At 61.5% G+C, this 57671-nt stretch carries 40 protein-coding genes, 1 tRNA gene, 5 other RNA genes and 9 pseudogenes (1 of these 55 running past the window's edge); 30 read left to right on the forward strand and 25 right to left on the reverse strand.

Annotation, left to right across the window (positions count from 1 at the left end; all coding sequences use genetic code 11):
• The 3 genes from dnaA to J5I97_RS00015 all read left to right on the forward strand — a co-directional run bounded on the left by dnaA (position 1) and on the right by J5I97_RS00015 (position 2844).
• Positions 1-1329: a chromosomal replication initiator protein DnaA gene (dnaA, locus tag J5I97_RS00005; RefSeq protein WP_208588260.1), complete on the forward strand. Its 1329-nt coding sequence runs from the start codon at positions 1-3 to the stop codon at positions 1327-1329.
• Between the two features lie 277 nt (positions 1330-1606).
• A complete protein-coding gene (dnaN, locus tag J5I97_RS00010; protein WP_208588261.1) occupies positions 1607-2707 on the forward strand; it encodes a DNA polymerase III subunit beta in 1101 nt (366 codons plus the stop codon).
• Between the two features lie 61 nt (positions 2708-2768).
• Positions 2769-2844: non-coding RNA, sX9 sRNA (locus J5I97_RS00015), on the forward strand.
• 51 nt (positions 2845-2895) lie between these two features.
• Here J5I97_RS00015 and J5I97_RS00020 read toward each other — a convergent pair.
• Together J5I97_RS00020 and J5I97_RS00025 are read right to left on the reverse strand one after the other, a co-directional pair.
• Positions 2896-3425 (reverse strand): annotated as a pseudogene (locus J5I97_RS00020) (transposase); the annotation flags it as partial.
• Positions 3382-3534, reverse strand: coding sequence for a hypothetical protein (locus tag J5I97_RS00025; protein ID WP_208591851.1), 153 nt, complete (start codon positions 3532-3534; stop codon positions 3382-3384). The pseudogene J5I97_RS00020 and the gene J5I97_RS00025, both read right to left, overlap by 44 nt.
• Positions 3535-4300: 766 nt before the next feature.
• Here J5I97_RS00025 and recF point away from each other — a divergent pair.
• The 9 genes from recF to J5I97_RS00070 all read left to right on the forward strand — a co-directional run bounded on the left by recF (position 4301) and on the right by J5I97_RS00070 (position 13769).
• Positions 4301-5407 carry a DNA replication/repair protein RecF gene (recF, locus tag J5I97_RS00030; RefSeq protein WP_208588262.1) on the forward strand — a complete coding sequence of 369 codons (1107 nt, stop codon included), beginning with the start codon at positions 4301-4303 and terminating at the stop codon, positions 5405-5407.
• 114 nt (positions 5408-5521) lie between these two features.
• Positions 5522-7966: a DNA topoisomerase (ATP-hydrolyzing) subunit B gene (gene gyrB / locus J5I97_RS00035; protein WP_208588263.1), complete on the forward strand. Its 2445-nt coding sequence runs from the start codon at positions 5522-5524 to the stop codon at positions 7964-7966.
• A gap of 71 nt (positions 7967-8037) precedes the next feature.
• On the forward strand, positions 8038-8874 hold the full coding sequence (locus J5I97_RS00040) for a CPBP family intramembrane glutamic endopeptidase (RefSeq protein ID WP_208588264.1): 837 nt from the start codon (positions 8038-8040) through the stop codon (positions 8872-8874).
• 62 nt (positions 8875-8936) lie between these two features.
• Entirely contained in the window at positions 8937-9743 is an 807-nt protein-coding gene (locus J5I97_RS00045; protein WP_208588265.1) for a M48 family metallopeptidase, read from the forward strand.
• 273 nt (positions 9744-10016) lie between these two features.
• Positions 10017-11213 (forward strand): tetratricopeptide repeat protein, encoded by a 1197-nt coding sequence (locus tag J5I97_RS00050; protein ID WP_208588266.1) that lies wholly within the window; start codon positions 10017-10019, stop codon positions 11211-11213.
• A 152-nt stretch (positions 11214-11365) separates the two neighbouring features.
• A complete protein-coding gene (locus J5I97_RS00055; RefSeq protein ID WP_429002588.1) occupies positions 11366-12037 on the forward strand; it encodes an energy transducer TonB in 672 nt (223 codons plus the stop codon).
• Between the two features lie 86 nt (positions 12038-12123).
• Entirely contained in the window at positions 12124-12885 is a 762-nt protein-coding gene (exbB, locus tag J5I97_RS00060) for a TonB-system energizer ExbB (RefSeq protein WP_208588267.1), read from the forward strand.
• A gap of 47 nt (positions 12886-12932) precedes the next feature.
• The gene (locus J5I97_RS00065) at positions 12933-13355 is read left to right on the forward strand and encodes an ExbD/TolR family protein (RefSeq protein ID WP_011035268.1); all 423 of its coding nucleotides are present in this window, start codon (positions 12933-12935) and stop codon (positions 13353-13355) included.
• A gap of 3 nt (positions 13356-13358) precedes the next feature.
• Positions 13359-13769, forward strand: a complete 411-nt coding sequence (locus tag J5I97_RS00070) for an ExbD/TolR family protein (RefSeq protein WP_002805932.1) — start codon at positions 13359-13361, stop codon at positions 13767-13769.
• Between the two features lie 489 nt (positions 13770-14258).
• Here J5I97_RS00070 and J5I97_RS00075 read toward each other — a convergent pair whose 3' ends face one another.
• Positions 14259-14882 (reverse strand): DUF5765 domain-containing protein, encoded by a 624-nt coding sequence (locus J5I97_RS00075; RefSeq protein ID WP_208588268.1) that lies wholly within the window; start codon positions 14880-14882, stop codon positions 14259-14261.
• Between the two features lie 543 nt (positions 14883-15425).
• Positions 15426-16384: pseudogene (locus tag J5I97_RS00080) on the reverse strand (transposase); the annotation flags it as partial.
• 223 nt (positions 16385-16607) lie between these two features.
• Here J5I97_RS00080 and J5I97_RS00085 point away from each other — a divergent pair.
• A non-coding RNA gene (locus J5I97_RS00085) (sX9 sRNA) lies at positions 16608-16683 on the forward strand.
• Positions 16684-16696: 13 nt separating this feature from the next.
• Here J5I97_RS00085 and J5I97_RS00090 read toward each other — a convergent pair.
• The 4 genes from J5I97_RS00090 to cls form a co-directional block, all read right to left on the reverse strand.
• Positions 16697-17502, reverse strand: a protein-coding gene (locus tag J5I97_RS00090; RefSeq protein ID WP_208587302.1) for an IS5 family transposase whose coding sequence is annotated in 2 segments (ribosomal slippage) — positions 16697-17172 and positions 17172-17502 — 807 coding nt in all. Because the reading frame shifts where the segments join, the coding sequence is not laid out codon by codon here.
• Between the two features lie 62 nt (positions 17503-17564).
• On the reverse strand, positions 17565-18332 hold the full coding sequence (locus J5I97_RS00095) for a pyridoxine 5'-phosphate synthase (RefSeq protein ID WP_208588269.1): 768 nt from the start codon (positions 18330-18332) through the stop codon (positions 17565-17567).
• 10 nt (positions 18333-18342) lie between these two features.
• A complete protein-coding gene (locus tag J5I97_RS00100) occupies positions 18343-18612 on the reverse strand; it encodes a hypothetical protein (RefSeq protein ID WP_208588270.1) in 270 nt (89 codons plus the stop codon).
• Positions 18613-18686: 74 nt separating this feature from the next.
• Complete coding sequence (gene cls / locus J5I97_RS00105) at positions 18687-20147, reverse strand: cardiolipin synthase (protein ID WP_208588271.1); 1461 nt, start codon at positions 20145-20147, stop codon at positions 18687-18689.
• Between the two features lie 136 nt (positions 20148-20283).
• On the opposite strand from cls, the pseudogene J5I97_RS00110 reads away from it, so the two are divergent.
• Positions 20284-21342: pseudogene (locus J5I97_RS00110) on the forward strand (PA0069 family radical SAM protein).
• 67 nt (positions 21343-21409) lie between these two features.
• On the opposite strand, the pseudogene J5I97_RS00115 reads toward J5I97_RS00110, so the two are convergent.
• The 3 genes and pseudogenes from J5I97_RS00115 to J5I97_RS00125 all read right to left on the reverse strand — a co-directional run.
• Positions 21410-21615 (reverse strand): annotated as a pseudogene (locus tag J5I97_RS00115) (2OG-Fe(II) oxygenase); the annotation flags it as partial.
• Between the two features lie 61 nt (positions 21616-21676).
• Positions 21677-22207 (reverse strand): annotated as a pseudogene (locus J5I97_RS00120) (transposase); the annotation flags it as partial.
• 220 nt (positions 22208-22427) lie between these two features.
• A complete protein-coding gene (locus J5I97_RS00125) occupies positions 22428-23768 on the reverse strand; it encodes an outer membrane protein transport protein (RefSeq protein WP_208588273.1) in 1341 nt (446 codons plus the stop codon).
• 218 nt (positions 23769-23986) lie between these two features.
• Between J5I97_RS00125 and J5I97_RS00130 the strand changes: the two genes are divergently transcribed.
• From J5I97_RS00130 to J5I97_RS00140, 3 genes are all read left to right on the forward strand, one after another.
• A complete protein-coding gene (locus tag J5I97_RS00130; RefSeq protein WP_208588275.1) occupies positions 23987-24679 on the forward strand; it encodes a rhomboid family intramembrane serine protease in 693 nt (230 codons plus the stop codon).
• 104 nt (positions 24680-24783) lie between these two features.
• A complete protein-coding gene (locus J5I97_RS00135) occupies positions 24784-25104 on the forward strand; it encodes a DUF1820 family protein (RefSeq protein WP_208588277.1) in 321 nt (106 codons plus the stop codon).
• Positions 25104-26090, forward strand: coding sequence for a D-2-hydroxyacid dehydrogenase family protein (locus J5I97_RS00140; protein ID WP_208588278.1), 987 nt, complete (start codon positions 25104-25106; stop codon positions 26088-26090). The genes J5I97_RS00135 and J5I97_RS00140 overlap by 1 nt, the downstream gene beginning before the upstream one ends.
• Positions 26091-26468: 378 nt before the next feature.
• On the opposite strand, the gene J5I97_RS00145 is transcribed toward J5I97_RS00140, so the two are convergent.
• Positions 26469-27905 (reverse strand): S41 family peptidase, encoded by a 1437-nt coding sequence (locus tag J5I97_RS00145; RefSeq protein WP_208588279.1) that lies wholly within the window; start codon positions 27903-27905, stop codon positions 26469-26471.
• A gap of 104 nt (positions 27906-28009) precedes the next feature.
• A complete protein-coding gene (locus tag J5I97_RS00150) occupies positions 28010-29308 on the reverse strand; it encodes a murein hydrolase activator EnvC family protein (protein ID WP_208588280.1) in 1299 nt (432 codons plus the stop codon).
• A gap of 97 nt (positions 29309-29405) precedes the next feature.
• Between J5I97_RS00150 and J5I97_RS00155 the strand changes: the two genes are divergently transcribed.
• From J5I97_RS00155 to J5I97_RS00165, 3 genes are all read left to right on the forward strand, one after another.
• A complete protein-coding gene (locus J5I97_RS00155; RefSeq protein ID WP_208591852.1) occupies positions 29406-29567 on the forward strand; it encodes a hypothetical protein in 162 nt (53 codons plus the stop codon).
• A 109-nt stretch (positions 29568-29676) separates the two neighbouring features.
• Complete coding sequence (locus J5I97_RS00160; RefSeq protein ID WP_208588281.1) at positions 29677-31497, forward strand: M28 family metallopeptidase; 1821 nt, start codon at positions 29677-29679, stop codon at positions 31495-31497.
• Between the two features lie 117 nt (positions 31498-31614).
• Positions 31615-31686, forward strand: a non-coding RNA gene (locus J5I97_RS00165) — sX9 sRNA.
• On the opposite strand, the gene J5I97_RS00170 is transcribed toward J5I97_RS00165, so the two are convergent.
• The 7 genes and pseudogenes from J5I97_RS00170 to J5I97_RS00200 all read right to left on the reverse strand — a co-directional run bounded on the left by J5I97_RS00170 (position 31681) and on the right by J5I97_RS00200 (position 42329).
• Positions 31681-32127: a PepSY domain-containing protein gene (locus J5I97_RS00170; protein WP_208588282.1), complete on the reverse strand. Its 447-nt coding sequence runs from the start codon at positions 32125-32127 to the stop codon at positions 31681-31683. The two genes, J5I97_RS00165 and J5I97_RS00170, sit on opposite strands and share 6 nt — an antisense overlap.
• A 196-nt stretch (positions 32128-32323) precedes the next feature.
• A pseudogene (locus tag J5I97_RS00175) lies at positions 32324-32461 on the reverse strand (IS5/IS1182 family transposase); the annotation flags it as partial.
• Between the two features lie 43 nt (positions 32462-32504).
• Positions 32505-32710, reverse strand: a pseudogene (locus tag J5I97_RS00180) (IS5/IS1182 family transposase); the annotation flags it as partial.
• Between the two features lie 519 nt (positions 32711-33229).
• A pseudogene (locus tag J5I97_RS00185) lies at positions 33230-34319 on the reverse strand (transposase).
• Between the two features lie 169 nt (positions 34320-34488).
• Positions 34489-37629 carry an efflux RND transporter permease subunit gene (locus J5I97_RS00190; RefSeq protein ID WP_208588283.1) on the reverse strand — a complete coding sequence of 1047 codons (3141 nt, stop codon included), beginning with the start codon at positions 37627-37629 and terminating at the stop codon, positions 34489-34491.
• Between the two features lie 133 nt (positions 37630-37762).
• Positions 37763-40999: an efflux RND transporter permease subunit gene (locus tag J5I97_RS00195; protein WP_208588284.1), complete on the reverse strand. Its 3237-nt coding sequence runs from the start codon at positions 40997-40999 to the stop codon at positions 37763-37765.
• 91 nt (positions 41000-41090) lie between these two features.
• Entirely contained in the window at positions 41091-42329 is a 1239-nt protein-coding gene (locus J5I97_RS00200; protein ID WP_208588285.1) for an efflux RND transporter periplasmic adaptor subunit, read from the reverse strand.
• Between the two features lie 247 nt (positions 42330-42576).
• Here J5I97_RS00200 and J5I97_RS20445 point away from each other — a divergent pair.
• Together J5I97_RS20445 and queF are read left to right on the forward strand one after the other, a co-directional pair.
• Positions 42577-42768 (forward strand): annotated as a pseudogene (locus tag J5I97_RS20445) (amidohydrolase); the annotation flags it as partial.
• Positions 42769-43029: 261 nt separating this feature from the next.
• On the forward strand, positions 43030-43845 hold the full coding sequence (queF, locus tag J5I97_RS00205) for an NADPH-dependent 7-cyano-7-deazaguanine reductase QueF (RefSeq protein WP_208588286.1): 816 nt from the start codon (positions 43030-43032) through the stop codon (positions 43843-43845).
• Between the two features lie 4 nt (positions 43846-43849).
• Here the strand turns inward: queF and J5I97_RS00210 are convergent.
• Positions 43850-43925, reverse strand: a non-coding RNA gene (locus J5I97_RS00210) — sX9 sRNA.
• A 169-nt stretch (positions 43926-44094) separates the two neighbouring features.
• On the opposite strand from J5I97_RS00210, the gene J5I97_RS00215 reads away from it, so the two are divergent.
• The 3 genes from J5I97_RS00215 to J5I97_RS00225 all read left to right on the forward strand — a co-directional run bounded on the left by J5I97_RS00215 (position 44095) and on the right by J5I97_RS00225 (position 45200).
• Positions 44095-44388 (forward strand): LysM peptidoglycan-binding domain-containing protein, encoded by a 294-nt coding sequence (locus tag J5I97_RS00215; RefSeq protein ID WP_208588288.1) that lies wholly within the window; start codon positions 44095-44097, stop codon positions 44386-44388.
• Between the two features lie 108 nt (positions 44389-44496).
• A non-coding RNA gene (locus J5I97_RS00220) (sX9 sRNA) lies at positions 44497-44572 on the forward strand.
• A gap of 67 nt (positions 44573-44639) precedes the next feature.
• Positions 44640-45200, forward strand: a complete 561-nt coding sequence (locus tag J5I97_RS00225) for a hypothetical protein (RefSeq protein WP_208588290.1) — start codon at positions 44640-44642, stop codon at positions 45198-45200.
• Between the two features lie 134 nt (positions 45201-45334).
• On the opposite strand, the gene J5I97_RS00230 is transcribed toward J5I97_RS00225, so the two are convergent.
• The gene (locus tag J5I97_RS00230; protein ID WP_208588292.1) at positions 45335-47029 is read right to left on the reverse strand and encodes an SWIM zinc finger family protein; all 1695 of its coding nucleotides are present in this window, start codon (positions 47027-47029) and stop codon (positions 45335-45337) included.
• Positions 47030-47198: 169 nt separating this feature from the next.
• Here J5I97_RS00230 and J5I97_RS00235 point away from each other — a divergent pair, with 169 nt between their 5' ends.
• The gene (locus J5I97_RS00235) at positions 47199-49430 is read left to right on the forward strand and encodes an NADP-dependent isocitrate dehydrogenase (RefSeq protein ID WP_208588295.1); all 2232 of its coding nucleotides are present in this window, start codon (positions 47199-47201) and stop codon (positions 49428-49430) included.
• A 611-nt stretch (positions 49431-50041) separates the two neighbouring features.
• The gene (locus J5I97_RS00240) at positions 50042-51304 is read left to right on the forward strand and encodes a hypothetical protein (protein WP_208588297.1); all 1263 of its coding nucleotides are present in this window, start codon (positions 50042-50044) and stop codon (positions 51302-51304) included.
• A 602-nt stretch (positions 51305-51906) separates the two neighbouring features.
• On the opposite strand, the gene J5I97_RS00245 is transcribed toward J5I97_RS00240, so the two are convergent.
• The 3 genes from J5I97_RS00245 to trxA all read right to left on the reverse strand — a co-directional run bounded on the left by J5I97_RS00245 (position 51907) and on the right by trxA (position 54575).
• Positions 51907-51999: transfer RNA gene (locus tag J5I97_RS00245), tRNA-Ile, on the reverse strand.
• A 176-nt stretch (positions 52000-52175) separates the two neighbouring features.
• Complete coding sequence (rho, locus tag J5I97_RS00250) at positions 52176-54017, reverse strand: transcription termination factor Rho (RefSeq protein ID WP_208588299.1); 1842 nt, start codon at positions 54015-54017, stop codon at positions 52176-52178.
• A gap of 216 nt (positions 54018-54233) precedes the next feature.
• Complete coding sequence (gene trxA, locus J5I97_RS00255) at positions 54234-54575, reverse strand: thioredoxin TrxA (protein WP_208588301.1); 342 nt, start codon at positions 54573-54575, stop codon at positions 54234-54236.
• Between the two features lie 198 nt (positions 54576-54773).
• Here trxA and rhlB point away from each other — a divergent pair, with 198 nt between their 5' ends.
• The 3 genes from rhlB to ftsX form a co-directional block, all read left to right on the forward strand.
• Positions 54774-56483 (forward strand): ATP-dependent RNA helicase RhlB, encoded by a 1710-nt coding sequence (gene rhlB / locus J5I97_RS00260; RefSeq protein WP_208588303.1) that lies wholly within the window; start codon positions 54774-54776, stop codon positions 56481-56483.
• 80 nt (positions 56484-56563) lie between these two features.
• A complete protein-coding gene (ftsE, locus tag J5I97_RS00265; RefSeq protein WP_208588304.1) occupies positions 56564-57250 on the forward strand; it encodes a cell division ATP-binding protein FtsE in 687 nt (228 codons plus the stop codon).
• Positions 57247-57671, forward strand: partial view of a permease-like cell division protein FtsX gene (gene ftsX, locus J5I97_RS00270; RefSeq protein WP_208588305.1) — the beginning only. Its footprint extends 526 nt past the window's final position; the window shows 425 of its 951 coding nt (coding positions 1-425); its start codon is at positions 57247-57249; its stop codon lies beyond the right edge, outside the window. Before ftsE ends, ftsX begins: the two co-directional genes overlap by 4 nt.

The following is a 57671-nucleotide window of genomic DNA, read 5'->3' on the forward strand; positions in this document are numbered from 1 at the left end:
ATGGATGCTTGGCCCCGCTGTCTGGAACGTCTTGAAGCTGAATTTCCGCCCGAAGATGTCCACACTTGGTTGAAACCCCTGCAAGCCGAAGACCGCGGCGACAGCATCGTGCTGTACGCCCCGAACGCCTTCATCGTCGACCAGGTCCGTGAACGCTACCTGGCGCGCATCCGCGAATTGCTGACGTACTTTGCCGGCAATGGCGACGTGGCGCTGGCGGTCGGCTCGCGCCCACGTGCGCCCGATGCGTTACCCGCACCGATGACTGCGCCCAGTGCGCCGGTTGCCGGGCCGATCGTGCCGTTCGCCGGCAATCTGGATTCGCACTACACCTTCGCCAACTTCGTGGAAGGGCGCAGTAACCAACTCGGTCTGGCCGCCGCGATCCAAGCTGCGCAGAAACCCGGCGACCGCGCGCATAACCCGCTACTGCTGTACGGCAGCACAGGCCTGGGCAAGACCCACCTGATGTTTGCCGCCGGCAACGCGCTACGCCGGGCCAATCCGGCCTCCAAGGTGATGTATCTGCGCTCTGAACAGTTCTTCAGCGCCATGATCCGGGCGCTGCAGGACAAGGCAATGGACCAGTTCAAGCGCCAGTTCCAGCAGATCGATGCGTTGCTGATCGACGACATCCAGTTCTTCGCCGGCAAGGACCGCACGCAGGAAGAGTTCTTCCACACCTTCAACGCGCTGTTCGATAGCCGCCAGCAGATCATCCTGACCTGCGACCGGTATCCGCGCGAAGTCGAGGGCCTGGAGCCGCGACTGAAGTCGCGCCTGGCCTGGGGCCTGTCGGTGGCGATCGATCCGCCGGATTTCGAGACCCGTGCCGCCATCGTGCTGGCCAAGGCCCGCGAACGCGGCGCAGAGATTCCGGACGACGTGGCGTTTTTGATCGCCAAAAAAATGCGTTCCAATGTGCGCGACTTGGAAGGCGCGCTCAACACGCTGGTGGCGCGCGCCAACTTCACCGGCCGCTCGATCACCGTGGAATTCGCCCAGGAGACGCTGCGCGACTTACTTCGCGCCCAGCAACAGGCGATCGGCATCCCCAACATCCAGAAGACCGTGGCGGACTACTACGGGCTGCAGATGAAGGATTTGCTCTCCAAGCGGCGCACGCGCTCGCTGGCGCGCCCGCGCCAGGTGGCGATGGCGCTGACCAAGGAGCTGACAGAGCACAGCCTGCCGGAAATAGGCGATGCGTTTGCCGGCCGCGACCACACCACCGTGCTGCATGCTTGCAGGCAGATACGCACGTTGATGGAGGCAGACGGCAAGCTTCGGGAAGACTGGGAAAAGCTGATTCGCAAGCTCAGCGAGTAGGCAATTGACACCCGACTGCTCCCGCTTGGAGAAAAGCGTGGAAACGTTGGGGTCAAATGCGGGAGAATCTGTGGATAAGGTTGCGCAGTGGTTCGGGTTGAAAACTATCCACAGGCTTTCCCACCAGACCAGGCAGACTAGTCCAACGGCTTTCAAACGTTGAAATGTCTTTGGAAACAGATAGTTACGGTGGTTATCCGCTAAAAACGGCCCTACCATCACCACCAAGCTTTTGATTTATTCCATCTCTTTTAAAGCATTAGGGGCACGGAACCACATGCGTTTTACACTGCAGCGCGAAGCCTTCCTCAAACCATTGGCACAGGTGGTCAATGTGGTCGAACGCCGTCAAACTCTGCCTGTTTTGGCCAACTTGCTGGTGCACGTCAAGGACGGAGAGGTCTCGTTGACCGGCACGGACCTGGAAGTAGAAATGATCTCGCGCACGATGGTGGAAGATGCACAGGACGGTGAAACTACGATTCCGGCACGCAAGTTGTTCGACATCCTACGGGCCCTGCCCGACGGCAGCCGCGTCACCATCTCGCAGAGCGGTGACAAGGTCACCGTACAGGCTGGGCGCAGCCGCTTCACCCTGGCGACGCTACCTGCTACCGATTTCCCTTCAGTGGACGAAGTCGAAGCGACCGAACGTGTGGTAGTGCCGGAAGCTGGTTTGAAGGAACTGATTGAGCGCACTGCGTTTGCGATGGCGCAGCAGGACGTACGCTACTACCTCAACGGCCTGCTGTTCGACCTGCGCGACGGCTTGTTGCGCTGTGTTGCCACTGATGGCCACCGTCTGGCGTTGTGTGAGATGGATCTGGAAAAAGCCGGCGGCGCTAAGCGGCAGATCATCGTGCCGCGCAAGGGAGTGACAGAGTTGCAACGGCTTTTGGAAGGTACCGATCGCGACGTCGAGTTGGAAGTCGGCCGCAGCCATATCCGCGTCAAGCGTGGCGATGTGACCTTCACCTCCAAATTAATCGATGGCCGCTTCCCCGATTATGAAACGGTAATTCCGATTGGGGCCGACCATGAGGTCAAGGTCGACCGCGAAGCGCTGCGTTCTTCACTGCAGCGTGCCGCAATTCTGTCGAACGAAAAGTACCGTGGTGTGCGCGTGGAAGTTTCGCCTGGTCAGTTGAAGATCAGCGCCCATAATCCCGAGCAAGAAGAAGCGCAGGAAGAAATCGAGGCGGACACCAGAGTTGACGACCTAGCGATTGGCTTCAACGTCAATTACTTGCTCGACGCATTGTCTGCACTGCGCGATGAGCACGTCGTGATCCAGCTTCGCGATGCCAATTCCTCCGCGCTGGTGCGTGAAGCGAGTAGCGAGAAGTCGCGTCATGTGGTGATGCCGCTACGCCTGTGACATTAAGAGCGGCTAACAAAACGACTGCGCCGCCGTCAGGCGGCCGGTGCTCGGAATCGGCATATACCACGCGTACACTCCAGTTCCTCCGCGCCGTTCGCTCCCACCGGAGGACTGCTCGCTACGTTTTGTTAGCCGTTTTAAAGTTCCACGTGGAACACAAAATCCCCGCCGAAGCGTAATGCCGTTCACTCAAGCGGAGCAGCCTTTCGATCTACCGGATAGCGGGTCTTCGAGATCTTCACCGTCCTTGGCCGCGTAGGCATTCGAGGAACAGGCTCGCGATGCCTGAGCGAAGTTGGGATAGGCGTCTTCCTGTGGCGGAAGCCGGATTGGCTGCGGCCATCACGATGAGTTGCACTGCGATGTACTGGCAGACCGGTGTGAATCGGATGTCCGCAGGCGTTGTGCCAAACGCCACAGCTGCCTGACCGGCTTCACGTCCAATGATGTTGTAAGCCAGCAGCAACCCCCAGACCTCCTGGTACACCAAGTCGATCTTCTTGCTGCGTAAGGTCGTTGCGTTGTGCTGCATCGAGCTTTTGATGTCGCGCAAACCCAGTTCGATTTCCCATCGCTGCTGGTAAAGCGTTGCGACAGACTTGGCGCTGTAAGTGGTGGCAGGCAGCGAGGTCAGTACCGACTTTCTTTTCCCCTGATGCAGATAGCTCACTTCACGCACGTCCCAGTGCGTGGGAAGCGCTGGATTGCGTTTTCTGGGTGCGAGCTCGTGCACCGGCTCCACCGGAATATTCTGCAGTAAAAGTGCTCAGGTTGGAGAAGTTGAACAGGTCGCCAAGGTCGAACAGCTGCTGTTGAAGGGACACAAAAAAATCCGATACCAGAGGTCTGGTATCGGATTTTCGGTGACTCATTTGCTTAAGTGAACAGCAATACCGCTATGCGGGGGTTTTCATGTCGGCTATGGGATTTGCAATCTCCTTGCAGTATGTGACTTGGGGATCGCTTAGCTCTGCTGACGCCTAAGCGCACTTGCAACGCATGGCTAAGTCGTCAGTCGAATGTGCAACGCTGTGAGCCTCAGGTTCGCAATGCTGTTAGCAGCACAAGAAACAAATCACCGCACATTTTGAGAAAAAGTCTCCTTGGTTCTTGCATTGAGTAGCTGTCGCTGCAGTTGCGCTATAAGCGCATTCTCTTTCAGTCATGAATTCAAGTACTAAATGATAGCCAAAGGCGGTCTCAACGGTACTGCTTGTCCCGAAGATGCTGACTTCCTCTGCTAACGCTTTGAGAAGTCTGTTTTTGACTTATGCACATCCAGTTGTGCTTTTAAATCTGGAAATAACTTAAGAGCTTAGTGGTGATGGTAGGGCAAGATTTTGCCGAAAAAATATTAACCTATTGTTTTTAATAACTTTTTCCACCTTGAAACCCTGTGTTTATTATCCTGTTTTCGGTCCGACAACCTGTGGATAAGCGAAAACGCATCTGCGAGACTTGAAATTATCCACAGGTTGTCCCCAGCCTATACTGGTGCGTCTTCACGTACGTTTGCGCAGGATCCATACCGATCGCGTATCCTCCGCCTCACCCAGTACGCCGGATTACAGCTTCAGAGCAGACCGATCGATGCACGTAGTGCGATTGTCCATCCATCGACTTCGTCGTTTCGAGACCGTCGAGCTTTGCCCCGCCAGTTCCTTGAACCTGCTGACAGGCGACAATGGCGCAGGCAAGACCAGCGTGCTTGAAGCCCTGCATGTGATGGCTTACGGGCGTAGTTTCCGGGGGAGGGTACGCGATGGGTTGATCCAGCAAGGCGCAAGCGATCTGGAAGTGTTCGTGGAGTGGTGCGAGCGGAACGGGGAAGCGGGGCAACGGTCGCGTCGGGCTGGTCTGCGCCACAGCGGTCATGAATGGACCGGTCGTCTCGATGGTCAGGATGTTACGCAACTAGGCGCACTCTGCGCGGCATTGGCGGTACTGACTTTCGAACCCGGCAGCCATGTGCTGATCAACGGTGGTGGTGAACCCCGTAGGCGCTTCCTTGACTGGGGCTTGTTCCACGTGGAACCTAACTTTCTGACGCTGTGGCGGCGTTACGCACGGGCACTCAAGCAACGCAACGTCTTGTTGAAGCAGGGCGCGCAGCCGCGCATGCTGGACGCCTGGGATCATGAGCTTGCTGAATCCGGCGAAACACTGACCTCCCGACGCATTCGTTACCTAGAGCGTCTGCAAGACCGGCTAATTCCGATGGCAAACGCCATCGCTCCCTCGCTCAACTTGTCGGCACTGAGCTTCGCACCAGGTTGGAAGCACCACGACGTATCGCTCGCCGACGCACTGTTTTTGGCGCGGGAGCGCGATCGCCAGAATGGCTATACTTCGCAGGGGCCGCACCGCGCCGATTGGGTTCCCGTTTTTGATGTGTTGCCTAGCAAGGACGCACTATCGCGAGGCCAAGCCAAGCTCACTGCCCTCGCCTGCTTGCTCGCGCAGGCTGAAGACTTCGCATATGAACGCGGCGAATGGCCTGTGATCGCGCTAGATGACCTCGGCTCGGAATTGGATCGGCACCACCAAGCGCGCGTGCTGCAGCGGCTCGCCTCTGCGCCAGCGCAAGTGTTGATTACTGCCACCGAAATCCCGCCAGGGCTTGCAGATGCAGGCGCATTGCTGCACCGGTTCCACGTGGAACACGGGCAAGTGACTATCCACACCTCCTCAGACTGAGCCAGCACGGCCAGTGTTGGGCGACTGGTATAATTTGTCTGCTATCCCCCTTTTCCAACGGTGCGAAGCGGCTCCTGCCGTTTGCGCCCGTGTTGTGGAGCCAACGGCACGCGCATGACCGACGAACGAAACACCCCTGCAACACCCAACGGCACTTACGACTCCAGCAAGATCACCGTGCTGCGTGGCCTGGAAGCGGTCCGCAAGCGCCCCGGCATGTACATCGGCGACGTCCATGACGGTACCGGCCTGCATCACATGGTGTTCGAGGTAGTCGACAACTCAGTCGATGAAGCCCTGGCCGGCCACGCCGACGACATCGTCGTGAAAATCTTGGTCGATGGCTCAGTGGTGGTGTCCGACAACGGGCGTGGCGTACCGGTCGACATCCACAAGGAAGAGGGCGTCTCGGCGGCGGAGGTGATCCTTACCGTGTTGCATGCCGGCGGCAAGTTCGACGACAACAGCTACAAGGTATCCGGCGGTCTGCACGGCGTGGGCGTGTCGGTGGTCAATGCGCTGTCCGAGCACCTGTGGCTGGACATCTGGCGCGACGGTTTCCATTACCAGCAGGAATACGCGCTGGGCGAGCCGCAGTACCCGCTCAAGCAGTTGGAAGCCTCGACCAAGCGTGGTACCACGCTACGCTTCAAGCCGGCCGTGGCCATCTTCAGCGATGTCGAGTTCCACTACGAGATCCTGGCGCGCCGCCTACGCGAACTGTCTTTCCTCAATTCGGGCGTCAAGATCGCGCTGATCGACGAGCGCGGCGAAGGCCGTCGCGACGATTTCCACTACGAAGGCGGCATCCGTAGTTTCGTCGAGCATCTGGCGCAGCTGAAGTCGCCGCTGCATCCGAACGTGATCTCGGTGACTGGTGAGCACAATGGCATCGTGGTGGATGTCGCCCTGCAATGGACCGATGCCTACCAGGAAACCATGTATTGCTTCACCAACAACATCCCGCAGAAGGATGGCGGCACTCACTTGGCCGGCTTCCGCGCGGCGCTGACGCGCGTGCTCAGCAACTACATCGAACAGAACGGCATCGCCAAGCAGGCCAAGGTCGCCCTCACCGGCGACGACATGCGCGAGGGCATGATTGCGGTGCTCTCGGTGAAGGTGCCCGACCCCAGCTTTTCCTCGCAGACCAAGGAAAAGCTGGTCAGCTCGGATGTGCGTCCGGCGGTGGAAAACGCCTTCGGTGCGCGCCTGCAGGAGTTCCTGCAGGAAAACCCGAACGAAGCCAAGGCCATCACCGGCAAGATCGTCGATGCCGCGCGTGCGCGCGAAGCCGCCCGCAAGGCGCGCGATCTGACCCGCCGCAAGGGCGCGCTGGACATCGCCGGCCTGCCCGGCAAACTGGCCGACTGCCAAGAAAAAGACCCGGCGTTGTCGGAATTATTTATCGTCGAGGGTGACTCGGCAGGTGGCTCTGCCAAGCAGGGCCGTAACCGCAAAAATCAGGCGGTGTTGCCGCTGCGCGGCAAGATCCTCAATGTCGAACGCGCGCGTTTCGACCGCATGCTCGCCTCCGATCAGGTCGGTACGCTGATCACCGCGCTCGGCACCGGCATCGGCCGCGACGAGTACAACCCGGACAAGCTGCGCTACCACCGCATCATCCTGATGACCGATGCAGACGTCGACGGCTCGCACATCCGCACTCTACTGCTGACGTTCTTCTATCGTCAGATGCCGGAGCTGATCGAGCGCGGCTACATCTACATCGGCCTGCCGCCGCTGTACAAGCTCAAGCAGGGCAAGAGCGAGCTGTATCTGAAAGATGACGCGGCACTCAATGCCTATCTGGCCAGCAACGCAGTCGAAGGTGCGGCGCTCATCCCCGCCACCGGCGAGCCGCCGATCACCGGCGAAGCACTGGAAAAGCTGCTAATGCTTTTCACCAGCGCCAACGAGGCGATCGCACGCAACGCGCACCGCTACGACCCCGCCCTGCTGACCGCCTTGATCGACCTCCCGCCGCTGGATGTGGAGAGGCTGCAGGTCGAAGGCGACCAGCATCCGACCCTGGATGCGCTGCAGGCGGTACTCAACCGCGGCACCCTCGGCACCGCGCGCTACCAGCTGCGTTTCGACCCGGCCACGGAGAACACCGCAGCGACGCTGGTCGCCATCCGCCAGCACATGGGCGAAGAATTCACTCAGGTGTTGCCAATGGGCGTGTTCGAAAGCGGCGAGCTACGTCCATTGCGCGACGTCTCGCTGGCCTTGCATGACCTGATCCGCGAAGGTGCGCAGATCGTGCGTGGCAACAAGACCCACCCGATCACCAGTTTTGCGCAGGCACATGCCTGGCTACTGGAAGAGGCCAAGAAGGGCCGCCAGGTGCAGCGCTTCAAGGGCCTGGGCGAAATGAACGCCGAGCAGTTGTGGGAAACTACGGTCAACCCCGACACGCGTCGCCTGTTGCAGGTGCGCATCGAGGACGCCGTGGCCGCCGATCAGATCTTCAGTACCTTGATGGGCGATGTGGTCGAACCACGCCGCGAATTCATCGAGGACAACGCGCTGAAGGTGTCCAACCTGGATATCTGAGCCGCTCTCGCCCGTCGTTGCGTCGCTAAGGCGATGCGCTGGCGGGCGGGCGAGGTGTACGCAGGACGATGATGAGCACACATTTCCCACCGCTTCCGGCACCGCATACCGCTTCCGGCAAGCTTCCGCTGCTGCCCGTGCTTGTCGGCTTCAGCATCGACGTACTGATCGCCACCGGCCTGCTGCTGACGCTCAGCGTGGCCGGTTTTGCGCTATGGGGCGCGGTGCGTGGCTTCAGCCACGTGCAAGCGGCCAAAGCGCATGGCTTGACGCTCTCCTCGGCCGAGATCATGGCCGCCATCGGCCAGCCCGGCGTGGCGGTGCAATTGCTCAGCGCGTCGGTTAGCACGGCCACACCGGCGGTGCTGCTGTACTACTGGCGTCGCCGCGCGACACCCGTAGAACATGCTGCCTCGCGGGCCGCCACAAGGCGCGCATCTACCTGGGGCTGGACCGGCCTGATCGCCGCGGCTGTGTTTCTGCTCAGCAACCTGGTCAGCGCCACCGCTTCGGCCCTGGGCATCAAGCCGGCGCCGACCAATCTGCCATTGATGGAAGAAGCCATCAAACAATGGCCGGTGGCATTGGTGTTGTTTGCGGTGGTGATCGCCCCGTCTTACGAAGAACTGCTGTTCCGACGCGTGTTGTTCGGACGCCTGCTCAGCGCCGGTCGCCCATGGCTGGGTATTGCGCTGAGCAGCGCGATCTTTGCCCTGGTGCACGAAGTACCTGGCATCAGCGGCAACGGCCCGGCCGCCATCGCGCAACTATGGTTGGTCTACGGCAGCATTGGCGCGGCGTTTGCGTGGCTGTATTGGCGCACTGGCACACTGTGGGCACCCATCGCCGCACACGGTATCAACAACGCCACCGCTTTGGTGGCGCTTTATTTTTTTGGGCTCGCCTGAGCCGCTTGACGAAAAGTTAAGCCGAGCCTGCCAAAATGGCCCTAGGATTCTAGGGGGATCGAATGAAAGCTAGGCTGTTGATCGTTATTGCCCTCCTTGCCTTGACGGCATGTGCCACCACCACTTCGCCAACCGGCCGCCGACAGGTGGTGGGAGGCGTGTCGCAACAACAGCTCGACCAGCTCGGCGCGCAGTCGTTTGCGCAGACCAAGGCCAAAGAAAAAGTCAGTACCGACGGCAGGCAAAATGCCTATGTGCAATGCGTGGTCAACGCGCTGGTTGCGCAGTTGCAGCCGCAATGGCGCCAAACCCGCTGGGAAACGGCGCTGTTCGTGGATGACGAAGCCAATGCATTTGCTCTGCCCGGCGGCAAGGTGGGCGTAAACACCGGCATTTTCACCGTTGCCAAGACCCAGGATCAGTTGGCCGCCGTGCTTGGACACGAGATCGGGCATGTGATTTCGCGCCACCATGAAGAACGCATCACCCGTCAGCTCGGCGCACAGGCCGGCCTGGACATCATCGGCGCTCTGGCCGGTGCGGCCTATGGAGATGGAGCCGCTAGCGCGGTCAATCAGGTCGGCAGTATGACCGCCCAGACAGTGTTTTTGCTACCCGGCTCGCGCACGCAAGAGAGCGAGGCCGATGTGGTCGGTCAGCGTTTGATGGCCCAGGCAGGCTTCGATCCTGCCCAGGCAGTGACGTTGTGGCAGAACATGATGTCTGCCAGTGGCAACCGTCAGCCGCAGTGGCTGTCCACCCACCCCGCCCCCGCCAACCGGATTCGCGAACTGCAGGCCGACGTCAATCAGCTCGAACCGGTCTACCAGCAGGCGCTACAGGACGGCCATGGGCCGCATTGTGGCTAGAGTGACTAACAAAACGTTATGTCTCCCATCTGCCGGGCGCTGGTGATGCCCTGAATCGACCAGTGGCCAAGTACACTTCGGTCCCGAGCGCATCAACCCCGCATCTGTTGTTAGCTGCTCTAAGACTTCGTCTCACGTACTGATTGTCGCAATACCGCATGGAAACCGTTTTCGGGAAGTGAGACTTTCTGCTACGTTTGCCGGCTGAGATTTTTCGTACAGCGTCTATTCCGCTTTTCGTACCGCCTGACGGCGGCTCGTCCGAGGTAAAACATGAAACTGCTCAACCGCAAGCAAGCCCTGTTGTCCTTGTTCATCGCCGCCTCCCTGGGCGGGGCTGTGGTTGCCGACGCGGTCGCCCAGTCCGACCGCTCGTCCGAGCGTGCCAGCCGCAAGTCCAAGAACAGCGGCAAGGCCGAAGAGCTATACCCGCAGTCCACGCGCGCAGCACCGACCATCAAGCCCTCGTCCAAGCTGAGCAGTAAGCTGCAGAAGCTGATCGAAACCTTCAACAAGGGCGAAGACTATCCAGGCGTGCGTACCCAGGCCGATGAGATCCTGGCCAACAGTGCTGCCAATGAAGCCGACAAGGCGCTCGCCGCCCAGCTCGCTGCGCAAGCGGCCTACAATCTGGACGACGTCGCCGCTGCCAAAAAGTACCTGCAGCAGGCGATCAGCCTGAATACGCTGGACAACAACGGCCAGTTCCAGTCGATGCTGATGCTGGCCCAGTTGCAGTTGCAGGATAACCAGCAGGCTGAGGGTTTGGTCACGTTGGACAAATATCTGGATGAGAGCAAGTCGCAGCGTCCGGAAGATCTGATTCTCAAGGGCCAAGCGCTGTATCAGGTCGAGCGCTACAAGGAAGCGATTCCGGTGTTGAAGCAAGCCATCGCCGCCTCGCCCGAGCCGAAGGACGCCTGGAACCAGTTGCTGATGTCGTCCTACGCCGAAGCCGGTCAGACCGGTGAAGCCGTCGCCGCTGCCGAGGCGCTCGCCGTCAAAAGCCCGGGCGACAAGAAGGCGCAGCTCAACCTGGCCAGTATGTATATGCAGGCCGATCAGATGGACAAGGCCGCTGCGGTGATGGATAAGCTGCGTGCCGCCGGGCAGTTGACCGAAGAAAAGGAATACAAGCAGCTGTATTCCATCTACGCCAACACCGAGAAAAAAGAAAAGGACGTCATCGCTGTTATCAATGAAGGTATGCAAAAAGGCATCCTAAAGCCTGATTATCAGACATATCTCGCGTTGGCGCAGTCCTACTACTACAGCGAGGATGTGCCGAAGGCGATCGAGAACTGGCAAAAAGCCGCACCGCTTTCCAAGGACGGCGAGACCTATTTGAATCTGGCCAAGGTGCTGCATTCGGAAGGTCGCATCCCGGAGGCCAGGCAGGCCGCGCAGCAGGCGATCGCCAAGGGAGTCAAAAAACCTGATGACGCAAAGAAGATCATTAACTTGAAGTAAAAAAGAAAATAAACCCCCGAAGTCCATGTATTTTTAGTGGTGACAGCACTCGGGATTGGTATAAGCTTGGGAGTTCCTGCGGCGTCAAAGCCGTCCGAAAACCTGGGGATCATTACAGTGATCCGGGCCCCTACTGAAAGAGCCATTGGCGCATGACGGAACAACTCGTTATCCACAGGCATGACTATGATGCCGGGAACCAGGGTCTGAGCTGGGCCCGCATTATCGGCATTGCCTTCGTAATTGCCTTGCACCTCACTGCATTGATGATGTTGCTGATCCCTGCAGTGGCTCCAAAGGCTCCGGCAGAGAAAGAGCGCACCACCACAGTCACTTTGGTGGATGCACCACCACCACCACCTCCCCCGCCGCCCCCGCCGCCGCCGGAAGACAAGCCTCCGCCGCCGGTCAAGAATCTGTCGCCGCCGAAGCCCTCACCGGTTCCGCCGCCGCCGGAAGCTCCGGTGGTCGATGTTCCCGAACCGCGTCCTAGCGATATCGTCACGCCGCCGAGCCCACCGTCTCAGCCGCAGCCGCCAAGTGACATTGGCGCCAGTGTCGATATTTCGTCCAAGAACATGAACCCGCCGAAGTACCCGCCGGCTGCATTCCGTGCCGGCATACAAGGTGAGGTCGTCTTGATCGTGGATGTTGATGCCAGCGGCAACGTGACCAATGTGTCGGTCGAAAAGTCCAGCCGCAACCGCGACCTTGACCGTGCCGCGATGGATGCAGCACGCAAGTGGAAATTCAACGCTTCGATTGTTAACGGGCAGAAATCTGCCGGACGTGTTCGTGTCCCGGTCAACTTTGCCCTGAACTGATCCCACGGGCCGGCTACGGTCGGCCCAGGATCCTGTCTTCCTTTCGCTCCACCCTTCATCACCACACACAACTAAAGGTAAGCGTCATGCCGCAGGAATTCTTTATCGCCGCCGCTGCAGGGGGCTCCAATCCGTCGGCCGCTCTGTCGCAGATGGGCTTCGAGCACTTGATCACCGAGATGACCTCCAACCCCGGCGATTTCGCCGTGTCCTGGGTCGTTCTGATCACCCTGATCGCTATGTCCGCTTCTTCCTGGTACTGGACGGTCATCAACATCTTCCGCGCCACCCGTCTGAAGAGTGCGGCTGACCGCGTCACCACCGCGTTCTGGGATGCCCCGAACGCACAGGACGCCATCCGCGCCATGGAAGCGCAGTCGGCTTCCGAGCCGTTCTCGAAGATCGCGCTGGACGCAGCCCAGGCTGCTGCTCACCACCAGCGCGCCGAAGGCAGCACCGGCGCGCTGGGCGAGAGCCTGAGCCGCTCGGAGTTTGTCGATCGCGCCCTGCGTCAGGCCGTGACCCGCGAAAGCACCAAGCTGCAGTCCGGCATGACCCTGCTCGCCACCGTCGGTGCGACCGCACCGTTCGTCGGTCTGCTGGGTACCGTGTGGGGCATCTATGGCGCGCTGATCAAGATCGGTGCAACCGGTTCGGCCTCCATCGACGCCGTTGCCGGCCCTGTGGGCGAAGCGCTGATCATGACCGCGATCGGCCTGTTCGTCGCTATCCCGGCGGTGTTCGCGTTCAACTTCTTCTCCAAGGTCAACAGCTCGGTGATCGCCAAGTTCGACACCTTTGCCCATGACCTGCATGACTTCTTCGCCACCGGTTCGCGCGTCCGCTAATCCGGTCGTTAAAGAACTCCTTCGCAACGATTTAGACGGAGCCCGTTATGGCCTTCAGTAGTGGAAACAGCGGCGGCCCGATGGCCGACATCAATGTGACGCCCCTCGTGGACGTGATGTTGGTGCTGCTGATCATATTCATCATTACGGCGCCGCTGATGTCCCATAAGGTCAAGGTGGAGCTGCCAGAGGCCAACTTGATCCAGAAGGAAGATGCGGAAAAACGCGCCGCACCGATCACTCTAGCCGTCAAGGAAGACGGGTCGCTGTATTGGAACGACGAGCCGATTTCCAAGGAAGCCCTGGAATCACGCCTGTCCACCGCAGCACAGCAGACTCCGCAACCGCCGCTCAATTTGCGCGGCGACCGCACGACCAAGATGCGTACGATCAACGAGATCACCAAGATCGCGCAGGGTCAGGGCATGCTGGACGTCGGCTTCGTTGCAACCAAAGAGAAGGGGCAGTAAGTCATGGCATTCAGTACCAGTGGAAACCGAGGCCCAATGGCCGACATCAACGTCACGCCCCTCGTGGACGTGATGTTGGTGCTGCTGATCATCTTCATCGTAACTGCGCCGATCATGACGTACCCGATTGCCGTGGATCTGCCGCAGCGGGTGCTCAATCCGCCACCGCAGACGACCGAACCGCCGCCGCCGATCGAGTTGCGTATCGACGCCAGCAACCAGGTGTTCTGGAACAATAGCCCGACTCCGGTCGCGCAGTTGCAACAGAAGATGGAAGAAGTGGTTCAGGCTGATCCGACCAATCAGCCGGAACTGCGCATCGACGCCAATGAAGATGCGGAGTATGAGGTGATGGCCAAGGTCCTCGCCGCGGCGAAAAACTCACAGATGAAGAAAATCGGCTTCATGCAGTAAGACATCGCAAGATCGTAATATAACAGTCATGAAACGACTGCAACGCCAGCGGAAACGGTGGCGTTTTTTTATGGTCGATCGAACATGGCCGTTGTCCGTCACTGGTATGAGGTGGGCAGACTCAGCATTTGCTGCATCGCCTACGTTGAGTCTTTTTGGTGGCTATATCGATACGTCGAGATACCTGCGCGCCGATTCGCACGCAGGTTGTCATCGAGTTTGGAGATGTGTGACGTTGTTGGACGTCGAGCACAATGGTTTAGTTTGTCGTCCCTGAAACATTCCTCTCAAGTACGAATCGCCAGCAGTGACAGCCGTACGATGCGAGATGGATGGAGCACGGCTTCCTAGCCGCGAACAAAACAAGGACACCTTTAAAAACTTCGACTTCGGTAAATTGCGCGCGATACGCATCAATGACTTGCGAGCGCGCCTTGGTCGAGTATTAAAGGTGCCTTAGAGCGAGAACCCTTAATCCTCTCGCCGCATTCAAATAGACCCCTTTTCTTGAGATGCCGACACTCTTCTCCACCAGACAGTCTTAACGAAAAGCCAGCTGCGTACCGGCGTCTTGATCACTAGCAAAAGAAATCCGATCGAAAGCAAGCACCAGACGGCCGGGAATTCATTCGGGTTGTCCGTGGTCAGCCTAGCCAGAATTGGACCCAACAAAAGATGGAAAATCGTAAACCTCCATGAACCGTAAGCTAGCGGAACGATGAAGGCGGCGAAGATATAGGGTGCCCAGACGACCTTGAAGCCAAAGATGGTAACGCTGAGGAGGTCGTTGACGGGTAGCTCCCAGGCTATATGCCAGTTTCCACTGACCGAACAAAGGCGATCAGAGCAGAGAGCCGTTCCTTTGGGCACGTGACTTGCCCATTCGAAGGGGTAGATTTTGAGGATCATCAGGATGAGACAGATGAAGCAAGCGAAATACGCATAATTCTTCACCTTATTTTTCGCCGCTTCTGGGATAAAATAAAGTGATATCGCATTTATGAAAAAAGGCTGTATTGCGATATGAAGGAACCCGAGTAACGTGGCGACCTGGTTCATCGGGTTGCTGCAGGAGTTGATTACGGTGTAGGTGAAAGCCTGTAGGATTTCCATTAGCGAAAAGAATGCAAGGCATCCCCACAATTCGAACGGTTCTTTTTTGTAGGCCGAGTATGCGCATCCTAAGAGGCCGCAAGCAGCTACCGCCGTGGAAGCTTGTCCATTCCAGCACATAAATAATGAATGTTAGGTAGTTAGAAGGTAACCTTCAGAATATGTGAAGTGGCAAGGATTCAAGTTTTATTTTCGGAAACTATCACGCCAAAAGCGAGCCTTCCAAGGCTATCGTTGCTGATTCGCGGCAGTGGCCGAGCCATCACGTTGCTTAGAGCCGCTAACAGAGCGTGGCGAGCAGTGTTGAGATCAGTAAGGACGGCGCACAGCAACCGCAGTTTAAGAGTAGTTAATGCCGATTCCGAGAACTGGCCGCGCCCGCCTGGCGGTGGAGCGCAGTAGATTTGTTAGCCGATCTAAGTCGGCCCTGAAAATCCCCCTTAGATAGCAGGCGCCGCAGCTGACAGTCGCAATTGGCTCTTGTCATTGCCCGGATCCATTTGTGGAAAAATGCGATTCAGGTACTGGCAAACACGGGTTTTAGCCCGCCGCAGAACTGAGCATGTGCAGCACATTGCCGTGGCGCCTTTCAGCCTGCAGTCTTCTTCAGATGTTCGATCACCGGCTCCACCGCCTGTCGTCGCTTGATCCAGCGCCATTGCCGTCGCGTCAGCGTCTTGGCCTTGCCGCGATGCAGGACCTGCACGCCATCGACTTCGCGCCCGCGATCGCCCAGGTCCACGATCGCCACCGTCGGTTCTACGCGCACATCCTGCAGCAACCCGCGTGTCTGCTCCAGCTGTTCGGCCAAGGTGTCGCCATCGTACGGGTTGCCAGGAAAACTGCGCGCGCCCACGACCAATCCCTTGCAGGCGGTGACCGCAATGCCGACCTTGACGCCGAATGCGTACGCTTGACGCGCCTTGCCCTTGCCGATGCATTCCACTTCCGGGGCATGCAATGCGTACAGTTTTTGTTTGTCCTTCGGACGCTACGTGTACAGCCGTTGCGCACGTTCCAGCCAGACCGCGATGCGCTCGCGCACGCCGGGTTCCACCTGGTCCAGCTTGCGCTGCATGTCGCGCAACATCCGCCCCAACACCGTGCGTTGACGTCGCAGCACGCGCTGCATGACCCAGGCGCTGCCGCCAGCGCGTCAGCGAGCTGGGATCGCACGGCAAGCGCGTCTGGAACACGACTTCGCCAGTGAAGAACTGCCAATACGGATTTTCCAGCCAGCGCTCGCACACCGCTTCATCGGACAGGTCGTCGGCGTGTTTGAGGTACAGCAGGCCGGCGATCAGCCGCGCCGGCAGCGCGGGACGACCGCCACCGGCTGGCGTGGCCGGAAAATGTGGCAAAAGCGTCTGCTCCAACGCCGCCCACGGCATGCGGTGGCTCAATTACACCAACGGATGACGCAGATCGATCTGGTTCTCCAGGCGCGAACGAAACAATTCGTCGGCGGGTCTGTCTTCGGCAGCAGGACGGCGTGTACGCATGGACGGAAATTGCAAAAAAACCAGCCCTCAGCGTCGCGAAAACTGGTAGTTCTGGCACGCCGGTGCAGACATCAAGGCCTTGCGGTCGTTGGGTGATTGGGGTTTTTCAGGGGCGACTAAATAGTGGATGACGCAAGGTCGATCTTGCCTTATGCGACTAAGAGCGGCTAACAAAACGACTGCGCTTACCGCCAGGCGGGCGCGGCCAGTGCTCGGAATCGGCATGTACCACGCGTACACTCCGGTCCCTGCGCGCCGTCCGCATCCACCTGGCGGCTGCTCGCTACGTTTTGTTAGCCGCTCTAAGAGCGGCTAACAAAACCCAGGAAGAAGCCGTAAGCAGATGATGGAGCATGCAAGCGAGAGCAACGCCAAGTGGAGATCGATGCGGCGTTCAAAGCGGATGCGCAGTTTGCCCAGGCCTGCGAACCAGGCATGCGTGCGCTCGACGACCCAGCGATGACGGCCCAACCGGTCGTTGCGCGCGATCCCCTTGCGTGCGATCCGCGCAATGATGCCGCGCTGCTTGAGGAAGGCGCGACAGCGGTCGATGTCGTAAGCCTTGTCGGCGTGCAATTTGTCTGGCCAACGTCGCGGGCGCCCTGGTTTGCCACCAATTGGCGGCAAGGCGTCGATCAACTCCTCGAACACGACCGAGTCGTGCCGATTGGCGCCGGTGACGCACACTGCCAAGGGCACGCCGTTGCGGTCCACGATCAGATGCCGTTTGCTGCCGAGTTTGCCGCGATCGGTCGGGTTTGGCCCGGTGTAGGCGCCCCCCGGGGGGAGGCCACACTGGCGGCGTCCAGACTGGCTCGGCTCAGATCCAGCCTCTGGGCGCGACGCAGCTCGGTCAGCAACACCTGATGCAGACGATGCCACACACCGGCGGCTTGCCAATCACGCAACCGGCGCCAGCAGGTCATGCCGCTGCCATAGCCCAGCTCCATAGGCAGGTCTTCCCATGGCACGCCCGTGCGCAGGACATAGACGATGCCGTTGAGGGCTTGCTGATCACTGATACGCGGCCGTCCACCTTTGGGCGAACGCTTCACTTGGGGAATCAGCGGCTCGATGCGCTTCCACAGCGCAATGGGGATCTCTTTGCGACGTGTCATGTCCGCAATTTTGCCACCGGCGAGACAAGATTCAAGGGGTTTTGTTAGACGCTCTAAATATCTCAAACCTTAATTGACGCGCTTCGCAGTATCTGCAAATACGCACGCACCGTCGCATCAAGTCCTCGATACAACGCCTCGCTGGTCAATGCGTGGCCGATCGACACTTCCAGTACGCCTGGGACAGCGGCCAGAAAATCGCCCAGGTTGGTCTGCGACAAATCATGCCCGGCATTGATGCCCAGGCTTGCATCACTGGCGCCTCGCGCAGCATCGGCAAACAACCGGAATGCGGCATCCGGCTGCCCGTTTGCATGCGCCTGCGCATACGGGCCGGTGTATAATTCGATGCGATCTGCACCAAGTGCGGCTGCCCGAGCTACGTCGGGATTGCTGGCGTCGACGAACAGGCTGACGCGGCTGCCAAGTGTCTTGAACGCAGCGATCAAATCGCCGAGCGGCGCGGTGTTCTGCGCAAAATCGAAGCCGTGATCCGAGGTGAGTTGCCCATCGTCATCGGGCACCAGCGTAACCTGTTCCGGACGCGTGGCGCGGCACAGTTCCAGCAATCCCGGATAGCCATCGCGCGGCGGCGCGAACGGGTTGCCCTCGATATTGAATTCGACTGAGTGCGCGCGCGTCAGTGCACTCAGCGCCAGCACGTCGTCGGCGCGAATATGCCGCTGGTCCGGGCGTGGATGCACGGTGATGCCGTGCGCGCCAGCGGCGATGCAGGTGCGTGCGGCGTGCACCACATCCGGATCGTGTCCACCGCGCGAATTGCGCAGCGCAGCGATCTTGTTGACGTTGACGCTGAGCCGGGTCGTCACGATGTCGTTCTCAGGCTTGCGGCTCGCTGCCGTGCGTGGCGTCAACAGCAGCAGATTTGCGTGCCTCCGCCAGTTCGCGCAGCCGGCGCAGTTCTGCCGGGTCGATCATGCTGCCGGTATCGCGCTGGGTGTCGCCCATACACGAGGCAAACCAGCCGCGCGTCCACAGCAGCAGGAATAGCAATGCCACCAGTAGCGAGACCACCAGCAACCACACGTGCGGTGTGCTGAAGGCCAGCACCAGCGCACCAAGTGCCATAAGCAGAAACAGCCAGTGCATGACGAACTCCCCGTTGAGTGGCGGCAGTGTAGCGCCGTGCTAGGCACGGTTCTACGTGATAAGAGAGGCCCGCGTCAGAGCAGCGGCGACAGCAGCCGTGCGAAGGCTTCGGGAAGCCGAGAGCGCCACATTGGTCGATGGCGCGCAAAGCGCACTTCCTGCGCGCGCTGCATGTCGGTGCCGATTAGCCCGGCCAGTTCGGCGGCCACCGCCTGGTTGCGGAACAGCATCGATAACTCGAAGTTGAGACGGAAGCTGCGGCTGTCGAAATTGGCGCTGCCGACGATGCAGACCTCGTCGTCGGCGAGCAGCGCCTTGGTGTGCAACATGCGCGGGCCGTACTCGTAGATGCGCACGCCGGCTTCGAGCAATTCGTCGAAATACGAGCGCGCCGCGTAAGTCACCAGGCGCGAGTCGCTGACACGCGGCACCAGCAGGCGCACGTCCAGGCCGCCCAGCGCGGCGGAGGTCAGCGCCATGCGTGCAGCTTCGCCGGGGACGAAGTACGGCGTAACCAGCCAGATGCGATGCTTGGCCTCGTGGATGGCGGCGACCATCAGGCGGTGAATCGCTTCCCACGACGAATCCGGCCCGGATACCAGCACCTGCGCATCGACCGTGCCTTGCGCGCGCGTCGGTACGTCTTCCGGCCACAGCTTCTGGCCGTGGAATGCGTCGCGGCTCTGTCGGGTGGCGTAGAGCCAGTCTTCCAGAAACACCAGCTGCAGGCTGTGCACCACGTGGCCCTGCAGACGCACGTGCAGATCGCGGTACGCATCGGCGCGCACGTATTCGTTTTCGTCGTCGGTCACGTTGATGCCGCCGGTGAAGCCGATCCGGCCATCGATGACGATCACCTTGCGGTGGGTGCGCAGATTCAACCAGGGCCGCTTGAACGGCTTGAGGAACTGAGACGGATGGAACCAAGCGGTTTCCACGCCGGCCTCGCCCAGCGTGCGCAATGCGCGCCGGGTCATCGCCGACGAGCCCACCGCATCCATCAGCAAGCGTACCTTGACCCCAGCGCGTGCGCGCTCCATCAGCGCGTCGCAGATCGCAGTGCCGCTGCGGTCCGGCTGGAAAATGTAGTACTCCAGATGGATGTGGTCGCGTGCGCTGCGGATCGCTTCGATGATGGCGGCATAGGTCGTTGCGCCGTCGACCAGCCAGTGCACTTCGGTGGCGCTGCTCGGCGCCAGGCCGGTGGTGGACTGGGCGACCTTGGCCAACTCGGTGCAGTTGGCGTCCGGCGGGCAGACGCTGCTATAGCTCTCCATGCCCGAGCGCGAACGGCCGCGCCGCAAGCGCTGGCGTTTCACCTTCTGCGGGCCTAACCAGTAATAGATCAGCAGCCCCAGATACGGCAGCGCAGCCAGCGACAACACCCAGCTCAGCGTGGCCACCGGCTCGCGCTTTTGCAGCACTATCCAGCCGACGATCCACAGCAGGTACAGCACGTAGGCGGCCAGGAGAAGCGCTTCGAGGTGGGGAATGGTGGCCAGCCAGTCCCACGCGCTTTGTACATGTGCGAGCATGCGCGGATTCTACGGGTCGCGCTCGCTGCTACGATGACTGTGTGGCCAACGCGGCTGCGCCGCATCGGTCTGAAAGCTTCATCGTGTTGAACGTGCAGGCGCGCCGCATGAGACCTGCCGGTCGTACGATGACGAGATGGCAAATGCGATTAAGGGCCGTGGTGCGACCGGCCATCTGCCCGGACGGTTCGAGGTCACCACCCAACGGGCGGTGGACGATGGCTGGTATGTCGACGACAGCGAGGCGTTCGCCTCGTCCGCATTGCGCACCCAGGTCACCGAGGAAACCGCGCGCAGCATCATCAGCCGCAATCAATCGCCGGACATCGGATTCTCGCAGTCGGTCAATCCGTATCGCGGCTGCGAGCATGGCTGTAGCTACTGTTTTGCACGGCCCTCGCACGCGTATCTGAATCTGTCGCCGGGCTTGGATTTCGAAACCAGGTTGTTCGCAAAACAAATGCGCCGGAACTGCTGCGGCGCGAGTTGTCGCGGCCGGGGTATGTGCCCAGCCCGATTGCGCTGGGCATCAATACTGATGCGTATCAGCCGATCGAGCGCAAACACGCGCTGACGCGGCAGTTGATCGAGGTGCTGTGGGAGACGCGCCATCCGTTCACGCTGATCACCAAGAACGCTCTGGTGACGCGCGATCTGGATCTGCTCGCCCCGTTGGCATGCGAAGGACTGGTCAATGTGCATTTTTCGGTGACCACCTTGGACCCGCACGTATCGGCCAAACTCAAGCCGCGCGCGTCCGCACCGCATGCACGTCTGCGCGCAATGCGTGCGCTGCACGAGGCCGGCGTGCCGGTCGGGGTGATGGCCGCGCCGGTGATTGCTTGGATCAACGACCACGAATTGGAAGCGATCCTGCAGGCCGCCTCTGGTGCCGGTGCGCACAGTGCCGGCTACGTGCTGCTGCGGCTACAGCACGAGGTGGCGCCGTTGTTTCGCGACTGGTTGCAAACCCATTACCCGCGCAGCGCGCCGGGCATGTGATGAGCACGATCCAGCAGCTCCGTGGCGGCAAGGATTACGACAGCGCCTTCGGCGCCCGCATGCGCGGACAAGGCTAATGGCGAGACGCTTCGCTCTCGCCCACCGCCGCGCCGGCTTCGACGTGCGCGCGATGCCGGCGTTGAACACCCGGAAATTCAGGCGTCTAACTCCGCCTGCCAAGCCGGTGCCGTAATCGCCGCAGGGGCAGTTGTTCTAGGGACGTGAATTCCGGATTCGCAAGAGCGGGCGTGCTGTTGCCGTTACGAATCCCTAATCCCTAATGATGAATCCTCGTCATACAACACCTGCGCCGACTGGAACAGAATCCAGCTCGTGGCGATGAATTTGTCGCCGCCGACCCAAGCGGTTGCCGTGGTGGGTGTGGGTGAAGACGGTGGGGGCGATCAGCAGGCTGTCGGTGCGTGGGCGCGCCTTGCGTTGGGAATAGGAACTCGTTTTCGCCTTTGTGGTGAACTGCAGCAGTGGTTCGCTGCAAGCCGATGGCCTTGCGTGTTTCGAAATGCTGTTCACTTAAGCGGAGCAGCCTTTCGATCTACCGGATAGCGGGTCTTCGAGATCTTCACCGTCCTTGGCCGCGTAGGCATTCGAGGAACAGGCTCGCGATGCCCGAGCGAAGTTGGGATAGGCGTCTTCCTGTGGCGGAAGCCGGATTGGCTGCGGCCATCACGATGAGTTGCACTGCGATGTACTGGCAGACCGGTGTGAATCGGATGTCCGCAGGCGTTGTGCCAAACGCCACAGCTGCCTGACCGGCTTCACGTCCAATGATGTTGTAAGCCAGCAACAACCCCCAGACTTCCTGGTACACCAAGTCGATCTTCTTGCTGCGTAAGGTCGTCGCGTTGTGCTGCATCGAGCTTTTGATGTCGCGCAAACCCAGTTCGATTTCCCATCGCTGCTGGTAAAGCGTTGCGACAGACTTGGCGCTGTAAGTGGTGGCAGGCAGCGAGGTCAGTACCGACTTTTCTCTTCCCCTGATGCAGATAGCTCACTTCACGCACGTCCCAGTGCGTGGGAAGCGCTGGATTGCGTTTTCTGGGTGCGAGCTCGTGCACCGGCTCCACCGGAATATTCTGCGTAAAAGTGCTCAGGTTGGAGAAGTTGAACAGGTCGCCAAGGTCGAACAGCTGCTGTTGAAGGGACACAAAAAAATCCGATACCAGAAGTCTGGTATCGGATTTTCGGTGACTCATTTGCTTAAGTGAACAGCATTACCGCTATGCGGGGGTTTTCATCACATAACGCGCGCTGTGACGATCAGAACTTGTAGTTGATCGAAGCGGCCAGCACGTCGCCCTTCACCGTATAGCTGCCAGCCAGACGGTCGCCGGTGGCGCTGCGGGTGTCGCTGGTCGGGTCACTGGTGAACAGGTGGGTGTAACCGAAGTTGTATTCGGCCTGCTGCGACGGGTGCCAGCTCAGACCCAGTGACACCCACTTGCGGCTGGCATCCGGCACGCGCACGTCGCGATGGTCTGCGGTGGTGGGGGTCTGGTCGTACGCCACACCGCCACGCAATGTCAGCGTATCGCTCATGCGGTAGTCGGCACCGATCGAGGCGAAGGTCGTGTCGCGGTAGGAAAAGTCCAGCACGCTGTCGGGCTGATTGGAGGCGAAGTCCACGGTCACCTGGTCGAACTTACTCCAGGCGGTGCGGGTGACGTCGGCCATGATCGACCACTGCTCGTTCACGTTGTGCGTGAAGCTGGCGGTGGCGGTGGCCGGCAGCTTGACGGTAGCGCGGCCCTTGGTATCGACAAAGGTACCCGGTGCGGCGACACCCAACACGCTTGCGGCGCTGCCCGGCACGGTGAAGTCGGCGTCGCCGTCGGTGATCTTATGCTCCACTTCCGAGCGGTAGCTGAAGCCTATATGGGTGTTCTCATCAATGCTGAACAAGCCACCGAGGGTGAAGCCCACTTCGGTGCTGTCGCCCTTGATGCGCGAGTAACCGTCGGCGCTGCCTGGGGCGAAACCCGGCGCGCGACGCGCGGCCAGAATGCTGCCGAAATCTACCGCGCTGGCCAGATCGATATCCAGACGCTCGGCAAACACCGAGGCACCGAACGACACATACGGGTTCACGTCGTAGGAGAACGCGACGTTGAAGTCGATCGCCTGCAGCTCGGTGTGGGTGCCGTGGTAGCGGCCGGCCCAATCACGGTCGTATTCGGTCTTGAAGCCGAACGGCACGGTCAGCGAGGTGCCAAGGTGCATGCTGTCGTTCTCACCGAACGGCACATGGAAGTACACCGCCGGGACCGGCGCGATCATGCCAGCGTCGCTGCCATTGCCGCCGGAGACCGGGGCACCGTTGGCGTAGGTGGCGTTGTCAGGCTGGAACTTGGCCGAGAAGCCGATGACGCTGACGTCGGCCTGAAACAGGCGACCGTCCAGCTGGCGCATGCCGGCCGGGTTGTTGGCAATGATCGAGGCATCGTCCGGGGCGCTACCGGAACCTGCGAAGGCGCGGCCAAGACCCTTGGCGCTGTTTTCTTTCAGCTGGAATGCGGCGCCATGTGCCTGGCCAACGGCCATTACGCCAGCGATACCGGCGGCCAACAGGGTGGCGCGGCTGAGAGTGGAAGCGGTAGACATAAGCGTAGTGCTCTCCGGATAAAAACTGCAGTGGTAGGTACAGCGTCCGCACCCAGCGCCAAGTGGCTGCTGGAGCGCGCCGGAGCCCCTCCCCCGACCAACGACGCCGTACGCAGTATAACCAGGACGATTAACCGAACAATAACGAAGTGCGTTTTGGCCGGCTGGACAAGACAGGGGTGGGTTCAGGACCGTGAACCCGCTAGAGTGCCACTCCGATGTTCGTCTCGATCCCCTCCCGCAAGAAATCCGCGCCGCGCTGGGCGGTGCCGCTGCTGTTCGCAATCGTCTGGCTGGCCTATCTGTGGTCGATCAGCCGACCGGGCGAAGCGCGCAGCACGCTGTGGCTTGACTGGGGGGCACTTTCCAGCGGCGTGTCCAACCTAGGCGACTGGTGGGCCACATTACGCGACGGCAGCGTGCTGCGGCTGTTCACCGCCTTGTTTCTGCACGCGGACTGGTCGCACCTGCTCGGCAACTTGGTGTTCCTGTTGATCTTCGGGTTGCCGGCCGAGCGCATCCTGGGTCCATGGCGGCTGCTGCTGTTGTTCCTGGTTGGTGGCGCGGCGTCCAACTTGGCGGCGATCTTTGCGATCGGCACGCCGGACCGGGTGATCATCGGCGCCTCGGGCGCGGTGTCGGCGTTGATCGGCACTTATCTGGCGCTGTTTCCCGGCGCCAAGCTGGGCGTGGTGTTGCCGCTGGGGGTGTTTCTGGAATTCATCCGCGTGCCTGCGCCTTTGCTGATCGGTGTCTGGGCGCTGCTGCAGGTGGTGTTCGCCTACATCGGCCCGGCGTTCGGCATGGTGGCGTGGTCGGCGCATATCGCCGGTTTCGCGTTCGGCATCGTCTATGGGTTGTACGTGCGCGCGGCGATCGCGCGGCGGCTGCGCAAGCGCCACGGGTTTTAGCGCGGCGCGCAAACCGTCGCTAACGCTCGTTGATGGCAGCGCGAGCGTGCGATGGCGGCTCTCTTGCACTGCCTTGGGCGCGTTGGCGCGCCTATAATTGCGGCATGTCCAAGCCTCTGTACAAAGTCACCTTCCTCAATCACGGCAAGGTGTACGAGCTCTACGCGCGCCAGGTCACCGGCAGTCATCTGTGGGGCTTCAACCAGATTGGCGAGCTGGTATTGGACGTGCACGACGGTGTGGTGGTCGATCCCACCGAAGAGCGCCTACGCGAAGAGTTCGGCAACACCAAGACCTTGCACCTGCCGATGCAGAGCATCGTGCGCATCGAAGAAGTGGAGAAGAAAGGCCAGTCGGTGATTCGCGATGCCACTACCGGCGACAAGGTGGTCACGCCGTTTCCGTCGCCGACCAAACCACGCTGATGCGCATCCTGGTGCCCGACGACTATCAGGGCGCGGTGCGTCAGCTGCCGTGTTTGCAGCGGCTGCAAGGGCACGATGTACAGGTGTTGGGCGCGTTGGCGACCGATCCCAACGAATGGGCGCAGCGTCTGGTGCAAGCCGATGCGCTGGTGTTGATCCGCGAGCGCACGCGCGTGGACGCCACGCTGCTGCGGCGCTTGCCGCGGCTCAAGCTCATCAGTCAGACCGGACGGGTGGGCGCGCATGTGGATGTGGCCGCATGCACTGAATTTGGGGTGGCGGTGGCCGAAGGCGTCGGCTCGTCGGTGGCGCCAGCCGAACTGACATGGGCCTTGATCTTGTCAGCCAGCCGTCGTTTGAGCGAGTACCAGCGCGCGTTGCATCAAGGCCGCTGGCAAGCACTCGGCGATCCGGGTGTGGGACGCGTGCTGCACGAGCGCACGCTGGGCATCTGGAGTTATGGGCGGATCGGCCAGCGCGTGGCCAATTTTGGACGCGCGTTCGGCATGCAGGTGCTGGTGTGGGGCGGCGAAGACTCCTGTGCCAAAGCCGCGCGCGATGGGTTCGAAATCGCTGAAAGCCGTGAGGACTTGTTCGAACGTAGCGACGTGCTGTCGCTGCATCGGCGCCTCACTGCGCAGACTCGCCATCACGTGAGCGCGCAGGATCTGGCGCGCATGCGTGGCGATGCCTTGCTGGTCAATACCAGCCGTGCCGAATTGATCGCACCCGGTGCGTTGTTGGCCGCACTCGACGCCGGTCGGCCAGCACAGGCAGCAGTGGATGTGTTCGAACGCGAACCGCTGCTGGATCCGCGCGATCCGCTGTTGCAGCATCCGCGGGTGTTGGCGACGCCGCATTTGGGCTACGTAGAACGTGACAGCTACGCTCTGTATTTCGAAGCCGCGTTCGACAATGTGCGGGCGTTTGCGGCGGGCACGCCGCGCAATCTGGTCAATCTCGAAGCGTTGGCGACTGCGCGATAATGATCGGTTGAGCAGTAGATCGCGTGCGCCTTGAAGCAAGGCGGCCATCGTGGGATGGGCATCTCCAGCAAAGCGCTACATCTCCAGCAAAGCGCTACGCCTTAACGGCGCGCTGCAACGAGGCCTTGCAGCGCGACCCGCGACGCCGCGCGTGCGGCTGCAGTAGTCACTGATCGGGCAGCGCATCGCGTCAAGCGTTGGGTGCGCATTGGAAACTACAGGAAAGCTGCTCGCGACCAGTCACTCCGGGAAGCATGTGCTTCTCGACGATCGATGGCGTGGTTGCCAATCGCTCGGTCACGATCCCCGCACTTTTCCGCTTCGCCAAACACTGCAGGTGTGAGGCAGCTGCAGTACTTCTTGTCTTGGTCTTGCGCCTTACTTGACCGGTTCGGTCCGCTTGGGCTTGTCTGCAGTGGCTGGACGTGCTGCTGCCGGTTTCGGCTCGGCTGCTGTCTTGGTCGCCCTTGCCTTCTGTGCCGCCTGTGCCCTGGCCTTGAGCGCGGCTTGCGCCTTGGCGGCCGAGCCGGGCTGCTTGAGTTCGGCCAATGCGGTGGCGATCGGGCCATCGCCCGGCAGCACGTCGCCGGTCCTGTAGCCCTCCTCACCCTCTTCGTCGCCACGCAGATGGCCGGGCAAGGTGGCTTCGCTGTAGTCGGTCAGGCTGGCCGGCACGTCGGTATCGCCCGGTTGCGGTTCGGGGGTGAGCAGCACTTCCGGCACGATGCCGCTGGCCTGGATCGACTTGCCGCTTGGCGTGTAATAGCGCGCGGTGGTGAGCTTGACAGAGTCGCCGTTGTCCAGCGGCAACACCGTCTGCACGGAGCCCTTGCCGAAGGTGCGGCTGCCGATGACGCGCGCGCGCTGGTTGTCGCGCAGCGCGCCGGCCAGCACTTCCGAGGCGCTGGCCGAGCCGGCGTCGACGAGGACGACGACCGGTGCGCCGCCGAGCAGATCGCCCGGGGTGGCGTCGAACTTGGCATCGCTGATCGAGATGCGCCCGCGCGTGCTGACGATGTTGCCCTTGTCGAGTAGATCGTCGGCAACCTGCACTGCCGAGGTCAGCAGACCACCGGGGTTGCTGCGCAGATCCAGCACCAGGCCGCGTAGCTTGCCGCCGGCCTGTAGCTGCTTGAGGTTCTTCTGAAAGTTAGCCCCGGTGTCGGCCTGGAAGGTGCTGATGCGGATGTAGCCATAGCCGGGTTCGAGCAGCTTGCTGCGCACGCTGGCCACGCGAATGGTCTCGCGCTGCAAGGTTACGTCGAACGGTTTGGGCGCCTTGTCGCGCAGGATCGTCAGCACGACCTTGCTGCCGGATTCGCCGCGCAGCGGTTCCATCGCCTTGCTGGCATCGATCGGCTTGCCATCGATGGCCACGATCACATCGCCGGCACGAATACCGGCGCGTGCAGCCGGGGTGTCGTCAATCGGCGCAATTACCTTGAGCGTGTTGTCCTGCTGTTGCAGCAATTCCACGCCGATGCCGTCGTAGGCGCCAGTGGCCTGTTCGTCAAAGGCTTTGGCGTCTTCCTTGTCGAAATAAGTGCTGTGCGGGTCCAGATCCGAGAGCAGGCCGCGCACCGCTGCGTGCATCAGCTTTTTGTCTTCGACCGGATCGACGTAGGCCTGCTTGACTGCGTTGTACACCGCCACAAAGCGGCGGATCTCGTCCAGCGGCACCTTTGAGATGGCGGCTTCATTGGCTTCCGGATCGTCCGCAGTGGCCTGGGCCGCAGCGGGACGGGCGGTCTGCGTCCAACCAGGCGACGCGAACAAGGCCAACAACAGGGCAACGGACAGGACGGCTACGCGCATGAAGCACTCCGACAAAGAGACAAGACGCCCCGCACGACGGAGCTGGCTGGATTATGCGCGAAGCTGCAGTAAATCCGCGTTGAATTGCTGGCGGCGCGCCGCACTCAGCGACGCTGCAACCAGCTCGATGGATCCACCGGCTGACCATTGCGACGTAGCTCGAAGTACAACGCCGGCACGCCCTGCCCCCCCGAGCTGCCGACCTTGGCCACTGCTTCGCCGCGTTTGATGGACGCGCCGGCATCGCGCAACAGCGTGTCGTTATGCGCGTACAGGCTCATGTAGCCGTTGCCGTGGTCCACGATCAGGATCATGCCGTAGCCGGTCATCCAGTCGGAGAACACCACGGTGCCGTCAGCCACTGCGGTGACGGTGCTGCCCTTGGGCGCGCCGATCAGCACGCCCTTGCTGGTGTGGCCGTCCGGCAAGGTGGCATCGAAGCGGGCCAGCAAGTTGCCCGACACCGGCCAGCTGAGCCCACCCACCTTGGGCGCCGGTGCGCTGGCGATCAGCTTGGGCGGGGTCTTGCCGGGACGATCAGGGCGATCGGATTTGCTGTGCTTGGCCTGCGCTGCGGCCTCGGCAGCTGCACGTTTGGCGGCGGCACGTCGTTCGGCTTCGGCCTTGGCAGCAGCTGCGCGCAGATTGGCGAGCAGTTGTTCCAGCGACTGGGCGTCCTGGCCCAGGGCTTTTTCGCGTTCGGCGTGTTGTTTGTAGCGGTCGTCCAGTTGTGCGACGGTGGCCGCCTGCTGCGAGCGATCTTTCTGCAGCGAGGACGCCTGGGCCTTCTGTCGCGCACGCGCCGCATCCAGTGCCTGGCGACGACTGGCGATGTCCTGTTCCACTTTCGCCAAGGCATCCAACTGCGTGGTCAGCGCCTGGATACGCTGCGCACGTGCGTTCTGCACATAGCGGTGATCTGCCAGCATGCGTGTGGCATCGCCAACGGTATCTTGCGATAGCAACACCTTCAACGGTGCATTGCGGCCGACCTGATCGGCGGCGCGCAACAACGTAGCCAGTTGCACGCGCTGACTTTGCAGGCCGCGCTGCAATTGCGCGCGGTCCTGTTGCAGGTTGGACAGGTGTTGTTCCTGTTCGTGCATCGCTGTTTCGGTCTCGCTCAATGCGCGTGCAGTCTTGGCCACCTTCTCGTCGGCCTGGCGCAGCTGCTGGGCAGCGGTACCGCGCTTGCCTTCCAGTTCGCGCCGATCAGCGCTGATGGTCTTCAACTCATCGCGCAGCTGCTGCAGTTTGCGCTCGGTTTCGCGCTGGCTCTGCGCATCCGCTCCCGCGCTGGCCAGCAGTGCGCAAGCCAGCACGGTCGCTGCTAGCCACACGCGTCCACCGCCGATGGCGGGAGCAAACGGCAGGCGCGGCAGCGGTGCGGGCGAAGGGGGCAACGAAAGGTCCAGTAACTTCAGGCAGGTGCGCGATTGTAGCCAAGCATGGTGTGATCGCCGCCACGCACCAGACAAGCGCCGCCGCGCGAGGTTCAGCATGAAGCCCCAGTATCTTCTGCTGGCGTTGTCCGCGGTCTGCACAAGCGCCTGGGCCGACGAGGACATCAGCGAGGTCGACGGCCGCATCAGCCCCAAGATCGCCGTGGTCAGCGGCGCCACCGCGCGCAGCTTCAATAGCGACGTTGCTCAGAAGGAATGACGCGCTACCACGCGGAGTTCTTGTGTCGACGCACCGCAGAGCGCCTCGCACTCACCGCAACGTCCAAAACACGCTCTAAAATCGGGATTCTGCCGCACGAGGAGTTCCGATGCCCCGCAAGATCCTGTGGTGCCTGGCCGCCACATTGGCCCTGGCCGGCTGCAAACGCGAACCCGCCGACGCGCCCACCGCGCCCGCAGCGCAGACGCCGGTCGATCGCGCGCCCAGCGCGCCGGTCAGCCGACACGCGTTTTTGCCCGAGCTGACCAGCGGCGATTTCGCCGAGTTGGTCAAAACGCTGGCATCGGATGACTTTGAAGGCCGCGGCCCGGGCACGCCCGGCGAAGAAATGACCGTCACCTACATTCGCGACCAGATGCAGCGCATCGGGTTGCAGCCGGGCAATGGCGACAGCTGGTTCCAGGAGGTGCCGATGGTGGAAACCACGGTCGCCCCATCCACCGCACCTAGCCTGCGCAGTGGCGATCAGACCCGTACCCTCGCCTTCGGCAGCGACATCGTGGTGGGCACGCGCACCGGTCAACCCGAGGTCAAGCTGGACAATAGCGAGCTGGTGTTTGTCGGCTACGGCGTGGATGCGCCCGAGCAGCAGTGGAACGATTACGCCGGCCAGGATTGGAAAGGCAAGACGGTGGTGATGTTCGTCAACGACCCCGGCTTCCACACCGGCGATGCCAAGCTGTTCGATGGCAAGCGCATGAGCTACTACGGCCGCTGGACCTACAAGTTCGAAGAGGCCGCACGCAAGGGCGCGGCCGCCGCTTTGATCGTGCACGACACGCCTGGGGCCAGCTATGGTTGGGACGTGGTGAAAAATTCCTGGTCCGGCCCGCAATACGACTTGCCTGCCAAGGACGATCCCGACGCGCGCCTGCCGGTGCAGGGCTGGATCAGCGCCGAGACGGCCAAACAGCTGTTCGCCAACGCCGGGCTGGATCTGGCACAAGCCTACAGGGACGCCAGCAAGCGCGGTTTCAAGCCGGTGCCGTTGAAGGCCAACTGGTCGGTCGACCTGAAAAGCACCATCGCCGAAAAGACCTCGCGCAACGTGGTCGGCGTGCTGCCGGGGAGCACGCACGCCGACGAAGCGGTGCTGTACATGGCGCACTGGGATCACCTGGGCAAGCATCCGGGCGAGAGCGGCGACAACATCTACAACGGCGCGGTGGACAACGCGACCGGCGTGGCGGGCATTCTGGAAATCGCCGATGCCTTCGCGCATGAGGATCCCAAACCGGCGCGTTCGGTGGTGTTCGCGGCAGTGACGCTGGAAGAATCCGGCCTGCTCGGTTCCAAGTATTACGTGGCCAATCCCAGCTTTCCGCTGGACAAGATCGCCGCGGTGATCAACCTGGATGCGATGTCGGTGGCCGGGCGCGCGCGGGATGTCACCGTGGTCGGCATGGGCAGTTCGGAGCTGGAAGACATCCTCAAGCCGATCGCCGCGATGCAGGGCCGCACCCTGCATGCCGAAGCCACGCCGGAAAGCGGCTCGTATTTCCGTTCGGATCATTTCAACTTCGCCAAGGCCGGCGTGCCGGCGCTGTATGCCGATGGCGGCGAAGACCTGCGCGAAGGCGGCACTAGGGCCGGACGTGCGGCCGCCAAGGACTACGGGCGCAATCGCTATCACGCACCGGGCGATGAATACGATGCAGCGAGCTGGAAACTCGATGGCACCATCGAAGACTTGCAGGCGGTGTATGGCGTAGGCAAGGAGGTGGCCGCTGGCGAGCGCTGGCCCAACTGGTATGCAGGCAACCCGTTCAAGGCCGCGCGCGACCGTATGATGGCTGGTAGGCCGGGCACACGTGCGGCGGCGGATGTGCAGACGCCGCAAGCCGAAGACAGTGGCAATCAGAATGGCAAGAACGATGCGAGTGCCAAGAAGGCGGCGCCCGCGCGTTGAGAAGTGAGGACGCGTCGCCGGCTTGACGCCTGCAGCGTTCGCGTGACTGTATTAAGAGCGGCTAACAAAACGACTGCGCTCACCGCCAGGCGGGCGCGACCGGTGCTCGGAATCGGCATGTACCACGTCTACACTCCGGTTCCTGCGCGCCGTCCGCATCCACCTGACGACTGAGCAACCCCGTCAGTCATTGTCGACGCTGACCACGTGTCCGTCTTCCGGATCTAGTTGCAGATCAACCTTTTGTCCACCCCGCTTTGCCTCGGCTTTCCATAACCCGTTTTCGAATGTGAGGTCGTGCACATTCAAGTAGCCGTTGGTCGACAGCGCTGCGCGAATATCGGCTTCGCTGAGCTTTGAAGTGGTGCGGTCGCCATAGACACGGCCGGTGACCGGGTCTATGCGTACATCCACATCCTTCCCATCGCCACTGCGCGCGTCGGCAGTCCACACGCCGTGCTTGAATTTGACGTCATGCACCTTGGTGTAACCTTTGGCGGTGAGCATGCTGGTGACTTCGGTGGATGTGAGCGCTTTGACCGGCTTGTCTGCGGCCGCTTGCGCAAAAGCGCCATGCGAGGCCAAGGCGAGTGCGCCGATCAGGGCGGTTTTCATCAATCGCTGTGTCATGGGATGCTCTTGCAGTGAGGTGCGCTCATGCTGGACGTGCTCCAATTGCCATCAGGTGAAAACCCAACGGCGTTTACAACAGGCGTTCAGCTAAGGAAAGACTGAACAACCAGCCAGCATCTCCAAGTTCAACCAGCAACGTCCAGATGAGGCGTGCGATTGGCTTGAGTGGCGGCATCATGCGGCGTCTGGCGGCTTATCCCACGGCCCGGCAGCATGATCCTCTGGCCGGCAGCGACTGCTGGCGCACCATGCTCAGATTGGACAGCGCAAACAACGTCAGCACCTGCGCCACGTTCCTGGCCAGGCCGCGATAGCGGACCTTGGTGTAGCCGACTGCCGTTCGATCGCCCGCAACCGCATCCACATCCGCCCCGATAAGCGTCTTCATGTCGATGAATCCGCAACATCGTCGCCAGTGCGTCCGGCTGCCACCAGGCCGGCCCGACACCGGATAATGCGGTTCAATGAGCGCGAGCAGTTGCTTCCACAGAAACAGCTGTTCCATCTCGGCCAGAAAGATCTCTCGGCTGGTTTGCTCACGCTTGCCCAAGTCTTTCGCATTACCGAACGTCCGTTGCATGATGGCTTCTCACTCCGTGTGCGTGCCCAGGCCAAACCGGCGAAGTTCTCTTTGAACGCGATGTATATGTAGTACGGACTGAATTCCGGCATGGCCTCGACCGGTCGTATGGTGCTGCCAAGATGATTTGGCGCGTGACCGGCCGTCCACGCGTGGTCGCTGTGGAATCGACCAGCGACGGCGGCGGATATAACGCACTGCCGAATGCGCCCGGCGCAGCAGCGCCATCGCGTAAGCGCAGCCCCAGAATTTCTGCATGTGCGGTTGAGCCCTGGCAGTGGCTGCCAACGAGCGAGTATCTGCACGCTGGGAACCACTGGTTTTCCCAGAATGGTGGGAAAGCCGCAGTGGCTCAGCGCCCCAGGTCGGCCGGTAACGTTGAAACTCGTCATGCACCACGCTGACGAAGGTGCGCATCTGCACCAAATAGAATTCATCGTTCGCTGTGACTTCGATCTGCTTGTGATGCGCGGCCGCGGCGGCGTAACTGCGGAAGTAGTCGTCCCTAAAAAATCCGCTTCAAGCGCCAAGTGCCGTCGGTGACAGCGGCACGGCGCTAAATGACGACCATCCCATCGCCCGCCTCCAGGCACGCAAAAACGCGATCCAGCGCAGCAGCCAGCGCAGGGTGTAGCCGGCGGCGCAGCCGAGCACGTGCAGCGCATCGCCTTGTGCACCTTTCAACCTGCAGCGAGGCAACCTGCAGTCGTCTTTCAGATGTTCGATCACCGGCTCCACCGCCTGTCGTCGCTTGATCCAGCGCCATTGCCGTCGCGTCAGCGTCTTGGCCTTGCCGCGATGCAGGACCTGCACGCCATCGACTTCGCGCCCGCGATCGCCCAGGTCCACGATCGCCACCGTCGGTTCTACGCGCACATCCTGCAGCAACCCGCGTGTCTGCTCCAGCTGTTCGGCCAAGGTGTCGCCATCGTACGGGTTGCCAGGAAAACTGCGCGCGCCCACGACCAATCCCTTGCAGGCGGTGACCGCAATGCCGACCTTGACGCCGAATGCGTACGCTTGACGCGCCTTGCCCTTGCCGATGCATTCCACTTCCGGGGCATGCAATGCGTACAGTTTTTGTTTGTCCTTCGGACGCTACGTGTACAGCCGTTGCGCACGTTCCAGCCAGACCGCGATGCGCTCGCGCACGCCGGGTTCCACCTGGTCCAGCTTGCGCTGCATGTCGCGCAACACCCGCCCCAACACCGTGCGTTGACGCCGCAGCACGCGCTGCATGACCCAGGCGCTGCCGCCACCGCGTCAGCGAGCTGGCATCGCACGGCAAGCGCGTCTGGAACACCACCTCGCCAGTGAAGAAATGCCAGTACGGATTTTCCAGCCAGCGCTCGCACACCGCTTCATCGGACAGGTCGTCGGCGTGTTTGAGGTAGAGCAAACCGGCGATCAGGCGCACCGGCAGCGCGGGACGACCGCCACCGGCTGGCGTGGCCGGAAAATGTGGCAAAAGCGTCTGCTCCAACGCCGCCCACGGCATGCGGTGGCTCAATTACACCAACGGATGACGCAGATCGATCTGGTTCTCCAGGCGCGAACGAAACAATTCGTCGGCGGGTCTGTCTTCGGCAGCAGGACGGCGTGTACGCATGGACGGAAATTGCAAAAAAACCAGCCCTCAGCGTCGCGAAAACTGGTAGTTCTGGCACGCCGGTGCAGACATCAAGGCCTTGCGGTCGTTGGGTGATTGGGGTTTTTCAGGGGCGACTAACGACCGATCACGCCGGCCAGATCAGGCCGGCGTGAAAACTGCGCATGGCTCAGTGCGCCGACGTCGCCGGGCGCCGTGCTGCCGCGCGCTCGGCACGACGTGCGCGCGCACGTGCGCGACGCGCCTTCCAGCGCTCGCTCAGGCACGAGAAGATCACGTACAGCGCCGGGGTGCTGAGCAGGGTCAGACCTTGCGAGAACACCAGGCCGCCGATCATCGCGATACCGAGCGGGCGGCGCAGTTCCGAGCCTTCGCCCAGGCCCACCGCCAGCGGCACGGCGGCCAGGATCGCCACCATCGTGGTCATCATGATCGGCCGGAAACGCACGATCGACGCTTCACGTGCCGCCGCGCGCGCGTCCATGCCGTGCATGCGCTGCGCCACCAGTGCAAAATCGATCATCATGATCGCGTTTTTCTTGACGATGCCGATCAACAACACCAATGCAATCATCGAGATCACCGACAACTCGGTGTTGGTGATGAACAACGCCAGCAGTGCGCCGACGCCTGCAGCGGGCAGGGTGGACAGGATGGTCACCGGGTGGATCAGGCTCTCGTAGAGCATGCCCAGCACGATGTAGACGGTGAGCACCGCCGCCAGCAGCAACACGCCCATCGCGTTGGGGTTGAGCTGCACGTTGAAGCTGTCGCCGCCGCTGAGACGGATGCCGTCGGGCATGCGTAGCCCATCCACGGTGGACTTGATGATCAGATCCGCCTGGCCGGTGCTCACCCCCGGTGCCAGGTTGTAGCTCAGATCCATCGTGGTGTACTGGTTTTCGTGGATGATCTGGGGCGGCGCCAGACCCGGCATCTGGTTGGCGACGGCGGTGATCGGCACCATCTGGCCGGCACGGTTGGGCACGAAGATCTGATCCAGCGCCCTGGGCGTGGCAGTCTGCGAGGGCAGCGCATTGACCACCACGCTGTACTGATTGAGATCCGAATAGATGGTGGAAATCGAGCGTTGGCCGAACGCGCCATATAGCGCGCCATCGATCGCACCAACCGAAATTCCCAGGCGCGCGGCCTTGGCACGGTCGATCACGATGTTCTGGCGCAAACCGGAGGTATCCACATCGGTACCGACATTCCGCAGGCGCGGATTCTTTTTCAGCGCGGTCTGCAGCTTGGGCAGCCATTCCTGCAGCTGCGCAAGATCATTGCCCTGCAGCGACACGCGGTATTGCGCGCCCTGGCTGGTGCCGCCACCGCCATCGCTGGGCAAGTCCTGGATTGCGCGCAGGCGCAGATCCAGATCCGGGTAACGGTCGGCCTTGGCGCTCAGACGCGCGACCACTTGCGCGGTGGTGTCGCGACGGCCTTCATCGCGTTTTTTCAACTCGATATTGAACGAGGCGCTGGAGCCCTGGCGACCGGAGCCCAGCCGCGCGCCCACCGTCTTGACCGCCGGGTCGGCCATCAGCATGTCGGTGATGCGGCGCTGGCGGCTGACCATGTCGGCGAACGACACCGTGGCGCTGGAATTGGCGCGCCCCCAGATCAGGCCGGTGTCCTGCGCGGGGAACGCGCCTTTCTTGACCGCACCGCCGAGAAAGATGGTGGCAGCGATCAACAGCAGTGGCGTCAGCGACAGCAACAAGGCATGCCGCAGCGAGAAATCCAGCGCCACCGTGTAGACCGCCAACATACGCGCGTGCATGCGGTCCAGCAAAGCGCTAAAACGGCTGGGCTTTTCCGACTCGGTATGCGCCGACAAAAAGCGACTGCACAGTGCTGGCGTCAACGTCAGCGCCACCAGCATCGACACCACGATCGCCGCCACCAGAGTCACGGTGAACTCGCGGAAGAACGCACCGATCATGCCGCTGGCAAACAGCATCGGAATGAACACCGCCACCAGCGAGGCAGTGATCGAGACGATGGTGAAGCCGATCTCGCGTGCACCGGCCAGTGCAGCGTCCAGACGCGGCATGCCTTCGTCGAGATGGCGCATGATGTTTTCGATCACCACGATCGCATCGTCGACCACAAAGCCAATGGCGATCACCAACGCCAACAGGCTGAGGTTGTTCAAGGTGAAGCCGAGCATGTACATCACCAGCGCCGAGCCGGCCAGCGACAACGGCACGGTGACTGCGGCGATCAACGTCGGTGCCAACCGGCGCAGGAACAACGCCATGGTCAGCACCACCATCGCCAGGCTGATCATCAGCGCGGCCTGCACCTCGTGCAGCGAGGCGCGAATGGTGGGGGTGCGGTCTAAGTAAGGGGTGAGCTTGGTGCCGGGGTGGAGATAGGCGCGTAATTCGGGAATCTGCGCCTTTACCTGATCCACGGTTTCGACGATGTTGGCGCCGGCGCGGGTGAAGGCATACATGACTACCGCAGGTTTGCCGTCGAACCAGGCCGCTTGATACGCATCCTGCTGGCCGTCGTAGACGGTGGCCACATCGCCCAGCCGCACGATTCGCCCGTTGGACTGAGTGGAGATCGCCAGCTGCGCAAAATCCGCAGCCTTGGCCACCGCGTCGTTTGCCACGATGGCCATGGTGGTGGTGCCGTCGGACAGGAATCCGGTCGGCGAGGTGACATTGGCTGCGCGCACCGCATTGCGCAGATCGTCCGGTGTCAGACCCAGCGCGTTGAGCGCGCGCAGATCCACATCCACGCGCACCGCTGGTGTGGAGGCGCCTGCGATATCCACCGAGCTGATCCCGGTGATCCGGCGTAGCCGTTGTGCCAGTAGCGAATCGGCGACGTTATAGAGCTCATCGGCCGATTGCGTGTCCGAGGTGAGCGCGATGGCGATGACCGGGTCGTCGTTCGGGTTGGCTTTCTGGTACACCGGCGTGCCGAGCCCGGAGGGCAGATCCGATTGCGCCGCATTGACTGCGGTCTGCACATCCTGCGCGGCCGAATCGATGTTGCGATTGCTCTGAAACACAATGAACACGATGCTGCTGCTCTCCGAACTGGAGGAGCGCATACGGTCGATACCGGGCAACTGGCCCAGATGGCGTTCCAGCGGCGCGGTGACGGTGGAAGCCATGGTGCTGGCATCGGCACCGGACTGCGTGGCGTGCACGAAAATCACCGGGATCTGGATGTTCGGCAACGCCGCCACGCCTAGCCGCAGATAACACATCAGCCCGATCACGAACAAACCGATCGCCAGCAGCGAGATGCCGATCGGGCGCTTGATGAAGGGCGCGGAGATGTTCATCGGGAAGATTCCGAGGCCGTGATGCCTTCAGGCGTCGGGATCCGGGAGAGCAGATGCAAGAGCGGCTCGGCGGCTCTAACGGTCGACGCGTTCCGGGTCCCGGATCTGCGGTCCCCGGTCCCGACGCCGCTGCTCATGCCCGTCCCTCCGCACGCCCATGCGCCGCTGCTGCCGCACGCCGTTCCCGCCATGCCCGCAGCCGCTCACCGGCGCGTTCCATGTATAGATAGATCACCGGTGTGGTGTACAACGTCACCAGCTGCGACAGCAGCAGGCCACCGACAATCGCGATACCCAGGGGACGCCGCAATTCCGAGCCGATACCCGTGCCCAGAGCCAGCGGCAACGCGCCCAGCATGGCCGCAGCGGTGGTCATCATGATCGGGCGGAAGCGCAGCAGGCAGGCGCGACGGATCGCGTCATGCGCGTTGGCTCCTTCGCGGCGTGCGTCGATGGCGAAGTCGATCATCATGATCGCGTTCTTCTTGACGATGCCGATCAGCAGCACGATGCCGACGATGCCGTCCACCGACAGACTCAGCCCGCACATCATCAGCGCGAGCAGTGCACCGACGCCGGCCGGCGGCAGCGTGGAGATGATCGTCAGCGGGTGGATGTAGCTCTCGTAGAGCACGCCCAGCACGATGTAGATCACCACGATCGAGGCCAGCAACAGCCACACGATATCGGTCTGGCTGCCGGTAAATTCAGCGGCCTTACCGACGAACTGCGCATGCACCTGGGTCGGGATCTTGAGGTCTTCGCGCGCCTTTTCGATCGCCGCCACGGCCTGCGACAACGAGTGTCCCGGCGCCAGATTGAACGAGATGGTGACCGCCGGCAGCTGCTGCTGATGGCTTACCACCAACGGGGTATTGGTGACCCTGGCTTCTGCCAATGCGGCCAGCGGAATGATGCTGCCGGCGCCGACCACGATGCCGGTGTTCTGGGCGCCCACTCCGGTGGCGGTAGACGAGTTGGACGAGGTCACCTGGCCGAAGCTGGTCGCATTGGTGCCGGTCAACGCGCCGCTGCCGTTGCTGGCCACGGCGAGTTGGTTCATCAGCGAGGTGCTGCTGCGGAATTCCGGCGCCACTTCCAACACGACGCGATATTGATTGAGCTCGGTGAAGATGGTGGAGATCTGGCGTTGACCGAAGGCGTCGTACAAGGTGTCGTCGATGGTCTGCATCGGCACGCCGAGCATGCCGGCCTTGTCGCGATCGATGGTCAGCTCCAGCGCACGGCCCTGGTTGGCCAGGTTGTTGTCCACATCGGCCAGTTCGGGCAGCTTGCGCATCGCCTCGGTCATGCGTCCGGCCCAGGTAGCCAGCTCGGTGCCGTCCACATCCGAGATCGAATATTGGTATTCGGTGGCGGCCACCCGCGTGTCCAGGGTGACGTCCTGCACCGGCTTGAGGAACAACGCCACGCCCGGAATCCCGGCCACGGCTTTTTGCAGGCGCGGCAACACCTCATCCAGGCCATCGCGGTCGCCGCGCGTCTTCAACACGATCGACAACTGCCCCTGGTTGATGGTCGGGTTCATCGTGCCGGCACCGATGAAGGCGGCCACGCCGGTCACCGCCGGATCCTTACCTAATGCAGCGGCCACCGCCTGGGTGCGCTGCTCCATCTGCGGAAACGCTACGTTCTGATCGGCCTGAACCACCCCGGTGATCAGGCCGGTGTCCTGCTCGGGCAGCAAGCCCTTGGGGATCGCCATATACAGCACCACGGTCAACGCCACTGCGCCTATCGCTACCGCCAGGGTCAACGGTTGGTGTGCAAGCACCCAGTCCAGGCTGCGCTCGTAGGCGCCGACAGTGCGTGTCCACAGATTGGTCTTGCCGGTGGCCGCCGCGCGCTCGTGCGCGTCTTCGCCGTCGGGCAGTGCATCCGGCTTGAGCAGGTAGGCGCACATCATCGGCGTCAGCGTCAGCGACACCAACATCGAGATCACCACCGCAATCGACAGCACCCACGCAAACTCATGGAACAGCCGCCCGGTGACGCCCGGCATCAGTAGCAGAGGCAGGAACACCGCCACCAGCGACACGGTCAGCGACAACACGGTGAAGCCGATCTGCTTGGCGCCGATTTCGGCCGCTTCCGCACCGCTCTTGCCCTGTTCGATGTAACGCACGATGTTTTCGATCATCACGATTGCATCGTCGACCACGAATCCGGTCGCCACCACCAGCGCCATCAACGACAGGTTGTCCAGCGACATGCCCGCAAACGCCATCACCCCGAAGGTACCGGCCAGCGATAGCGGCACCGCCACCGACGGAATGATGGTGGCCCAAAGCCGGCGCAGGAACACGAAGATCACCGCCACCACCAGCGCGATGGTCAGCACCAGGGTTAACTTCACTTCATGCACCGATGCGCGAATGGTTTCAGTGCGGTCGGAGAACACTTCCAGATGCACGTCGGCCGGCAACACCGACTGCAGCTGCGGCAGGATGCTGCGGATCTGCTCCACCGTCTGCACGATATTGGCGCCGGGCTGGCGACGGATTTCCAGCAGCACCGCCGGCTTGCCGTCGGCCCAGGCGGCGAGCTGGTCGTTTTCCACTCCATCGACCACGTTGGCCACATCGGCCAGGCGCACCGGGCGGTCATTGCTGTAGCTGATGATGGTTTCGCGGTACTGCGCCGCATCGGTGAGCTGGTCGTTGGTGCCGATGCTGTAGGACTGGGTCTTGCCGTTGAGCGAACCCTTCGGTGCGGAAACATTGGTCTGGGTCAACGCGCTGCGCAGCGACTCCATGGTCAGGCCCATGTTCGACAGCTGCGCCGGATTGACCTGGATGCGCACGGCCGGGCGCACATTGCCGGCGATCGATACCAGGCCCACGCCCGGCACCTGCGACAGTCGCTGGGCCAGGATCGCATCCGCGTAGCGGTTGACCTCGCGCAGCGGCAGCGAATCGGAGGTGAGCTTGAGCGTGAGTATCGCCGCATCGGCCGGATTGACCCGGTTATAGACCGGTTGATACGGCAGCGACGAGGGCAAGGTGGCCTGGCGGATCGCCGCCTGCACATCCTGCGAGGCGATGTCGATATCGCGCTTCATCGAGAACTGCAGAATGATCGTGGACAAGCCCGCCGACGAGTCGGAGGTCATCATCTGCAGCCCGGAAATCTGCCCGAACTGGCGCTCCAGCGGCGTAGTCACCAGCGATGCCATGGTGGTCGCGTTGGCACCGGGATATTGCGTGGTGACGACCAGACTGGGGGCGTCGATTTCCGGCAATGCCGAGACCGGCAGCTGCCGGTAGCCCAGGATGCCAAGCAGCAGGACGCCGGCCATCAACAACGAGGTGGCGATCGGGCGGCGGATGAAGATGGTCGAAAAGCCCACGGGGTGTCCTTGCTGAAGACGTCAATCGAAGCCGGCGCACGTAGCGCCGACGCACACGGGCAACGGAAGTCCCGTCGCCGGTGGTCGAAACTTAGCGCGGGCCGCCGTCGCGTCGGCCACCACCGCCACGTTCCTGCTTGTTCTGCGCGGCCTTGAGTTCGGCCTCGGTCGGCTCCGGTGGGGTCTCCCCTGGCTTGAGCGCGCTGACCTTGCTGCCCGGCTTCAAGCGGAACTGGCCTTCGGTTACCACGCGCTCGCCGGGCTTGAGCCCCTTGGTGATCTGCACATGGCTGTCGTCCACTTCCACGCCCTGCACCACGGTGCGCATCTGCGCGGTGTTGTCGGTGCCGACCACGTAGACGTAATCGCCGTCCGGGCCGCGCTGCACGGCCTGGGTCGGCACTACGGTGCCGCCGTAGATGGTGCGCAGTTGCAGGCGCACGTTGACGAACTGGCCTGGCCAGAGCGCGTTGTCGGCATTGTCGAAGATCGCGCGCGCACCGAAGGTGCCGCTATCGGCAGCGATGCGGTTGTCGATTACATCCAGCTTGCCGTCGCCGCTGATGACATGCATATCGCCGCGATCCAGCGCCGCCACGCCCAGCGGTGCGGCAGCCTGACCGCTACGCACGGCCTGCAATTCGCGCTCGGGCAGGTTGAAGGACACGTAGATCGGGCGGATCTGGGTCAAGGTGACGATGGTGGAGGTGCTGCTGACGATATTGCCTGCGTCCACGCCACGGATACCGGCGATGCCATCGATGGGCGCGGTGATGCGGGTGAACTGCAACTGCACCTGCGCCGAGCGCATCTGCGCGTCGTTGGCCGACACCGCCGCCTCGTACTGCGACACTTGGTTGCGTTGGGTATCCAGGTCTGTTCGCGAGACGTACTGCTTGTAGGCCGGATCGTTGGAGCGCTGGTAGTTCATTCGCGAGGTCGCCAGCAGCGCTTGATTCTGCCGCTTGGCCGCCAGCGCCTGGTCGTAGCTGGCCTGCAGCGTGCGCGGGTCGATCTGCGCCAGCAGGTCGCCCTTCTTCACTTCCTGGCCTTCCTTGAAGTTCAGGCTCATCAGCTGGCCGCCGACTTGCGGGCTGACCGTGACCGTATTGAGCGCGGTGACCGTCCCCAGGGCGCTGGCGTAGACCGGCACATCCTGGGTCGTGGCGGCCACCACCGTCACCGGCACCGGGCCGCTGTTTTCGGTGCCATTGCCGTCCTGCGTGCCGGTGCGCTTGCCGTGATTGCCCCCACCCATCATCCGCATTGCGACGAACACCACGGCGAGCACCGCTACGACCAGCAGTGTGATCTTCCAAAAACGCGACATGCGACAACTCCTGAGGACGGGCCGGGCGCGTGGGTGCGACCGGCGTACAGCTTTGCAGAGCATAACGATTGAGCGTTACTGAAGTAATGGCTCGCCTGGCGAAACGACCACAACGTTCACAGATGCAATGAATGCGGCAACGCGCCACGGTTGGCGCCGGTTGATCGTCGGGCAGAATCGGGCCTCACTGCAGCACATCGAGCGCGTGGGCGCACAACAGTGAAGTTCCATTATTGGAGGATTCTAGATGCGCCACCCCCGCTTGCTGACCAGCACGCTGTTGCTCGCCCTGCCTACGCTCGCCGCCGCGCAGACCGTGCAGCGGCCTGCAGTCCAGACCGCTGCCGCCCCGTTGTAGGTCAAGTTGGTGCAGTGGCGGCGCGACTTCATTCAGCACTCCGAACTGGTCGGCATGCGCGAGCAGCTGCCCGGCGAAGTGATGCTGATCTTCCAACCTGTCCAGGCATCCAGCGGTGCTCGGCCTTGGCGCGATGTCGTTGAATTATTTGCAGCAGGGGTGAGCTGGGACTGGGGAGTCGAGATTGGAGATTGGTCTGCGGCTGGGCAAATCCTGCTTTCGATCGACAACTGGGTAGGTAGGGGCCTGCCCTGTGACGTCCGACTTTCACGTTCGCCTAGCTACGCTATTCGGCGCTCGCCATACACCTCAAGGCCAGCCCATGCCGCCTAAAATGGCGCGATGAATAGCCCACAAGATTCCACGCTCGGTCGTGAGGTCGCTTATCCCAACGGCTACGACCCGTCCTTGCTGTTTCCGATTCCGCGTGCGGCCGGGCGTGAGGCCATCGGCCTGACCGGCGCCTTGCCTTTCATCGGATGCGATCGCTGGCATGCCTACGAACTCAGCTGGCTCGACGCGCAGGGCAAGCCGTGCGTGGCGACTGCTACCTTGCATGTGCCCAGCGATTCGCCGTCGTTGATCGAGTCCAAGTCGCTCAAGCTGTATCTCAACTCGCTCAATGCCACCCGCTTCAACAGCGCCGAAGGGGTGCGCACTCGCATCGCAAGCGATCTATCCACGCGTGCCGGTGCGGATGTGTCGGTGGACTTCGGTCTGCCGCCGATCGATGCGGTGGGCGAGGGCGAATCGATCGACACACTGGATGTCAGCATCGACGATTACGGTCCGCCGAATGCCGAGTATCTGCTCGCGCATGCGCAGGCCACGGTGGAAGAAGTGCTGACCTCGGCCTTGCTGAAATCCAATTGCCCGGTTACCGGTCAACCGGATTGGGCCAGCGTCACGTTGCGCTACCGCGGTGCACCGATCGATCGCGACGGCTTGCTGCGCTATCTGGTGAGTTTCCGCAACCACGCCGAGTTTCATGAGCAATGCGTGGAGCGCATTTTCAATGACGTGCTGACTCGCTGCGCACCCGAGTGGTTGGTGGTGGAAGCGCGCTATACCCGTCGTGGCGGACTGGACATCAATCCCCTGCGCAGCTCACCGAGCGTGCCTGCACCGCTGTCGATCTTTCGCGACCTGCGTCAGTAAGAACGGCTAACAAAACGTAGCGAGCACTCGCCAGGTGGGTGCGGACGGCGCGGAGGAACCGGAGTGTACGCTTGATACGTGCCGATTCCGGGCACCGGCCGCGCCCGCCTGGCGGTGAGCGCAGTCGTTTTGTTAGCCGCTCTAAGTCGATTGCTGCCAAGGATCGCGCCAGCTTCACGACGGCGCGATCCACGCTTAACGGTGCTCCGTGTACGCTACAGGCATCGTAATGCATAGGGATTGCAGTAAATGAGTGTCGATAAAAAAGCAGATTTTTCCAATGTGACGTCCTCAGTCGACAGTACCGCAGATGTCGCACCGGATGCAGACTTTTCCAACGTCCGCACCAGCGTGCAAAGCACCGCGCAGCTCATCGAGGAGTCGGTCACCGTGCAAGCAGGCGATAGTCTGTCCAGCATTGCCAAACGGCATCTGGGCGACGGCAATTTGTGGCCGCGCATTTTCGAAGCCAATCGCGAAACGCTCAAGGACCCGGACAAGATTTTCCCGGGGCAGATGCTGCGTTTACCGCCGAAAGCATAATGCCACGCCCAAGCCCTAACTGGTTCGTCGGCTTAGAGCGGCTAACAAAACTACTCCGCCCAAAACTACTCCGCCGCCAGGCGGGCGCAGCCGGTGCTCGGAATCGGCATGTACCACACGTACACTCCGGTTCCTCAGCGCCGTGAACACCCATCTGACGACTGCTCGCTACGTTTTGTTAGCCGCTCTTAGTAACTCATTTCACAAACATCCCAGAAACAACGATTCATTCGATATTCGGAGATTGATCCATGCGTACTAAATCCGTTTCAAGCACCATCGCGATTGGGCTTGCTGGCGTTCTGGCATTATCGGGTTGCCGCAAGGAAGCCAATAACGATTCCAATGTCGCCCAGGATCCGACCTCCGGCGCTGCCGCTGATGCAATGCCAGGCCCGGCGGGCACGCCGCCAGCGAGCGATCAGGCAGGGCAGAGCAGCGCAACCGTGGCGGACAGCACTGGTGGTGGCGCTGCAGCCGGCTCCACAGTGACCGTCTCCAGCGTTGCGGTCGGCACCAAGGTAGCTGCCGACAAGACGGTGACCCCATCCGCCAATATCGGCACCAAGGACACCATCATCGTCTCGGTCAAGACCGATGGCAGTGCGAGCAATGTGCCCGTCGCAGCCAAGCTCACCTATCAGGATGGTCAGGTTGCCAGCGAACAGAACGCCACACTGACCACCACTGGCGCCGAAACCACCAACCTCAGCTTCAGCAAGCCCGATGGCTGGCCGGCCGGCACCTACACCGCGCAGGTGATGGTGGATGGCAAGCCGGCGGGAACTGCGCAGACTATTACGGTCAAGTAAGCTCCGTCAGGCAAGAACGATTCACGCTGTACCATTCGCGCCCGAAAAGGCGTGAATGGTTTGGCAGACCTTGCAATCCATTGCGACAGCGCTTTCGTCTATCAAGTATCAAGACCAGCTGTTCGGTTGCAGGCTCATGAACCGGAGCCGGGTCCGAATGCCTGGCTCAGCATCTCGATGAAGGTGCGTTTGGCGCGATAGCGTTGGCGGATCTGGACTAGATAATCGTCGAATTCGCTCATTGTATTGTGCATCTCGCACAAACGTCGAAGCGATCGCAGCAAGCTCAGCGCCGCGCTGTAGCCCTGTTGATTGGTGCGTTCGGCCTTGTTTTCTATCAGCAACTTATAGATGCGGACGGCGAAGCTGACATCGTGTGATTCGGCGACCTGCAGCAGGCGTTCCCACGTGGTCATCGCGATGTCTGCCTGATGTGCCGCACTCGCTTGCAGCGCAGCGGTATGCTCACCCTCGGCCAAAAACAGCCGCACCTGCAGATCCTGCGCATGACGTTGCAGCGATCGATTTGCGGCGACTGCTGCCAGTGCACGTGCACGCCAGGCTTCCCACGGCACGTGGGCCGCACGTGTGGCGTGGCGCAGCGCCAGATAGGCGTCTTCGGACGGTGTCTGCGTGAATACCTCCCAGCGCAGTTGTAGCGCCTCCTCGGTCATGCCGTCGCGCGTATAGGCCGCGGCAAGTGTTTCCTTGAGACGGCCATCGTCCGGGCAAGCCCTGATGCCTCGCTCAAGCCAACTGGTCTCCTCACGTTCGCGCCTATGCTCACGGCACCGGCGCGCCATCTGGAAATAGTCCCATCCGCTGCTGCACTGGGGAGCGAACCATTGCAGCATCGCATCGACCTCTCCGCCATTGCGCGCGGCGTCCTCAAGCAGCTTCTCGGCTGCTAACTGCTCCGATGCCGACAAAGGTTGCTGGAGTGTTTCCAGTGTGGCGTGCTGCAACGTTGCCACGTCGCGCTCATCCAGCGGCGGGCAATAGTCTCGCAGTGGCGGCATCAGTCCCCAGGCATCCTGCAGGCCCAGGTCGAGCAGGCGGCGCGGCAGATTCTGTGGATGGGCGGCTGCCGCAAACCTCGCGTGGGAACGCGCCAGCGATGCCAATGCGTCGCCGACATGGCCACTGGAATCGTCGCACTCGCGGTAGATCGTCATCAGGCGTTTTAGCGCATATTCGTGCAGATCCAGCGCTGCCATCGGGTCGCGCTGCAGTGCCTGGTCGAGCAGGTCCGGCAAGGGAGCGATATGCCTGGCATAGGCGACACTGGCGCGATAATCCATGAAGCGCTTGCGCCCGAGCAGGGTCGTAATTGCCTTGCGCCACTCCTGTGGCGTGCTGCGCGCCATGCGTGCCTGCGCCAGCAGGCGCTTGCCAATGCTGGCGTCGGCGGCTGCAAGTTCCAGCAGCAGCGAGCGCATTGCCTGTGCAGGCACTTCGGCCAACCATTGCTCTACTTCCGTGACGGGCTGTTGCGTCCCGGCACTGCGCTTGCGCCCGGTGCTCGTATTTTCAGGTGCAACCGCCTGGCCGCGGGCCCAGGCAAAAGCGACAGCGACCTGGTGCTTGCAGAAGTCCCCACTGCGGCCTATCGGGCAGTCGCACTCGCCCTGCAGAAGAGTGCCGTCCCACTCCAGGGTGACGCGGTAGTTCTCGCTACCTATGACATTGGCCGCTACGCGGCCTTCGGTGGCTTGAACAAGCACTGCCCTGCCTTGCTCGAAGTACGCCAATCCACGCGCATAGCTGCGTGGGTCGGCCAAGCGTTGCAGCAGCCGTGAATCGATGGAACTCGTGGATGGGGGCGTCATCGTGTCAAGTGTAAAATGTAACGCACGACTTTGCTCATGATCGGGCGGTTGCAACGGGAACCGGCTTTTGCCCATGGCCTGCCGACACGCGACAATGGAGGCCCCCGGTGCCCGCTGACGGGTTCGCGCCCAATGCTCTTTCCTCATTCCTTCAGGCAACGCAAACTCCATGTCCAACACACCGAAGATCATCTACACGCTCACCGACGAAGCTCCCTTCCTGGCCACGCAGTCGCTGCTGCCGATCATCGATGCTTACACCGACACCGCCGGCATCGTGGTCGAAACACGCGACATCTCGCTGGCCGGCCGCATTCTTGCGTTGTTTCCGGAACAGCTGACCGACGCGCAGAAGATTGCCGACGACCTCGGTGAGTTGGGCCAACTAGCCACAACGCCGGAAGCCAACATCATCAAGCTGCCCAACATCAGCGCGTCGGTACCGCAGCTCAAGGCCGCGATCAAGGAATTGCAGAGCCAGGGCTACGCGCTGCCGGAGTATCCGGATGCGCCCAAGGACGCTGCCGAAAAAGACGTCAAGGCGCGCTATGACACGGTCAAGGGCAGCGCAGTAAACCCGGTGCTGCGCGAAGGCAATTCCGATCGTCGCGCACCGCTGTCGGTGAAGAATTACGCACGCAAGCATCCGCATCGCATGGGTAAGTGGAGCAGTGACTCCAAGTCGCACGTTTCGCATATGGACGAAGGCGATTTCTTCGGCAGCGAGCAATCCACCACGGTGGTCGACGCCGGCACGCTGAAGATCGAGTTCGTCGGCAACGACGGCAGCAGCACCGTGCTGAAAGACAAGGTTGCGGTCACGGCCGGAGAAATCGTCGATGCCGCCTTGCTGAGCAAGCGCGCGCTCGCCAGCTTCATCGATGCTCAGATCGAAGATGCCAAGGTCAGGAACGTGCTGTTCTCGGTGCATCTGAAAGCCACCATGATGAAGGTCTCCGACCCGGTGCTGTTCGGCGTGGTGGTCGGCGAGTTCTACAAGGACACTTTGAGCAAGCATGCCGATGCGCTCAAGTCGGTTGGCTTTGACCCCAACAACGGCATCGGCGATCTGTACGTACGCATCGGCACACTGCCGGAAAACCAGCAGGCGCAGATCAAGGCCGACATCCAGGCCGAATATGCGCAGCGTCCAGGTCTGGCGATGGTCAACTCCGACAAGGGCATCACCAATCTGCATGTGCCCAGCGACGTGATCGTCGATGCATCGATGCCGGCGATGATTCGCGACTCCGGCCAGATGTGGAATGCCCAGGGCAAACTGCAGGACACCAAGGCGGTGATTCCGGATCGCTGCTATGCCGACGTGTATCAGGCGGTGATCGATGACTGCAAGGCGCACGGCGCGTTCGATCCGTCCACCATGGGATCGGTACCCAACGTCGGCCTGATGGCACAGAAGGCCGAGGAATACGGCTCGCACGACAAAACCTTCCAGATTTCTGCCGCCGGCACCGTCAAGGTTATCGATGGCAGCGGCTCAGTGGTGTTCGAGCATGCGGTGGAAGCCGGCGATGTGTGGCGCATGTGCCAGGTCAAGGACGCGCCGATCCAGGACTGGGTGAAGCTGGCGGTCGAGCGTGCACGTCTGAGCGACACACCAGCGGTGTTTTGGCTGGACACCGCCCGTGCGCACGATGCGCAGGTAATCGCCAAGGTCGAGCAATATCTGAAGGATCACAACACTAACGGCTTGGACATCCGAATCCTGCCGCCGGTGGAAGCGACTACCTTTTCGCTTGAACGCATCCGCAAGGGCCAGGACACCATCTCGGTCACCGGCAACGTGCTGCGCGATTACCTCACCGATCTGTTTCCTATCATGGAGCTGGGCACCAGTGCCAAGATGCTCTCGATCGTGCCGTTGATGGCAGGTGGTGGTCTGTTCGAAACCGGTGCCGGCGGCTCGGCGCCCAAGCACGTGCAGCAGTTTGTCGAAGAGAACTGCCTGCGCTGGGATTCGCTCGGCGAATTCCTGGCCTTGGCGGCTTCGTTGGAGCATCTGGGCAACCGCTACGACAATCCCTCGGCCACGGTGCTGGCCAAGGCGCTGGACGTGGCAAACGGCCAGTTCCTGGAGAACAACAAGTCGCCGGCGCGCAAGATCGGCGAGCTTGACAATCGCGGTAGCCACTTCTATCTGGCAATGTACTGGGCGCAGGCCCTGGCCGCACAGACCGAAGACACCGCGCTGCAGGCCAAGTTCGCACCGCTGGCCAAGGCCCTGACCGAGAACGAAGCCACGATTGTCGCCGAGCTCAACGGCGCTCAGGGCAAGCCGGTGGAGATCGGCGGCTACTACCACCCGGATCTGGCCAAGGTCAGCGAGGCAATGCGCCCGAGCAAAACCTTCAACGAAGTGCTGGCTACGCTGAAAGCCTGATCCACCGCACCGCCTGTCGCTGCATCCAGCCAGTGCGACATCCAAGGCCCGCCTCGATCAGAGGCGGTGGCATTTTGCTGGCGTCGACCAATATCGGCGCGATGCAAGCATCGTCAGAGCACAGCACAGGCGCAGATCGAGGCCGCCGCCCGCCTATCCGATAATACGTTTTGAGAAGATGCGACAGGCTTTGCCTATCTGCTGCTCAAAATCGGATGCAACGGTAAGGTCGACGATCTGATCGCAGCGCAGATCAACATGACGTTATGGCGTTACGACTCGCTTTGGCGAAAGTGGTTTCGTGGAAGACAACAAATAACGTCCCACTTTCGGCTTCGGCGTTATCCAGCACCGACCGTCTTTGTTGATCCAACTCCCCGGATCAAGCCATCGGTAGCCCGCATTCGGATAACCCGCGCAGACCCACATACCCCGCTATTTGGTAGCAAATGCCCCAAATTCTAGACCGGCCCATCCGCCGACGGGCTATCCCCGACGGAAGTTCGAGCGGCAGCACGCCATAAACGGCTGCGACTGTCCACAAAAGCCTGGGTGATTCAAACTAGGCTTCATGCGCTTGCCAAGAAGCCCCCTAACCCTGACCGTGCCCAATGTTGAACTTTGACTCTCCAGAACTCGAAGCCGCATTGCGGGACGCAATTGTCAGGCTAGGCACTACCTTCGGAATCGATTGGGAGGGAACCGAACTGGATCCCGATCTTGAGCTCGACTTAGATGAGAGCGTCACGTTTTCTCGGGAAACCGTCGTAACGATGCAATTTCCGCGATCAGAAGATTCCGTTGACCTCACGATCCAAGAATTGATAGACCTATCGAACGAGGTGACACATCCAGCAACCACTTGCGATGGCCTCACCTATCACTCAAGCCATCGAACAGTGGTCAGGATGAAGTCTTGGGACATGCGATCAGAAGGGTTTGTCAGTGGGATCAGCTCATTGGAGAATGATGTCGGCAAGATAGCTGGCGAGATAGCTGGACACCCTGCGTCAATTTCACTGCTATCACCTTCGCCACACTTCAGCGCAGCAGTCGTTGTCAAAGATCATTTCTATGACAAATATAACCCTCCACTAGGATGGGAAGAGTTCTATATTGGAGTGCACCACCCGCAAGGGGCGACGGCAGAAGAAGCAAATTCCCTGATCCAGGCTTACCTATTCGAACTGCATGTCACTCTCGGCCTGGAGTTTTTTGAATTCCCTCGTCCTGTCGACTTCGATCCTGAGTATCCCGAGGATGAAGAGATCGGCGACTTGGTTCAACGCGCACGCAGCATTAGGCCGCTGCTTATAGGCCCTGGGCTTCTGGCGGTCCTTTCCGAGTTCAACAGTGTGAATGGATCCTCTAGCGGCGGAGCTGCACTTCTCGCGTACGTCAAATGCATCGAGTACGTCTCAGCCACGGTGGTAAGGGAGAAGCAGTACGAAGATCTTCGCAAGCGCCTACTGTCGAGAGATGCACTCAAACCAAACGCAGAGTTCATGGATGGGCTACTGGTTCTCTTCGAAGAGAATCGGGTCTTCAGCCGCGACGCAGAGGCTTTGCGCTTGTCGGTCGAACGCTGCTGCGATCCGCTACCCATGAAGATCTATGCCCCGCAGTTTCTTCGTAGCTTCTCTAAGATCGACCCCTCTAGTTCCGCGGAACAACGCAAGCAGGCGCTCGTCGAACTAGCGGCAGCACTGTCTGCATCCAGGAATCAGCTTGCTCATGCCAAGGCAAACTTTCGTGCCACTGGCAAGGAATGCCCGCCGGAACAACTCTCAAGTCTAGTTGCATGCGCGCGAATTGCCGCAGAGCAGTGCATCCGTTGGTATGCCTCGCGCTCTGAAGAGCTACGTAAAAGTTGAGTGGCTCATCACCGCCAACTGGCCAATGGCGCCAAGCCGCTCCCCTTCCAGAGAAAGCGAACGAGATCAGCCTTCTGAGCGGGGCTCTCTGATTCAAAAAGGATCACCATAGCTGCTTCCAGCTTGAAGTTATCCAGAAACCCTTTTACGCGTGCGGCGTATGCATCGGCCTGTGCTGACCTCCTCCATACAACTTGGACCACAGCCCGAACTAGAAAATTCGGCGACACTCAGGCCCAATGAGGCCTGTCGCCATGAAGCGCACTGGTTCATGGCGCTCGATGACGCCCGGAGAAGATCAAAATCTACCCTAGTCATGTCCAAGGATCCCATCACCTGTGAAGTCATACGCGACCTGCACGGGCTGTTTGGATGGAGCCTATTTGCGGTCGTTCTCGTCCACCTAGGCGCTGCGCTTTTCCATATTCGGATTTGAAGGAATGAAGTTTCTTTCGAGCATGGCTCGCAGGCAGTCTCGGAGCGTGAGCGCTGAAGGTAGCGCTTCGGCATAGAGCAAAACATGCTGTGGTACGACCCAAGCCGTCGGGTGAGCGGCCAAAGGCAGGCGCACGCCAGAGCTCCATCTAAGATGCCAGAATAGGTGGTGCCCCTGGCCGGGCTCGAACCGGCACTTGCCGCTTATCTGGCGCTGACGGGATATAAATCCGCTGCTCTACCAATTGAGCTACAGGGGCGTGATCGGTCGGATCACACCCGTATTCGGAAGTAGCAAGGATCGTGGAGCCTGAACATGAAAAAATGATAGCACGCTCCACTTGCAACGCACCGTTAGCAAGTGGGTAATAGGCGTATGGACCGGTCTAGAATTTGGGGCGTTTGCTACCAAATAGCGCGATAACGCCAATCCAAATCAGCGCTTCATCGAACTGAAGAAGTCGTCGTTGGACTTGGTGGTCTTCATCTTGTCCAACAGGAATTCCATTGCCGCGATCTCGTCCATCGGATGCAGTAACTTGCGCAGGATCCAGATCTTCTGCAGCAACTCCGGCTCGATCAGCAGATCTTCGCGACGCGTGCCCGAGCGGTTGATATCGATCGCCGGGTAAACGCGCTTTTCGGTGATGCGGCGATTCAAATGCACTTCGCTGTTGCCGGTGCCCTTGAACTCTTCGTAGATTACCTCGTCCATCTTGCTGCCGGTTTCCACCAGCGCAGTGGCAATGATGGTCAGCGAGCCGCCTTCTTCGACGTTACGGGCCGCACCGAAGAAACGCTTCGGACGGTGCAACGCGTTGGCGTCCACACCACCGGTCAGCACCTTGCCGGAACTGGGCACCACGTTGTTGTAGGCACGCGCCAGACGGGTAATCGAGTCGAGCAGGATCACCACGTCCCTCTTGTGTTCGACCAGACGCTTGGCCCGTTCGATCACCATCTCGGCGACCTGCACGTGGCGTGCAGCCGGCTCGTCGAACGTGGAGGAGATGACCTCGCCGCGCACAGTGCGCTGCATCTCGGTCACTTCTTCCGGGCGCTCATCGATCAGCAACACGATCATGTGCACTTCGGGATGATTGCTGGTGATGGCCGTGGCCACCTGCTGCATCATCATCGTCTTACCGGCCTTGGGCGGGGAGACGATCAGCGCGCGCTGGCCCTTACCCTGCGGGGCCATCAGATCCAGAATGCGGCCGGTGATGTCCTCGGTCGATCCATCGCCACGCTCCAGACGGAAGCGGCGACGCGGGAACAGCGGGGTCAGGTTCTCGAACAGAACCTTGTTCTTGCTCGCTTCCAGCGGCTCGCCGTTGATGGTGTCGATGATCGACAGCGCGAAATAACGTTCGCCGTCTTTCGGGAAGCGGATGCGGCCCGACAGGTGATCGCCGGTGCGCAGAACTAAGCGGCGGATCTGGCTCGGCGAGATGTAGGTATCGTCCGGACCGGCCAAGTAGCTGGCTTCTGCGGCACGCAGAAAACCGAAGCCGTCTGGTAGGATTTCCAGCACGCCGTCGGCAGCAACGCCTTCGCCGTGACGAGTCAGCACCTTGAGCAGGGCGAAGATCACGTCCTGCTTGCGGGCGCGCGCCACGCCTTCTTGGATATTGAGCTGATCGGCGATATCCAGCAGCTTCTGTGCCGGCATGCGCTTGAGATCGCTCAGCGAATAGACCGGGAAGCCTTCCGGCACGGCCGGGTGCGGACGTGCGATGAACGGCTCGTTGCTGCCATCGGTCGATGGCATGCCGCTGCCGCCTATTTCGTTTCCGAAGCGATCGCGCGGCCCACGGTCGCGGCGGTTACGGAACCGATCGCGGCGATTGCCCTGTTGGTTCTGCCCCTGGCCCTGGCCCTGTTGATTTTGGACGGCGCTCTGACCCTGCGCCGGGACTTGCCCCTGATTGTGGACTTGCCCCTGACTTTGCGCCTGATTCTGGTGCTGCTGTTGTTGCGCCTGGTTGAAGCGCTGCTGCTGCGACTGGCCACCCTCGCGGGACTCGCCGTGATTGTCGCCGCCCTGACTGGCGCTTTGCGCGCTGCCGACGTGTACGCCATCGCTGGAGGTCTGCGCCGGTGCGCGCGACGGTACCTGCGGGGCATCGGGTGCGGGGCTGGTGGGCAAGGGCAGGTTGGGCTGCTGTGCGCCACCATCTTCATTGGTGACTGCGGTCTTGCTCACGCGCGGCTTGCGCACGCGTTTCTCGACGGGAGCGTCGACGCTCCCGATATCGGAAGAAGGATGATCGGACAAGTGTGTGATCCCTCGCTAAGAGTGCGAGCGCCCGGCTGGGGGGCGAACTATGGTGATGGGAGTCTAGAGGAGCTTTCTAGAGGGGTACGGCGGCCCACGAACGTGTGCCGGATTCATTGACATTATCACTGCTGTGCGCAACGGCGCAAGCCTCTGTCAGAGCAGGATGTAACTGCCGGCGAATTACAGGGCGTCCGTTGCTGGACGCCCACTCACTCAGGCGGCTGCGCCGCCCAGAGTCTTGTCGATCATCTGGGTCAGCTGGCCCTTGCCAACCGCTCCGATCTGGGTTGCGTGCACCTGCCCATTCTTGAACAGCAGCAGCATTGGGATCGAGCGCACGTGGTACTTGATAGCCAAAGCACGGTTCTGGTCCACATTGACCTTGGCAACCTTGAGTCGGCCCTGATATGTATCAGCCAGACTGTCCAGCACCGGGGCGATCATCTTGCACGGGCCACACCATTCGGCCCAGAAATCCACCAGAACCGGTTCGCTGGATTGCAGTACAGCTGTATCGAAGTCGGCATCGCCGACATGTTGAACCTTGTCGCTCACGTTGGGTCTCCTGGAAACCAAAACGGCCCACCCGAACAGGCAGGCCGCCACATTGCGTTAAACTGGGGCATTGCGCGACTGAATCAAGTATCAGTCCTGAAGCCGCGCTGTCCGCCACAATAGCCGCAGTTTGCGGCGCTGTCGGCATTGATGCAAGCCGCGCCCGGGCTGCTCAGGGCGCCTCACGAAGACGGAATAATGAGCGACAAACCGCTGACCGATTTGACCTTCTCCACGTTCGACCTGCATCCCGCGCTGATCGCCGGGCTGGAGAGCGCCGGGTTTACCCGGTGTACCCCGATCCAGGCGCTGACCTTGCCGGTTGCGCTGCCGGGCGGCGATGTGGCCGGCCAGGCCCAGACAGGTACCGGCAAGACCCTGGCGTTCCTGGTGGCGGTGATGAACCGCCTGCTGATTCGCTCGGCGTTGGCCGATCGCAAGCCGGAAGACCCCCGCGCGCTGATCCTGGCACCGACCCGCGAGCTGGCGATCCAGATCCACAAGGATGCCGTCAAGTTTGGCGCCGATCTGGGCCTGCGCTTTGCGCTGGTCTACGGCGGGGTGGACTACGACAAGCAGCGCGAGCTGCTGCAGCAAGGCGTGGACGTGATCATCGCCACCCCGGGCCGGCTGATCGACTACGTCAGGCAGCACAAAGTGGTCTCGCTGCACGCTTGCGAGATCTGCGTGCTGGACGAAGCCGATCGCATGTTCGATCTGGGCTTCATCAAGGACATCCGCTTTCTGCTGCGGCGCATGCCCGAGCGCGGCACCCGGCAAACGCTGCTGTTCTCGGCCACGCTCAGCCATCGCGTGCTGGAGCTGGCCTACGAGTACATGAACGAGCCGGAAAAGCTGGTGGTCGAAACCGAGACCATCACCGCTGCCCGCGTGCGCCAGCGCATCTATTTTCCATCCGACGAAGAAAAGCAGACACTGCTGCTGGGCCTGCTTTCGCGCAGTGAAGGCGCGCGCACCATGGTGTTCGTCAACACCAAGGCGTTCGTCGAGCGCGTGGCGCGCACCCTGGAGCGTCATGGATACCGGGTCGGCGTGCTGTCGGGCGATGTGCCGCAGAAGAAGCGCGAATCGTTGCTCAATCGCTTCCAGAAGGGCCAGTTGGAGATCCTGGTCGCCACCGACGTGGCGGCGCGGGGTCTGCACATCGACGGGGTCAAGTACGTCTACAACTACGATCTGCCGTTCGACGCAGAAGACTACGTGCACCGCATCGGCCGTACCGCACGCCTTGGCGAAGAGGGTGACGCGATCAGCTTCGCCTGCGAGCGTTATGCGATGAGTCTGCCGGACATCGAGGCTTATATCGAACAGAAGATTCCGGTCGAGCCGGTGACTTCCGAGTTGCTGACGCCGTTGCCGCGTGCGGCACGCGTGCCGGTGGAAGGCAAAGAGGTCGACGAAAATGAAGGCGAGAGCGTGGGCACGATCTTCCGCGAAGCGCGCGAGCAGCGAGCCGCCGAAGAGCAGCGTCGTGGCGGTGGTCGCGGTGGTCCGGGCAGCGCCTCGCACAGTGGCAGTGGCGGCGGTCGCCGGGATGGCGCCGATGGCAAGCCGCGTCCGCGTCGCAAGCCGCGTGTCCAAGGCCAAGCTCCGGCAACTGCCGCGCCGACCGAAACACCGATGGTTGCTGCAGCGGCGGCAGAGGCGCCTTCCACCAGCATCGTGGCCGATGTCGAACGCGCACCGCGCAAGCGTCGGCGGCGTCGCAACGGCCGCCCGATCGAAGGTGTCGAGCCGGTTGCCGCCACGCCGGTTGCAGAACCTGCCGCACCGCGCAAGCCGACCCAGGTGATCGCCAAGCCGGTGCGCGCCGCCGCCAAGCCGTCCGGCAGCCCATCGCTGTTGAGCCGCATCGGTCGCCGCCTGCGGTCGTTGGTCTCCCGGTAACTGACTGCGCGTGGACATCAATCGCATTGCCGGTCTTCGGCGATGCGACGTAAGCGTTGGCGCTCCGGCATAATCACTGGATGACCGTTCTGCGTTTTGACAACGTCAGCAAGCACTACGCCGGTGGCCACCAGGCGCTGACCGATGTCAGCTTCGAAGTGGCCGACGGTGAGATGCTGTTCGTGACCGGCCACTCAGGTGCCGGCAAAAGTACCTTGCTCAAATTGATCCACCTCAGCGAGCGGCCCAGCCAGGGCGAGGTGCTGCTGGGCGAACGCAACCTGTTGAAGGTGCGTGGCCGGCAGATTTCGCTGCATCGTCGTCAGGTGGGGGCGGTCTATCAGGACCACCGTTTGCTCAACGACCGCAGCATCGCCGAGAACCTGGCCTTGCCGTTGATCCTGCGCGGCACCCGCCGCGCCGAGATCGGCAAGCGTGTGCGTTCGGCATTGGAGCGGATCGGGCTGGCCCATCGCGAGAAAGCCTTGCCGTCGCAGTTGTCGGCTGGCGAGCAGCAGCGCGTGGGCATCGCCCGCGCCATCATCGGCGAACCGCGCTTGCTGGTGGCCGATGAGCCCACCGGTAACCTGGACCCGGCACTGGCAGCGGAAATCATGCAGTTATTTGCCGAACTGCCGGCACGCGGCACCAGCGTGCTGGTGGTCAGCCACGATCTGGCGCTGCTCAAGCAAATGCGCAAGCGCGTGCTGATTCTGGATCACGGCCGGCTGGTCGACGACATCTCGCCGCAGGATCTGGCCGAATGAACAAGCCCGCCAATACCGAAGCCATCGCACCGTCGCGGTTCGGCGTGTGGATCGACCACCACCTGCATAGCATCGCCTTCAGCCTGGGCCGCGCGATGCGCAAGCCATGGGCAACCTTGCTGACCATCGTGGTGATGGCCCTGGCGCTAGCCCTGCCGCTGGGGCTGTCGATCGCGCTGGACAACGTCAAGTTGCTGGCAGGCAGTGTGCAGCAGTCGCGAGAGATCAATCTGTTCTTGAAGGTCGATGTCGGCGCCGATGCGGCGCAGGCGCTGGCCGTTGAGCTGCGTGCGCGCCCGGACGTTGCCCAGGTTACGTTGCGCACGCCCGCGCAGAGGCTGGCCGAATTGCGCGAAAGCGCCAAGCTCGACGAAGCGATCGATGCGCTCGGCGACAATCCGTTGCCGACGTTGTTGATCGT

It is taken from the genome of Xanthomonas fragariae (genome assembly GCF_017603965.1).
In the GTDB taxonomy this organism is placed as follows: domain Bacteria; phylum Pseudomonadota; class Gammaproteobacteria; order Xanthomonadales; family Xanthomonadaceae; genus Xanthomonas; species Xanthomonas fragariae_A.

What these genes read in the sequence shown, in the direction of transcription:
- J5I97_RS00145 (WP_208588279.1), bottom strand. Translation starts at nt 27,905, where the DNA reads ATGCGCGTAGCCGTCCTGTCCGTTGCCCTGTTGTTGGCCTTGTTCGCG.
- recF (WP_208588262.1), top strand. Translation starts at nt 4,301, where the DNA reads ATGCACGTAGTGCGATTGTCCATCCATCGACTTCGTCGTTTCGAGACC.
- J5I97_RS00075 (WP_208588268.1), bottom strand. Translation starts at nt 14,882, where the DNA reads ATGGAAATCCTACAGGCTTTCACCTACACCGTAATCAACTCCTGCAGC.
- J5I97_RS00130 (WP_208588275.1), top strand. Translation starts at nt 23,987, where the DNA reads ATGTTCGTCTCGATCCCCTCCCGCAAGAAATCCGCGCCGCGCTGGGCG.
- J5I97_RS00050 (WP_208588266.1), top strand. Translation starts at nt 10,017, where the DNA reads ATGAAACTGCTCAACCGCAAGCAAGCCCTGTTGTCCTTGTTCATCGCC.
- J5I97_RS00215 (WP_208588288.1), top strand. Translation starts at nt 44,095, where the DNA reads ATGAGTGTCGATAAAAAAGCAGATTTTTCCAATGTGACGTCCTCAGTC.
- J5I97_RS00230 (WP_208588292.1), bottom strand. Translation starts at nt 47,029, where the DNA reads ATGACGCCCCCATCCACGAGTTCCATCGATTCACGGCTGCTGCAACGC.
- gyrB (WP_208588263.1), top strand. Translation starts at nt 5,522, where the DNA reads ATGACCGACGAACGAAACACCCCTGCAACACCCAACGGCACTTACGAC.
- exbB (WP_208588267.1), top strand. Translation starts at nt 12,124, where the DNA reads ATGCCGCAGGAATTCTTTATCGCCGCCGCTGCAGGGGGCTCCAATCCG.
- J5I97_RS00045 (WP_208588265.1), top strand. Translation starts at nt 8,937, where the DNA reads ATGAAAGCTAGGCTGTTGATCGTTATTGCCCTCCTTGCCTTGACGGCA.
- J5I97_RS00155 (WP_208591852.1), top strand. Translation starts at nt 29,406, where the DNA reads ATGAAGCCCCAGTATCTTCTGCTGGCGTTGTCCGCGGTCTGCACAAGC.
- J5I97_RS00055 (WP_429002588.1), top strand. Translation starts at nt 11,366, where the DNA reads ATGACGGAACAACTCGTTATCCACAGGCATGACTATGATGCCGGGAAC.
- J5I97_RS00160 (WP_208588281.1), top strand. Translation starts at nt 29,677, where the DNA reads ATGCCCCGCAAGATCCTGTGGTGCCTGGCCGCCACATTGGCCCTGGCC.
- queF (WP_208588286.1), top strand. Translation starts at nt 43,030, where the DNA reads ATGAATAGCCCACAAGATTCCACGCTCGGTCGTGAGGTCGCTTATCCC.
- J5I97_RS00190 (WP_208588283.1), bottom strand. Translation starts at nt 37,629, where the DNA reads ATGAACATCTCCGCGCCCTTCATCAAGCGCCCGATCGGCATCTCGCTG.
- J5I97_RS00100 (WP_208588270.1), bottom strand. Translation starts at nt 18,612, where the DNA reads ATGCACTGGCTGTTTCTGCTTATGGCACTTGGTGCGCTGGTGCTGGCC.
- ftsE (WP_208588304.1), top strand. Translation starts at nt 56,564, where the DNA reads ATGACCGTTCTGCGTTTTGACAACGTCAGCAAGCACTACGCCGGTGGC.
- J5I97_RS00040 (WP_208588264.1), top strand. Translation starts at nt 8,038, where the DNA reads ATGAGCACACATTTCCCACCGCTTCCGGCACCGCATACCGCTTCCGGC.
- dnaA (WP_208588260.1), top strand. Translation starts at nt 1, where the DNA reads ATGGATGCTTGGCCCCGCTGTCTGGAACGTCTTGAAGCTGAATTTCCG.
- J5I97_RS00070 (WP_002805932.1), top strand. Translation starts at nt 13,359, where the DNA reads ATGGCATTCAGTACCAGTGGAAACCGAGGCCCAATGGCCGACATCAAC.
- J5I97_RS00125 (WP_208588273.1), bottom strand. Translation starts at nt 23,768, where the DNA reads ATGTCTACCGCTTCCACTCTCAGCCGCGCCACCCTGTTGGCCGCCGGT.
- cls (WP_208588271.1), bottom strand. Translation starts at nt 20,147, where the DNA reads ATGCTCGCACATGTACAAAGCGCGTGGGACTGGCTGGCCACCATTCCC.
- J5I97_RS00065 (WP_011035268.1), top strand. Translation starts at nt 12,933, where the DNA reads ATGGCCTTCAGTAGTGGAAACAGCGGCGGCCCGATGGCCGACATCAAT.
- rhlB (WP_208588303.1), top strand. Translation starts at nt 54,774, where the DNA reads ATGAGCGACAAACCGCTGACCGATTTGACCTTCTCCACGTTCGACCTG.
- J5I97_RS00225 (WP_208588290.1), top strand. Translation starts at nt 44,640, where the DNA reads ATGCGTACTAAATCCGTTTCAAGCACCATCGCGATTGGGCTTGCTGGC.
- J5I97_RS00170 (WP_208588282.1), bottom strand. Translation starts at nt 32,127, where the DNA reads ATGACACAGCGATTGATGAAAACCGCCCTGATCGGCGCACTCGCCTTG.
- J5I97_RS00200 (WP_208588285.1), bottom strand. Translation starts at nt 42,329, where the DNA reads ATGTCGCGTTTTTGGAAGATCACACTGCTGGTCGTAGCGGTGCTCGCC.
- J5I97_RS00135 (WP_208588277.1), top strand. Translation starts at nt 24,784, where the DNA reads ATGTCCAAGCCTCTGTACAAAGTCACCTTCCTCAATCACGGCAAGGTG.
- dnaN (WP_208588261.1), top strand. Translation starts at nt 1,607, where the DNA reads ATGCGTTTTACACTGCAGCGCGAAGCCTTCCTCAAACCATTGGCACAG.
- J5I97_RS00235 (WP_208588295.1), top strand. Translation starts at nt 47,199, where the DNA reads ATGTCCAACACACCGAAGATCATCTACACGCTCACCGACGAAGCTCCC.
- J5I97_RS00140 (WP_208588278.1), top strand. Translation starts at nt 25,104, where the DNA reads ATGCGCATCCTGGTGCCCGACGACTATCAGGGCGCGGTGCGTCAGCTG.
- J5I97_RS00240 (WP_208588297.1), top strand. Translation starts at nt 50,042, where the DNA reads ATGTTGAACTTTGACTCTCCAGAACTCGAAGCCGCATTGCGGGACGCA.